The 57,671-nt window shown below is 50.1% G+C and carries 49 protein-coding genes, 4 tRNA genes and 1 rRNA gene (1 of these 54 running past the window's edge); 16 read left to right on the plus strand and 38 right to left on the minus strand.

The window, feature by feature from the left end; translation table 11 throughout:
- Positions 1-73 (minus strand): 16S ribosomal RNA (locus T496_RS0106305); the annotation flags it as partial.
- 471 nt (positions 74-544) lie between these two features.
- On the opposite strand from T496_RS0106305, the gene T496_RS0106310 reads away from it, so the two are divergent.
- Complete coding sequence (locus T496_RS0106310; protein WP_044109556.1) at positions 545-2,893, plus strand: mechanosensitive ion channel domain-containing protein; 2,349 nt, start codon at positions 545-547, stop codon at positions 2,891-2,893.
- Here T496_RS0106310 and T496_RS13640 read toward each other — a convergent pair.
- The 24 genes from T496_RS13640 to T496_RS0106430 all read right to left on the minus strand — a co-directional run bounded on the left by T496_RS13640 (position 2,890) and on the right by T496_RS0106430 (position 30,780).
- Positions 2,890-3,552 carry a tetratricopeptide repeat protein gene (locus T496_RS13640; protein ID WP_044109568.1) on the minus strand — a complete coding sequence of 221 codons (663 nt, stop codon included), beginning with the start codon at positions 3,550-3,552 and terminating at the stop codon, positions 2,890-2,892. The two genes, T496_RS0106310 and T496_RS13640, sit on opposite strands and share 4 nt — an antisense overlap.
- On the minus strand, positions 3,522-4,583 hold the full coding sequence (leuB, locus tag T496_RS0106320; RefSeq protein WP_027449998.1) for a 3-isopropylmalate dehydrogenase: 1,062 nt from the start codon (positions 4,581-4,583) through the stop codon (positions 3,522-3,524). Before leuB ends, T496_RS13640 begins: the two co-directional genes overlap by 31 nt.
- Positions 4,584-4,647: 64 nt before the next feature.
- Complete coding sequence (locus tag T496_RS0106325; RefSeq protein WP_027449999.1) at positions 4,648-6,213, minus strand: alpha-isopropylmalate synthase regulatory domain-containing protein; 1,566 nt, start codon at positions 6,211-6,213, stop codon at positions 4,648-4,650.
- A complete protein-coding gene (leuD, locus tag T496_RS0106330) occupies positions 6,192-6,782 on the minus strand; it encodes a 3-isopropylmalate dehydratase small subunit (protein ID WP_027450000.1) in 591 nt (196 codons plus the stop codon). Before leuD ends, T496_RS0106325 begins: the two co-directional genes overlap by 22 nt.
- On the minus strand, positions 6,779-8,155 hold the full coding sequence (gene leuC, locus T496_RS0106335) for a 3-isopropylmalate dehydratase large subunit (protein ID WP_027450001.1): 1,377 nt from the start codon (positions 8,153-8,155) through the stop codon (positions 6,779-6,781). Before leuC ends, leuD begins: the two co-directional genes overlap by 4 nt.
- Positions 8,152-9,654: a 2-isopropylmalate synthase gene (locus tag T496_RS0106340; RefSeq protein ID WP_027450002.1), complete on the minus strand. Its 1,503-nt coding sequence runs from the start codon at positions 9,652-9,654 to the stop codon at positions 8,152-8,154. The genes leuC and T496_RS0106340 overlap by 4 nt, the downstream gene beginning before the upstream one ends.
- Before the next feature lie 120 nt (positions 9,655-9,774).
- A complete protein-coding gene (gene carB, locus T496_RS0106345; RefSeq protein ID WP_027450003.1) occupies positions 9,775-13,002 on the minus strand; it encodes a carbamoyl-phosphate synthase (glutamine-hydrolyzing) large subunit in 3,228 nt (1,075 codons plus the stop codon).
- Positions 12,999-14,072 carry a glutamine-hydrolyzing carbamoyl-phosphate synthase small subunit gene (gene carA, locus T496_RS0106350; RefSeq protein ID WP_027450004.1) on the minus strand — a complete coding sequence of 358 codons (1,074 nt, stop codon included), beginning with the start codon at positions 14,070-14,072 and terminating at the stop codon, positions 12,999-13,001. The genes carB and carA overlap by 4 nt, the downstream gene beginning before the upstream one ends.
- 53 nt (positions 14,073-14,125) lie before the next feature.
- Complete coding sequence (glmS, locus tag T496_RS0106355; RefSeq protein WP_027450005.1) at positions 14,126-15,970, minus strand: glutamine--fructose-6-phosphate transaminase (isomerizing); 1,845 nt, start codon at positions 15,968-15,970, stop codon at positions 14,126-14,128.
- Positions 15,971-16,045: 75 nt separating this feature from the next.
- Positions 16,046-16,846 (minus strand): polysaccharide biosynthesis/export family protein, encoded by an 801-nt coding sequence (locus T496_RS0106360; RefSeq protein ID WP_027450006.1) that lies wholly within the window; start codon positions 16,844-16,846, stop codon positions 16,046-16,048.
- Between the two features lie 287 nt (positions 16,847-17,133).
- Positions 17,134-18,543 (minus strand): glucuronate isomerase, encoded by a 1,410-nt coding sequence (gene uxaC, locus T496_RS0106365; protein WP_027450007.1) that lies wholly within the window; start codon positions 18,541-18,543, stop codon positions 17,134-17,136.
- Positions 18,544-18,584: 41 nt separating this feature from the next.
- Positions 18,585-19,406, minus strand: coding sequence for a 3-methyl-2-oxobutanoate hydroxymethyltransferase (panB, locus tag T496_RS0106370; RefSeq protein ID WP_027450008.1), 822 nt, complete (start codon positions 19,404-19,406; stop codon positions 18,585-18,587).
- 15 nt (positions 19,407-19,421) lie between these two features.
- Positions 19,422-20,072: an HAD family hydrolase gene (locus T496_RS0106375; protein ID WP_027450009.1), complete on the minus strand. Its 651-nt coding sequence runs from the start codon at positions 20,070-20,072 to the stop codon at positions 19,422-19,424.
- Positions 20,073-20,141: 69 nt separating this feature from the next.
- A complete protein-coding gene (locus T496_RS0106380; RefSeq protein ID WP_027450010.1) occupies positions 20,142-20,705 on the minus strand; it encodes a manganese efflux pump MntP in 564 nt (187 codons plus the stop codon).
- 2 nt (positions 20,706-20,707) lie between these two features.
- Entirely contained in the window at positions 20,708-22,147 is a 1,440-nt protein-coding gene (locus tag T496_RS0106385) for an NADH-quinone oxidoreductase subunit N (protein WP_027450011.1), read from the minus strand.
- Positions 22,148-22,160: 13 nt separating this feature from the next.
- Positions 22,161-23,669 (minus strand): complex I subunit 4 family protein, encoded by a 1,509-nt coding sequence (locus tag T496_RS0106390; protein ID WP_027450012.1) that lies wholly within the window; start codon positions 23,667-23,669, stop codon positions 22,161-22,163.
- Positions 23,670-23,675: 6 nt separating this feature from the next.
- Complete coding sequence (gene nuoL / locus T496_RS0106395; protein ID WP_027450013.1) at positions 23,676-25,664, minus strand: NADH-quinone oxidoreductase subunit L; 1,989 nt, start codon at positions 25,662-25,664, stop codon at positions 23,676-23,678.
- Between the two features lie 6 nt (positions 25,665-25,670).
- The gene (gene nuoK / locus T496_RS0106400; protein ID WP_027450014.1) at positions 25,671-25,979 is read right to left on the minus strand and encodes an NADH-quinone oxidoreductase subunit NuoK; all 309 of its coding nucleotides are present in this window, start codon (positions 25,977-25,979) and stop codon (positions 25,671-25,673) included.
- A gap of 3 nt (positions 25,980-25,982) precedes the next feature.
- Positions 25,983-26,501: an NADH-quinone oxidoreductase subunit J family protein gene (locus T496_RS0106405; RefSeq protein WP_027450015.1), complete on the minus strand. Its 519-nt coding sequence runs from the start codon at positions 26,499-26,501 to the stop codon at positions 25,983-25,985.
- Positions 26,502-26,510: 9 nt separating this feature from the next.
- Positions 26,511-27,056, minus strand: coding sequence for a NuoI/complex I 23 kDa subunit family protein (locus T496_RS0106410; protein WP_027450016.1), 546 nt, complete (start codon positions 27,054-27,056; stop codon positions 26,511-26,513).
- Between the two features lie 11 nt (positions 27,057-27,067).
- Positions 27,068-28,156 (minus strand): NADH-quinone oxidoreductase subunit NuoH, encoded by a 1,089-nt coding sequence (gene nuoH / locus T496_RS0106415; RefSeq protein WP_027450017.1) that lies wholly within the window; start codon positions 28,154-28,156, stop codon positions 27,068-27,070.
- Between the two features lie 10 nt (positions 28,157-28,166).
- The gene (locus tag T496_RS0106420; protein ID WP_027450018.1) at positions 28,167-29,729 is read right to left on the minus strand and encodes an NADH-quinone oxidoreductase subunit D-related protein; all 1,563 of its coding nucleotides are present in this window, start codon (positions 29,727-29,729) and stop codon (positions 28,167-28,169) included.
- On the minus strand, positions 29,726-30,439 hold the full coding sequence (locus tag T496_RS0106425) for an NADH-quinone oxidoreductase subunit B (RefSeq protein ID WP_027450019.1): 714 nt from the start codon (positions 30,437-30,439) through the stop codon (positions 29,726-29,728). Before T496_RS0106425 ends, T496_RS0106420 begins: the two co-directional genes overlap by 4 nt.
- Positions 30,430-30,780: an NADH-quinone oxidoreductase subunit A gene (locus T496_RS0106430; RefSeq protein ID WP_027450020.1), complete on the minus strand. Its 351-nt coding sequence runs from the start codon at positions 30,778-30,780 to the stop codon at positions 30,430-30,432. The genes T496_RS0106425 and T496_RS0106430 overlap by 10 nt, the downstream gene beginning before the upstream one ends.
- Before the next feature lie 264 nt (positions 30,781-31,044).
- On the opposite strand from T496_RS0106430, the gene T496_RS0106435 reads away from it, so the two are divergent.
- From T496_RS0106435 to T496_RS0106445, 3 genes are all read left to right on the plus strand, one after another.
- A tRNA-Ser gene (locus T496_RS0106435) sits at positions 31,045-31,131 on the plus strand.
- Positions 31,132-31,141: 10 nt separating this feature from the next.
- Positions 31,142-31,216: transfer RNA gene (locus tag T496_RS0106440), tRNA-Glu, on the plus strand.
- 18 nt (positions 31,217-31,234) lie between these two features.
- A tRNA-Glu gene (locus tag T496_RS0106445) sits at positions 31,235-31,306 on the plus strand.
- Positions 31,307-31,460: 154 nt separating this feature from the next.
- Here T496_RS0106445 and T496_RS0106450 read toward each other — a convergent pair.
- From T496_RS0106450 to T496_RS0106460, 3 genes are all read right to left on the minus strand, one after another.
- The gene (locus T496_RS0106450) at positions 31,461-33,206 is read right to left on the minus strand and encodes a phospho-sugar mutase (protein ID WP_027450021.1); all 1,746 of its coding nucleotides are present in this window, start codon (positions 33,204-33,206) and stop codon (positions 31,461-31,463) included.
- Between the two features lie 90 nt (positions 33,207-33,296).
- The gene (mtgA, locus tag T496_RS13645) at positions 33,297-33,953 is read right to left on the minus strand and encodes a monofunctional biosynthetic peptidoglycan transglycosylase (RefSeq protein ID WP_231478019.1); all 657 of its coding nucleotides are present in this window, start codon (positions 33,951-33,953) and stop codon (positions 33,297-33,299) included.
- Positions 33,954-33,984: 31 nt separating this feature from the next.
- Positions 33,985-34,659, minus strand: coding sequence for an OmpA family protein (locus T496_RS0106460; protein ID WP_027450022.1), 675 nt, complete (start codon positions 34,657-34,659; stop codon positions 33,985-33,987).
- Positions 34,660-34,800: 141 nt separating this feature from the next.
- On the opposite strand from T496_RS0106460, the gene proS reads away from it, so the two are divergent.
- Positions 34,801-36,282: a proline--tRNA ligase gene (proS, locus tag T496_RS0106465; protein ID WP_027450023.1), complete on the plus strand. Its 1,482-nt coding sequence runs from the start codon at positions 34,801-34,803 to the stop codon at positions 36,280-36,282.
- 51 nt (positions 36,283-36,333) lie between these two features.
- Here the strand turns inward: proS and T496_RS0106470 are convergent, their stop codons facing one another.
- The 5 genes from T496_RS0106470 to menA all read right to left on the minus strand — a co-directional run bounded on the left by T496_RS0106470 (position 36,334) and on the right by menA (position 41,941).
- A complete protein-coding gene (locus T496_RS0106470; protein WP_155808732.1) occupies positions 36,334-36,786 on the minus strand; it encodes an HU family DNA-binding protein in 453 nt (150 codons plus the stop codon).
- Positions 36,787-37,021: 235 nt separating this feature from the next.
- Entirely contained in the window at positions 37,022-38,977 is a 1,956-nt protein-coding gene (locus T496_RS0106475) for a DUF3987 domain-containing protein (protein WP_027450025.1), read from the minus strand.
- Positions 38,978-38,979: 2 nt separating this feature from the next.
- On the minus strand, positions 38,980-39,585 hold the full coding sequence (locus T496_RS0106480; RefSeq protein WP_081783578.1) for a BT4734/BF3469 family protein: 606 nt from the start codon (positions 39,583-39,585) through the stop codon (positions 38,980-38,982).
- Between the two features lie 283 nt (positions 39,586-39,868).
- Positions 39,869-40,993 carry a hypothetical protein gene (locus tag T496_RS0106485; RefSeq protein ID WP_027450027.1) on the minus strand — a complete coding sequence of 375 codons (1,125 nt, stop codon included), beginning with the start codon at positions 40,991-40,993 and terminating at the stop codon, positions 39,869-39,871.
- 18 nt (positions 40,994-41,011) lie between these two features.
- Positions 41,012-41,941 carry a 1,4-dihydroxy-2-naphthoate octaprenyltransferase gene (gene menA / locus T496_RS0106490; RefSeq protein ID WP_027450028.1) on the minus strand — a complete coding sequence of 310 codons (930 nt, stop codon included), beginning with the start codon at positions 41,939-41,941 and terminating at the stop codon, positions 41,012-41,014.
- An 80-nt stretch (positions 41,942-42,021) separates the two neighbouring features.
- Between menA and T496_RS0106495 the strand changes: the two genes are divergently transcribed.
- Positions 42,022-42,660, plus strand: a complete 639-nt coding sequence (locus T496_RS0106495; protein WP_027450029.1) for an HD domain-containing protein — start codon at positions 42,022-42,024, stop codon at positions 42,658-42,660.
- Between the two features lie 156 nt (positions 42,661-42,816).
- Here the strand turns inward: T496_RS0106495 and T496_RS0106505 are convergent, their stop codons facing one another.
- Complete coding sequence (locus tag T496_RS0106505; RefSeq protein WP_027450030.1) at positions 42,817-43,713, minus strand: RluA family pseudouridine synthase; 897 nt, start codon at positions 43,711-43,713, stop codon at positions 42,817-42,819.
- A 158-nt stretch (positions 43,714-43,871) separates the two neighbouring features.
- On the opposite strand from T496_RS0106505, the gene T496_RS0106510 reads away from it, so the two are divergent.
- The 10 genes from T496_RS0106510 (at position 43,872) to rlmH (ending at position 54,516) form a co-directional block, all read left to right on the plus strand.
- Positions 43,872-45,488: an ABC-F family ATP-binding cassette domain-containing protein gene (locus T496_RS0106510; protein WP_027450031.1), complete on the plus strand. Its 1,617-nt coding sequence runs from the start codon at positions 43,872-43,874 to the stop codon at positions 45,486-45,488.
- A gap of 56 nt (positions 45,489-45,544) precedes the next feature.
- The gene (locus T496_RS0106515; RefSeq protein ID WP_027450032.1) at positions 45,545-46,123 is read left to right on the plus strand and encodes a nucleotide exchange factor GrpE; all 579 of its coding nucleotides are present in this window, start codon (positions 45,545-45,547) and stop codon (positions 46,121-46,123) included.
- 4 nt (positions 46,124-46,127) lie between these two features.
- Complete coding sequence (gene dnaJ / locus T496_RS0106520) at positions 46,128-47,303, plus strand: molecular chaperone DnaJ (protein ID WP_027450033.1); 1,176 nt, start codon at positions 46,128-46,130, stop codon at positions 47,301-47,303.
- Positions 47,304-47,312: 9 nt separating this feature from the next.
- Entirely contained in the window at positions 47,313-48,629 is a 1,317-nt protein-coding gene (locus tag T496_RS0106525) for a bifunctional folylpolyglutamate synthase/dihydrofolate synthase (RefSeq protein ID WP_027450034.1), read from the plus strand.
- 96 nt (positions 48,630-48,725) lie between these two features.
- Entirely contained in the window at positions 48,726-49,817 is a 1,092-nt protein-coding gene (locus T496_RS0106530) for an aldose epimerase family protein (RefSeq protein WP_027450035.1), read from the plus strand.
- 23 nt (positions 49,818-49,840) lie between these two features.
- Entirely contained in the window at positions 49,841-51,118 is a 1,278-nt protein-coding gene (locus T496_RS0106535; RefSeq protein WP_027450036.1) for an MFS transporter, read from the plus strand.
- Positions 51,119-51,156: 38 nt separating this feature from the next.
- Complete coding sequence (gene galK, locus T496_RS0106540; RefSeq protein ID WP_027450037.1) at positions 51,157-52,320, plus strand: galactokinase; 1,164 nt, start codon at positions 51,157-51,159, stop codon at positions 52,318-52,320.
- Between the two features lie 86 nt (positions 52,321-52,406).
- A complete protein-coding gene (locus T496_RS13650) occupies positions 52,407-53,714 on the plus strand; it encodes a GH25 family lysozyme (protein WP_197018937.1) in 1,308 nt (435 codons plus the stop codon).
- A gap of 42 nt (positions 53,715-53,756) precedes the next feature.
- A complete protein-coding gene (locus tag T496_RS0106550) occupies positions 53,757-54,056 on the plus strand; it encodes a DUF4491 family protein (protein ID WP_027450038.1) in 300 nt (99 codons plus the stop codon).
- Positions 54,046-54,516 carry a 23S rRNA (pseudouridine(1915)-N(3))-methyltransferase RlmH gene (gene rlmH, locus T496_RS0106555; protein WP_027450039.1) on the plus strand — a complete coding sequence of 157 codons (471 nt, stop codon included), beginning with the start codon at positions 54,046-54,048 and terminating at the stop codon, positions 54,514-54,516. Before T496_RS0106550 ends, rlmH begins: the two co-directional genes overlap by 11 nt.
- 99 nt (positions 54,517-54,615) lie before the next feature.
- Here the strand turns inward: rlmH and T496_RS0106560 are convergent.
- The 4 genes from T496_RS0106560 to T496_RS0106575 all read right to left on the minus strand — a co-directional run.
- Positions 54,616-54,702: transfer RNA gene (locus T496_RS0106560), tRNA-Ser, on the minus strand.
- Between the two features lie 180 nt (positions 54,703-54,882).
- Positions 54,883-56,523, minus strand: coding sequence for a dipeptidase (locus T496_RS0106565; protein WP_027450040.1), 1,641 nt, complete (start codon positions 56,521-56,523; stop codon positions 54,883-54,885).
- A gap of 97 nt (positions 56,524-56,620) precedes the next feature.
- A complete protein-coding gene (gene nadC, locus T496_RS0106570) occupies positions 56,621-57,496 on the minus strand; it encodes a carboxylating nicotinate-nucleotide diphosphorylase (RefSeq protein ID WP_027450041.1) in 876 nt (291 codons plus the stop codon).
- Between the two features lie 24 nt (positions 57,497-57,520).
- Positions 57,521-57,671: the 3' end of an outer membrane beta-barrel protein gene (locus T496_RS0106575; protein ID WP_027450042.1), read on the minus strand. Its footprint extends 350 nt past the window's final position; only the last 151 of its 501 coding nucleotides appear in the window; the start codon falls outside the window, past its right edge; its stop codon occupies positions 57,521-57,523.

The raw sequence follows: 57,671 nt of genomic DNA on the forward strand, positions 1-57,671 counted from the left end.
GATGCCCCTCGACTTGCATGTGTTAAGCCTGTAGCTAGCGTTCATCCTGAGCCAGGATCAAACTCTTCATTGTATAATGTTTGTATCTTTTGATCGCCGCTCCCCTATATAATATAAGGAGGACTATCTATTATCTGTTTCAGAATGACTATCCAAAAAGTATCAAGTCTATCAACCTATTTTAAAATATGATTGACGGTTCGTTACTGTTACCCAAGTGCCTTTCAATTAAGATTAGCACTCGCTTCTTGTACTACTTCTCTGTCTATGTAAATCTTTCAAAGAACTCTTCTTGTTTTGCTGTGAGGAGGTGTTCCTCGTAAGCGGATGCAAAGGTACGGCTTTTTTCGGAACCACCAAAACTTTTCTACTATTTTTCTTAGTTTTTTGAAGAAAAAATTGATTCTGTTTTTATTTCTTTACAACACACCTTATTTATTATATATAAGGGAGCAAAACAGTCCAAAAATAAAATTATTCCCCATTACTATTCCATCTTAAAAAAAATGATTATCTTTGCAACCTAAACCAAATACGAAACAAGATGAAAAGAATACTTGCGACCATTATTGCGATTACTGCAATACTATCAAGTTCCCATGCTGTTCTCAAGGAAAAAGACTTAGAGCAGACCTTAAGTGTACTACGTGTAGAGCTGACTAACTATCAACGAGAGTTAAGTAATCAAGCAAATGATCGCAAGCAGCAGACACGCGACATCGTGAATGAGCTACAAGAAACGATGAAACGCAGCAATCAAAATGCTCTTATGTTGTACTCTCAGCATCAGGGGTTTGTATTTGACTTAACTTATGCTTGCCATGAAGCTACCGAACAGTATTTGGAATTTCAGCGTCAACAATTACCCTTTGAGTCATTTCTAAAGAATTCTGAAGCTGAGGTTGCTAAATACGACAGTTTGATAACGAGCCTTAAGACCATGCATACTGGATTTCTCAGTCAGAAGGCGAAAACAGATCGTTCCGTGTGCCTAACGCTGGCGACCAACATCAAAAACACTATGATTGAAAACAGGAATCAAGTTGCAGACTATATCACCTTCTACGAAATGACAGAAAGGCGCCTTGGTTATCTTAATGATTATGCGAACAAACGTTATAACGATATTCAAACCAGCATATTCAAGAATGGAGGCGACAGCTACTTCATTGTACTTAAAAACTTTGGCAACAAAATTACTGAAACAAAGGAAGTTGTAACCAGCAAATACCAGAACGAGGATTCGAAATCTGACTGGGGAGGCGCAGTAATCCTACGTTTGTTTATTGTCATAGCCTTTTACATCATTATTGCTGTTCTTCTTAATCTGGCAGTATTTAAATTTATCATGCCTAAACGATTCCACACGGAAGAGTTTCTCAAAAAGAAGACTAGCATCATCATGGCAACAACGACAGTTACGTTTGCGGCAATCATGGGATTGCTTCATGCAACGCTTGACCAGTATTTCTATATCATGGCTAGCAGCCTGCTAATCGAATATGCATGGCTATTAGGTGTTATTTTGATATCATTATTACTACGCGTCAATGGCAGCCAGATAAAAAGCGCATTTTCTATATATGCTCCATTGATCGTTATAGGATTCCTTGTTATTACATTCCGAATCATCTTGATTCCAAACAATTTGGTTAACATCGTTTTCCCCCCTATCCTATTACTTTGCACTATCTGGCAATGGATGGTTATCAAACGCCATAACCAGAACGTTCCTCGTTCGGACATGTTCTATACCTATCTCTCTCTCAGCATATTCATCTGTTCTTTGGGATGCGCATGGATGGGCTACACCCTACTTGCTGTACAAATATTAATATGGTGGATTATGCAGCTGACATGTATATTGACTATCACATGCGTGAGCCAATACTTGAAGATCTATGGTGTGAAGCATGGACTTGAAGAAAAGCCTATCAGCAAGAGCTGGTTTTATAAATTTATATATAAGGTGGTACTTCCCATCATGGGTGTTATCTCTGTTATGCTGTCAATCTATTGGGCTGCAGACATATTTAACCTCAGCGATCTTTGTTGGAAGTTATTTAGAAGGAACTTCATTGATTTAAAGAACTTCAAGATTAGCATACTCAAACTATCCATGGTGGTTAATCTATGGTTCTTATTCTCATATGCGACCAGTACTATACTCTCATTTATGAGACTCCATTACCAGACTCAAGACCCCTCAACAGCAGCAAGTCGCGAAGTAATGGGTAGAAATGTCATTCAGGTATTTGTTTGGGGTATATGGCTAATGATCTCACTTTCAATACTCAATATCAGCGTGGCCTGGTTGCTTGCCATTTCCGGCGGTTTATCTACTGGTATTGGTTTTGCATCTAAGGATATCATTGAGAACATCTATTATGGAGCCTCGCTGATGGCAGGACGAATCAAAGTTGGAGACCTGATAGAAGTAGATGGAACAATGGGTAAAGTAACCTCCATCAGTTACACGTCTACCATTATAGAAGCCATCTCTGGAGAGGTTATCACATTCCAGAATAGCCAGTTGTTTGCAAAGAACTACAAAAACATGACCAGAAATCATGGTTATGTGTTAGCAGTTATCCCGTTTGGCGTTGCCTATGGTTCTGACATAAAGAGGGTATCTCAGCTAATAGAAGATGCAGCCAACAACCTAAACTTGGAATTCGTCGATCCTGCAAGGAAAGCAACAACAGCCATGGTAGGACTAGGAGATTCCAGTGTGGATATGAAATTGGTGGTATGGGCAGAAGCTGTCAAGAAAGCTTTTGTAGTCAGCGAGATGACCAAGTGTATTTATAATACCCTTAACGAGAACGGCATTGAGATACCATTCCCGCAAAGAGATATTACAATACGTAATGCAAATGAACTGAAAGCTTAATGTTTTTCCAATGCCCTGATGCGCCGCATTAGGGCATTGGCTTCTTTTTGTCTTTTAAGAATAAGAAGGACATCTGCCTTCGACATTAGATACTCAATATTCTCGGGTTGACGCGAGATAGCCTCATCCCAGTCATAAAGAGCCAGCTCGTATTGTTTCAACTCTACTTCATAACCTGCTCTAGCAGCATAAGCTATTGCAGAGTCTGGAAACATCTGGATTAATTGGTTAAAGCCATCCATTGCCTCAACCTTCTGCCCCATGTTACGCTTGACAATTGCCAAGCCCAGTTGAGCCTCAAAATTGCGAGGAACGATAGTCAGACAAGCCTCATAATCTTGCTTTGCCAATTCATAGCGTCGTTCATGATTATGCACATAAGCCCGATAATACAGCGCAGAAAGGTTCTTGGCATCCAGTTCCAAGATTCTACTATACTCATCTACAGCATAGCTCCACTGTCCCAGTTCTATATTAACAGCAGCTTTTCGTAATCGCAGATCAACAGATCTTGGAGCTTGACGAATCTTCTCGTTAAGCACAGAAAGTGAGTCTCGCCACTCTTGCTCTGTCTGAGCAAAAGCGGCGAAAGGAAAAGACGTCAATGCGAACGTCAAAGAGCATGCGATTATGCCTTTCTGATATAATCTACTATCCATTGCCCCACTTCGTTGGTTCCGTACTTTGGCGCGCCTTCCACCTGGATCTCAGGTGTACGGATATTGGCATCAAGAGAAGCATTCACAGCTTCACGAATCAGCTTTCCTTCTTTTGATAAGCCAAAATGCTCTAGCAACATGGCTGCAGAAAGAATTTGTGCCACGGGGTTGGCAAGATTCTGGCCTGCAGCCTGAGGCCATGAACCATGAACAGGCTCAAACAATGGTGTATGATCACCCAACGAAGATGAAGGTTGCAAGCCCATAGATCCCGTAATACATGAAGTCTCATCAGTGAGAATATCGCCAAAAGTATTTTCTGTAACTATAACGTCAAAGAAGCGAGGTTCCGTCAAAACGCGCATAGAAGCGTTATCAATAAACATATAATCCGTATTGACATCAGGATACTGAGGTTCCATCTCCTTTGCAATCTGGCGCCATAGGCGACTTGATGCCAACACATTGGCTTTGTCGACAACGGTGAGATGCTTTCTGCGCTGGCGAGCCATTTCGAAAGCAAGCTTCAGAATTCGTTCAATCTCAGGACGCGTGTATATGTCCGTATCAAAGGCTTTGTCGTTATCCTGGTATTTCTCGCCAAAATACATACCACCGGTCAGTTCGCGCAGCACCACAAAGTCAGTTCCCTTTAGAAGTTCATCTTTCAAAGGCGACTTATGCAGCAAGCAGTCGAAAGTTGCCACAGGACGAACATTTGCGAAGAGTCCCAATTTCTTGCGCATAGCAAGAAGTCCTGTCTCTGGGCGCACCTTTGCCGTAGGATTATTGTCATACTTCAAATCACCGACAGCAGCAAAAAGAACTGCGTCAGCCTGCATACAAACCTCGTGCGTGGCTTCCGGATACGGATCACCGACAGCATCAATAGCACAGGCTCCGACAAGTGCTTCTTGATATTCGAACTCATGACCATACTTTTCTGCAATTGCTTCGAGTACAGCCACCCCTTGCTTCATTATTTCTGGTCCTATACCATCACCAGGAAGAACGGCTATCTTTAATTTCATTTTATATTCCTTATTAAAAGTTACTGTTTAAGCATTGAAAAGCTGCTGTTTTGGCTCATAAAAGCTATTGTTTACTCTCCACAATATTAAGCATCTTAATTGTAGCTTTAATGGCAGCCTCAGTCTGGTCGGCATCAAGTCCACGCGTGCGTATCAACTTGCCATCACCCATTTGCCACGTAATCACCGTTTGTACCAATGCGTCCGTGCGTCCACCAGGAGGAATCGTCACCGCATAGTTCTCTAGAAGAGGGAACGTGCGGTCCAAATACTCCTTATAAATCTTTCGCATAGCTTTCACGAAAGCATCATATTGACCATCGCCAGAAGAGTGACCTTCATACTGATTGCCATTAATTTCGACCTTTACATTCGCCAAGGGTTTCAAGCCATAAGCTAATGACACCTGATAGCTGACCAACTTCACACGCTCTTCTGCCACATCATGTTTCAATACATCGCTAACAATGAATGGCAGATCGTCTTGCGTAACGACCTCTTTTCTATCGCCAAGTTCAGTGATTCGTTTAGTCACACGCTGAGTTTGTTCAGCAGTCAGCTCCAACCCCAACTCCTTAAGATTGCGGGTGATATTAGCTTTACCGCTGGTTTTGCCCATTGCATACTCTCGTTTTCTGCCAAATCGTTCGGGCATCAGTTCATTATGATACAATCCGCCCTTATTATCGCCATCAGCATGGACGCCAGCTACCTGAGTAAAGACATTGTCTCCGATAATCGGCTGATTGGGCGCAATACTAATACCGCTATAGCTTTCAACCAAACGACTGATATCGTTCAGTTTGCTCTCATTGATACTGGTTTTAGCATTAAAATGGTCTTTCAGAATGACTTGAACACTAGACAACGGAGCATTACCACATCGCTCACCAAGACCGTTCACGGTGACATGCAAGCCTCGGGCACCACTTAATACAGCTGCAAGAGAGTTGCTAACCGCCAAGTCATAGTCATTATGGGCGTGGAAATCAAAATGCGTGTCGGGATAGCGCTTCAGCATCTTTCTGAAATATTCTATAACCTGCAGAGGATTCATAATTCCTAATGTATCTGGAAGCATAAATCTTCTGATCGGATAGTCCGTCAGCTCGTCCATCATCTGATAGACATAATCGGGCGACTCTTTCATGCCACTCGACCAATCTTCAAGATACAGATTCACCGAGATGCCATTACGATCTGCGTAATCCAACACCGCCTTAATATCATTTAGATGCTCCTCGGGTGTCTTCTGCAGTTGTTCCCTGCAGTGCTTTAGAGACCCTTTAGCCAGAAGGTTAAGCACACATGCGCCAGCATCTTTCACCCAGTCAACAGAGACCGTGCCATCGACAAAGCCAAGCACCTCAACACTATCCAGGCGCTCTATCTGCCGGGCATAGCGGCATATCATTTTGACAGCCTCTTTCTCACCGTCAGACACTCTTGCCGACGCCACCTCGATACGATCCACGTTCAAATCACGGAGCAACATACGTGCAATCATCAGCTTCTCATGAGGAAGAAAGGACACGCCACTGGTCTGTTCTCCATCACGAAGCGTGGAATCCATGATTTCGATATATGGACGAAAGGTGCGCATATCCTTTACATGTTCTGCTTTTCCCATGCCTCTATCTTATCTTTATTTTCCAAGAGATAGTCAATATCGTCTAGCCCATTCATCAGACAATGCTTCTTGTAGCCGTTGATTTCGAAATGTTCGCTCTTACCAGTAGTCTTGTTTGTCACCATCTGGTTGGGCAAATCGACCTCTACTTGCATCTTCGGATTATCCTTAATACTTTGGAAAAGTTCTGCCAAGAAGGGCTCTGAAACAACTACAGGAAGAACAAAATTGTTCAGCTCGTTATTCTTATGTATATCGGCAAAGAAACTGCTGATAACAACCCGGAATCCATATCCGGCAATGGCCCATGCTGCATGTTCTCTACTGGAACCTGAACCGAAGTTCTTTCCTGCAACAAGGATACATCCGCCGTATGTTGGGTCGTTTAACACAAAGTCCTTAATAGGATTACCATCCTTATCGTAACGCCAGTCGCGGAAAAGGTTATCACCAAATCCCGCCTTGTCTGTAGCCTTCAAGAATCTGGCTGGGATAATCTGATCTGTATCCACATTCTCAAGAGGAAGTGGAACGCAAGTAGATGTTATAACATTGAATTTCTGCTTCATAATAATGTGCGTGGATCGGTTATTACTCCTGTGACTGCAGCTGCGGCTGCAACTAATGGTGAACAAAGAATGGTTCTTGCGCCAGGTCCCTGACGACCTTCAAAGTTGCGATTACTTGTAGAAAGGCTGTATTTTCCAGCAGGCACTTTGTCATCGTTCATAGCCAGACATGCCGAGCATCCTGGCTGACGAATCTCGAAACCAGCCTCAGCCAGCACCTTATCAAGTCCCTCTTCACGAATTTGTTGGTCAACCAACCAAGAGCCAGGAACCAACCATGCAATAATACCATCTGCCTTCTTCCTTCCTTTTACGATAGAGGCAAATGCTCTGAAATCTTCAATACGTCCGTTGGTGCATGCTCCAAGGAAAATATAATCAACCTTTTTGCCAAGCAGCTTTTCACCAGGCTTAAAGCCCATATAGTCTAGCGCTTTATGGAAATTCACCTCGCCTTCTGTTGGAATTGAAGAAGTGATACCTATTCCCATACCAGGATTTGTGCCGTAAGTGATGCGCGGTTCTATATCTGCTGCATCAAAAACAAGTTCTTTGTCATAGACGGCATCTTCATCACTTTTCAAAGTTTTCCAATAAGCCACAGCCTCCTCCCAGGCTTCCCCCTTAGGAGCGAACTCCCTGCCTTTTATATAATTAAAGGTCGTATCGTCAGGAGCAATGAAGCCGCCTCGTGCACCCATCTCGATAGACAAATTGCACAATGTGAGACGCCCCTCCATGGTCATCTCTTCAACTACAGGTCCGGCATATTCCACAAAGTAACCCGTGGCACCACTCGTGCTTATCTCTGACATCAAATAAAGAGCGACATCCTTTGGCGTGACACCCTTGCCCAGCTTTCCTTTGATGGTAATACGCATAGATTTGGGTTTCTGCTGCAGAATACACTGCGAGGCCATCACCATCTCGACCTCGGAAGTGCCAATACCGAAAGCGACAGCACCCATCGCACCATGTGTTGAGGTGTGAGAATCGCCACACACGATAGTCATTCCAGGCAAAGAAAGTCCTTTCTCTGGTCCTACCACGTGGATAATTCCGTTGTCTTTAGACATCATTCCATAATGCGTCAAGCCAAATTCCTCGGCATTGCGTGCAAGAGTGTCCACTTGTTTTCTGGAAACAGGATCTTCTATAGGCTTATCCTGATCGTGAGTGGGCGTATTGTGGTCGGGCATACAATAGATGCGTTCGGGACGAAAACATTTCAATCCTCTACTCCTCAATCCATCGAAAGCCTGAGGCGAAGTCACCTCATGACAATAAAGCCTGTCTATATACAATTGGGTTGGGCCATCTTCTACAACTTGAACTACATGACGGTCCCATATCTTGTCAAATAATGTATTCATTCGCTCTTCTTAAATTTGTTGATACAGTCTATATAGGCTTCAACAGAAGCAGTAACAATATCGGTATTGGCACCAAAACCGTAGTACAATTGTCCTTCGTATTCTACTTGCATATGCACCTTACCGACATCGTCCGATCCCTTTGATATTGCCTGAATCGTAAACTCCTTTAGCGTCATCTGCTTCATCACTATACGCTTCAGTGCCTTGATAGCAGCATCCACAGGACCATTACCTGACGAAGCGGCTTCAAACTTCTGGCCACTGATATCCAAACCGATAGATGCTACACTCTTTACGCCCTTGCCCGTCGTAACCTGCAAGAAATCAAGCTTGACAGCATGCTGGTCTGCTGTATCGGCACCAGCCAGCATCAACACGTCAGCATCGGTAACCTCTTTCTTCTGGTCGGCCAGTTGCAGGAACTTTTCATAGACCTTATCCAGTTTCTCTTCGGTAAGGGCTACACCGTTCACATGAAGTCTGTGCTTCAAGGCTGCACGACCGGAACGAGCCGTGAGAACAATGCTATTGTCGTCGATTCCAACGTCCTTTGGATCAATAATCTCATAGGTCTGTACATTCTTCAACACACCATCCTGATGAATACCGCTGCTATGCGCAAAGGCATTGCGTCCTACGATAGCCTTGTTTGGTTGTACAGGCATGTTCATAAGACTGGACACTAAACGTGAAGTGGGATATATCTTTTGAGTATTTATGTTGGTATCAATATCTATGCCCTTATGGCATTTCAGGATCATGGCAATCTCTTCGAGCGAGGTATTTCCTGCACGCTCACCGATGCCGTTCATCGTCACCTCCACCTGGCGGGCACCATTCAGCACGCCACACAGCGTATTGGCCGTTGCCATGCCCAGGTCGTTATGACAATGAGTGGAGATGATGGCCTTGTCAATACCATCCACATGCTCCATCAGGTACTTAATCTTAGCACCAAACTCATCTGGAAGGCAATAGCCCGTGGTATCTGGGATATTGACGACCGTAGCTCCTGCCTTAATGACAGCTTCGACGACACGAGCCAAATACTCATTGTCTGTTCGACCTGCATCCTCGGCATAGAACTCCACGTCCTCAACATAGCCTTTGGCATACTTAACAGCAGCAACAGCGCGCTCTATAATCTCCTCGCGTGTGGAGTTGAACTTATATTTAATGTGGCTATCACTCGTACCTATGCCCGTATGAATTCGCTTGTGTTTGGCAAATTTCAGCGCATCGGCAGCAACATCTATATCTTTCTTTACTGCTCTGGTCAATGCACAAATAGTAGGCCAGGTGACTGCCTTTGAAATCTCAATTACTGAGTTGAAGTCACCTGGCGAACTAATAGGGAATCCTGCCTCTATAACATCTACTCCCAACTGCTCGAGAGCTTTGGCTACCTGGATTTTCTCAATTGTATTCAATTGACATCCAGGCACCTGCTCTCCATCACGGAGTGTTGTATCAAATATAAACAATCTGTCGCTCATGTCTTTTTACCTTAAAAATCTTATGTATCCATTCGTTTGGTGTGCAAAATTATAAATAATTCCGCTAACAAACAAATAATCCGTAAGAATTTTAACTAATAAAGTAACAATTCGACAGTTTTACTTATATTCACTCCATGCTTTAATACCTATTTCATCTACTGGAACAGTACAGAAGGCCGAGATAAAGGCTGCTGCAAGACGAGCATTGGTAATCAGCGGCACATTCAGATCGATAGCGGCACGACGGATGGTGTAACCATTTGTCAGCTCATTGCTGGTCAAGTCCTTAGGGATATTTACCACCATATCTATCTTATGTTCATGCAGCAAATCGAGTGCCTGTGGCTGAGCATTATCAGAAGGCCAGTGTACCAGTGTGTTCTCGATATCATTATCCGAGAGATACTTTGACGTACCGTCTGTGGCATAGATTTCATAGCCGTTGTTGACCAGCATTCTGGCTGCATCCAGCATCTCTGCCTTTTGCTTGGCATCACCGGTAGAAAGAAGCACTGTCTTCTTGGGGATGCGATGCCCTACCGAGAGCATGGCCTTCAGCAGTGCCGAGTTGGTATTGTCGCCAATACATCCCACCTCACCGGTAGAGGCCATATCTACACCGAGAACGGGGTCGGCCTTCTGCAGACGATTGAACGAGAACTGACTAGCCTTGATACCAACATAGTCGAGGTCGAACAGGTTCTTAGAGGGTTTTTCTACGGGGAGACCCAGCATCACCTTCGTAGCCAGTTCGATGAGGTTCATCTTCAACACCTTCGATACGAATGGGAAACTACGGCTGGCACGCAGGTTACACTCGATAACAAGAATATCGTTCTCGCGAGCCATATACTGGATATTGAACGGACCATTGATATGCAGAGCCTTGGCAATCTGGCGTGAGATGCGCTTGATGCGGCGTACGGTTTCTACATAGAGCTTCTGTGGTGGGAACTGAATGGTAGCGTCACCACTATGTACACCAGCAAACTCGATGTGCTCACTGATGGCATAAGCCAGAATCTCGCCATCCTTTGCCACGGCATCCATCTCGATTTCCTTGGCATGCTCAATGAACTTTGATACCACTACAGGGTGATCCTCAGAGACATTAGCAGCCAACTGCAGGAAGCGCTCCAACTCGTCACGGTTTGAACATACATTCATGGCTGCACCACTCAGTACGTAAGAAGGACGCACCAGAACGGGGAAGCCTACCCTATCAACAAAGCGGTCGATATCCTCCATAGAAGTCAGAGCGCTCCACTCGGGCTGATTGACACCCAGCTCGTTCAGCATCTGCGAGAACTTAGCGCGGTCTTCAGCTCCATCGATGTCCTGAGCCTGCGTACCCAGAATGCGCACACCGGCCTCATCCAGATAAACAGCTAGGTTATTAGGTATCTGTCCACCGGTTGAAACGATGACGCCGTAGGGCTGTTCCATATCTATAATATCAAGCACACGCTCGAAGGTGAGTTCATCGAAGTAGAGGCGGTCGCACATATCATAGTCGGTAGATACCGTCTCGGGGTTGTAGTTGATCATCACCGAGCGCCAGCCTTCTTTACGGATGGTGTTCAGTGCCTGCACGCCACACCAGTCGAACTCCACAGAAGAACCGATGCGATAAGCACCAGAGCCCAATACGATGATGCTCTTTCTGTCGTTCTCGTACTGAATATCGTTGGCAACGCCTGAATATGTAACGTAGAGATAGTTGGTCTGTGCGGGATACTCGGCAGCCAGGGTGTCGATTTGCTTTACGACAGGCACAATGCCCAGTTGCTTACGACGGTTGCGAACTACTATCAGCGCCTTGTGCATGTTGGAGAACTCCTGTTCTAAGCCCATGGCACGTGCTATCTGGAAGTCTGTGAAACCATATACCTTTGCACTGCGAAGCAGCTCAGAGTCAACGGTGTTGATGTTCTGGCCTTTCAGTTGTTCGTCGATATCAATGATATGCTTCAATTTCTCGAGGAACCACTTGTCAATCTTGGTCAACTCATGGATGCGGTCGATGGTGTATTGAGCCTGATGCATCGCTTTCGAGATGACGAAGATACGCTTGTCTGTTGGCTCGCGCAGTGCAGCATCGATATCATTAATCTTCAATTCCTTGTTCTCAACAAATCCATGCATGCCCTGACCAATCATGCGCAGACCTTTCTGAATGGCCTCTTCAAAATTGCGACCGATGGCCATCACCTCGCCTACTGACTTCATGGAAGAACCAAGTTCCTTATCTACGCCATGGAATTTTGAGAGGTCCCAACGAGGTATTTTGCAGACCACATAGTCAAGAGCAGGCTCGAAGAATGCAGAAGTCGTCTTGGTAACAGAGTTTTTCAACTCAAACAGGCCATAGCCCATACCCAACTTGGCAGCTACGAAAGCCAAGGGATAACCCGTTGCCTTTGATGCCAAGGCTGAAGAACGACTCAGGCGGGCATTGACCTCGATGACGCGATAATCCTCTGACTGAGGGTCGAAGGCATACTGAACGTTACACTCGCCCACGATACCGATATGACGGATGATCTTGATGGCCAATGCACGCAGTTTGTGATACTCTGAGTTGGTAAGTGTCTGCGAAGGAGCGATGACAATAGACTCACCGGTGTGGATACCCAGAGGGTCAAAGTTCTCCATGTTACACACCGTGATACAGTTGTCGTAGCGGTCGCGCACCACCTCATATTCAATCTCTTTCCAGCCTTTCAGCGATTTCTCGACCAAAACCTGAGGTGAGAAGGCAAAGGCTTTCTCGGCCAGTTTGTCCAATTCTTCCTCGTTATCGCAAAAGCCTGAACCCAGACCTCCCAGTGCATAAGCTGCACGAAGGATGACGGGATAACCCAGGGTCTTGGCAGCCTGACGTGCCTGCTCGATAGTCTCGCAAGCTTCGCTCTTGATGGTCTTTACGCCAATCTCATCCAACTTCTTTACGAAGAGCTCGCGGTCCTCGGTGTCCATGATGGCCTGCACGGGGGTGCCAAGCACTTTCACATTATATTTCTCCAGAACACCGCTCTGGTAGAGTTCTACACCACAGTTCAGGGCAGTCTGTCCACCAAAGGCCAGCAGGATGCCGTCGGGGCGTTCTTTCTCAATCACACGCTCTACGAAGTAGGGCTGAACAGGAAGGAAGTAAACCTCATCAGCTACACCCTCGGATGTCTGAACAGTTGCAATATTTGGATTGATCAGCACGGTCTTCACACCTTCTTCACGAAGTGCTTTCAAGGCCTGCGAACCACTATAGTCGAACTCTCCGGCTTCGCCGATCTTCAATGCGCCGCTACCCAGCAGCAGAACTTTCTTTATTTGGCTGTCTTTCATAATGTCTCAATAAAACGATCAAACATAAATTCGGTATCAACAGGACCTGAGCAGGCCTCGGGGTGGAACTGTGACGAGAACCAAGGATATGTCATATGGCGGATTCCTTCGTTGCTGCCATCGTTCATGTTCACAAAAAGCTCGCGCCAGTCGTTGCCCAGCGTACTGGCATCAACGGCATAGCCGTGGTTCTGTGAAGTGACATAACAACGATTGGTGCCTACCTCGCGTACGGGCTGGTTATGAGAACGATGACCGTACTTCAGTTTATAGATGGTAGCGCCACCTGCCTTAGCCAGCAACTGGTTACCCATGCAGATACCACAGATGGGCTTACGACTATCTGACATCTGCTTCTTCAAGACGTTTACGGCATCTACGCACATGTCGGGGTCGCCAGGACCATTGGCCAGGAACAGACCATCGAAAGCCATATCGGTATAATCGTAGTTCCAGGGCACTCTGATCACCTCTACACCGCGATTAACCAAGCAGCGGATGATGTTATGCTTCACACCACAGTCCACCAGCACCACTTTCTTGCCAGCACCCTCGTTGTAGCGGATAATATCTTTACATGACACGCGCTCCACCCAGTTGATGGTATCGTAATCTTGCTTCTCTACGTTGTCGGGCATACCCTCGAACACAAGACGGCCCATCATGACGCCATGTTCGCGCAGCACCTTGGTGAGCGCACGGGTATCAATGCCTGTGACGCCAGGCACCTTTTCGCGCTTCAGCCAGTCGCCCAGCGACTCGCAGGCATTCCAGTGTGAGTACTGCTCAGAATAGTCACTCACAATGAGTGCAGTGGCATAGATGCGGTCGCTCTCCATGAAGGTAGCCAATCCACTCTCTTCCATGCTGAAGCGGGGCACACCATAGTTACCCACCAAGGGGAAAGTGAGCACCATCATCTGTCCAGCATAACTGGGGTCGGTCAATGACTCTGGATAACCCATCATTGCTGTGTTGAACACTACCTCACCTGCTACAGGCGATTCGTAACCAAACGACTTTCCTTTAAATTGTGTCCCGTCGTCTAGGACCAGTGTAACGTCTTTCATCCTCATATTCCAAAATAAAGGCGAGTCATTAAAAACGACACGCCTTAAAAAAATTATTCAACAGTAACTGATTTCGCCAAGTTTCTCGGCTGATCAACATTCTTGCCTTTACAAACGGCAACATGATAGGCCAACAGCTGAAGTGGCACGGTGGCCACCAACGGTTCCAGACATTCCAAAACGTCGGGAAGTTCTATGACCTCGTCGGCAATCTTGGAGATGGTGTCGTCGCCGCTAGACACGAGCGCAATCACACGACCCTGACGGGCTTTTATCTCCTGAATATTTGACAATACCTTCTCGTACATTGCATTGTGAGTGGCAATGACGACAACAGGCATATCGGAGTCTATCAGAGCGATAGGTCCATGCTTCATCTCTGCCGCAGGATAACCCTCGGCATGGATGTAGGAAATCTCTTTCAGTTTCAAAGCGCCCTCAAGAGCTACGGGATAGGAATAGCCACGTCCCAAATAAAGGAAATTATGGGCATAAGTGAATGTGCGAGCCAGATCGGCCACTTTGTTGTTGGTCTTCAGCACCTCGCGAATCTTATCGGGTATTTCGTTCAGCCCTTTTACAATCTCCAAATATTCCTTGCGATTAATCGTACCTTTAGCCTCGCCCATGGCAAGTGCCATCATGATGAGCACAGTGACCTGACCGGTAAATGCTTTTGTCGAAGCGACACCAATCTCGGGGCCTACATGGATATAGGTACCTGTGTCGGTGACACGCGGTATCGATGACCCAATGGCATTGCAGACGCCGTAGATAAAAGCGCCCTTTTCCTTAGCCAACTGTACCGCTGCCAGGGTATCGGCCGTCTCACCGCTCTGCGAGATGGCAATGACGACATCGTCCTTGCCTACCACAGGATTGCGGTATCTAAACTCTGAGGCGTATTCAACTTCTACTGGAATGCGACAAAGGCTCTCGATGATTTGCTTACCAATCAGACCGGCATGCCAACTGGTGCCACAGGCCACGATAACGACGCGCTTGGCGCTAAGCAGTTGACGTCTGTAGTCGATCAGTGCCGACAGTGTCACATGAGTACCTTCCACGTTAATACGTCCACGCATGCAGTTTGTCAGACAATCGGGTTGCTCAAAGATTTCCTTCAACATAAAGTGAGGGAAGCCTCCCTTTTCTATCTGTCCGAGGTCCAGGTCTACTTTCTTGACGTTCAGTTCTTGTTCTTCGCCAAGAATGCTGACCACGTGCAGTTCTTCGCCACGACGTATCACTGCGATGTTGCCATCTTCGAGATAGACCACTTTCTGTGTATATTCCACGATAGGACTGGCATCTGAACCCAGGAAGAACTCGTCTTCGCCAATACCTACCACCAGAGGACTTTGCTTGCGTGCTGCAATGATCTGATCGGGATCGTTCTTGTCAAGAACTGCAATGGCATAGGCGCCAATAACCTGGTAAAGTGATACCTGAACGGCTGTGAGAAGATCCAGCTTCTTGTGCTCCTTGACATACTCTATCAACTGTATCAGCACTTCTGTGTCGGTATCGGAAACAAATTTAACACCTTTAGACACCAACTTAGCCTTCAGCTCTGCATAGTTCTCGATGATACCATTATGGATAATGGCCAGATTGTGGCTCTCAGAATAATGTGGATGGGCATTGCGCGAAGAGGGCTCGCCATGCGTTGCCCAACGTGTATGAGCTATTCCGACAGTGCCACTCACGTTCTTGTCCGCACAATACTCACAAAGATTATCGACTTTACCTTTTGACTTATAGACATTCAGTTCGCCATTATCGTTAATCATTGCTACGCCAGCAGAGTCGTAACCACGATATTCCAAGCGACGCAATCCTTTAATGAGTATTGGATAAGCCTCGCGTTTTCCAAGATATCCTACGATTCCACACATAATGTTCTGTCTTCTCTTTTTATGTTTGTGTTATGTAAAAAGAGATTGAGAATAGAATCTCAATCTCTCATTTAACTATTTCTTAAGTATGTTATACAACAACGAAGTCAACGAGATAAGGATAGACGTAGCCGAGAACCAAAGGGAGGTCATGCTACCAACGCTAGAGTTCTGCGCCTTCACTTTGTTAGGAGTCACGTACACCACATCGTTCTGCTGAAGATAGAAGTACGGTGAGTTGATGATGTTGGCATCGGTGAGGTCGAAGGTATGGATAGACTTCTGACCTGTAGAGTCTTCACGAATCAGCTGCACGTTCTTACGCTGACCGTAGATAGTCAAGTCGCCAGCCTGTGCCAGCGCCTCAAGTATTGTGATTTTCTCACGAGACACATTGAATGTACCTGGACGAGCCACCTCACCAAGCACAGAGATTTGGTAGCCTGTCATGCGGACAGTCACGATGGGGTTGACCGAAGCATTAACATAGGGCTTAATCTTATCCTCAATCATGCGCTCTGCCTGCGACTTGGTCAGACCGCCAACATGCAACTGACCGACAATGGGAAAATTGATATTTCCATCGTTGTCCACCAGATAGGTCTGCAGCATAGCCTGAGAGTAGGAGCTGCGCTGACCTACGGTGTAAGGCGTAGGAATGGTCAGGTTGAAAGCTACGACGGCTTCATCGTCGATAGCACTGACGGTGATATTCAGCTGATCCTTAGGCATGATGCGAGCATCATACAAATATTGTGACTGAGATAAATCTACTTTCTGAGAGTTTTGAAAATAGGGAACATCCTTCTGACTACCACAGCCAACAACAAAAAAGGCTGTCATGACGAGGAGAAGAATTTTCTTATATGCTAACATAACGTTGTTTTCTATATAATAATTTCCGTTTGCAAAGGTAGCAAAAAGTTAGCATTTTGGGAGTAATTGATTTGCTATTTTCAAAATTCGTTAATATTTTTTAACGCATTACATACCCTCTCATTATAATATTGCTATAGTTTACTAGAATAAAAGCGTTGGTTTGGCGTAAACAAAGCGTAAGTTTAACGTAACGAAAGCATAGGTTTGGCGTAACTAAAACACAAGTTTGCCGTAACCAAAGGGGCACTTTAGTTACGGCAAACCTCTAGGCACATGCCGGCTGCTTAATAGAACTTGAAGTAGCGACGTGCGTTATTGTAAGAGATATCCTCTACCATGCGGGCCAGCGTCTCGCGATCGTCGGGCAGCAGGCCACGCTCTACGTCGTTTCCCAGCAGATTGCACAGAATGCGACGGAAATACTCGTGACGAGGATAGCTGAGGAACGAACGTGAGTCGGTGAGCATGCCCACAAAACGACTCAGCAGACCCAGCACCGAGAGGGCGTTCATCTGGCGTACCATGCCGTCCATCTGGTCGTTGAACCACCAACCTGAACCAAACTGGATCTTACCGGGCTCGCCTCCCTGGAAGTTGCCCAGCATGGTGGCAATCACCTCGTTGGCACAAGGATTCAACGTATATAATATGGTACGCGTGAGCTTGTCTTCCATGTTCAACTTGTTGAGGAACTTAGACATGGCTCGGGCTGTGTTGAACTCGCCGATAGAGTCGAAGCCGGTGTCGGGACCAAGGCTGTTGTACATCTTCGTGTTGTTGTCGCGAATAGCGCCATAGTGGAACTGCTGAGTCCAGTCGGACTCGGCATCCATCTCGGCCATGCGCGTCAGGAAACAATTCTTAAACTGACGTACTTCATACTCAGACAACTGCTGTCCACGCAGGGCTTTCTCGAAGATAGTCTCAATCTGCGAGTCGGTGTACTCCTCATCATAGAACTCTTCGATACCGTGATCGCTGAGCTTACATCCCTGAGCGGCAAAGAAGTCATGACGCTTCTGGAGGGCATCAAGCATGTCAGCAAAGGTGGTAATATGAACATCGGCAACCTGCCCCAACTGTTCTACATACTTGGCAAATTCAGGCTTTTCGATATTCATAGCCTTGTCCGGACGCCATGCAGGAATCATCAAGGGGTCTTTCTCGGTGCGAACCTTGGCATACTTGATGTGGTTATGAAGATCATCGACGGGATCGTCGGTGGTACATACACACTCCACATTGTAGTGACGCATCAGTCCGCGTGCTGTGAAGTTGGGATCATTCTGGAGTTTGTCATTGCACTCATCGAAGATCTCACGGGCAGTCTTGGGCGACAATAGTTTCTCGATACCAAAAGCAGTCTTCAGTTCCAGGTGGGTCCAGTGATAAAGCGGGTTACGGAAGGTGTAAGGCACCGTCTCTGCCCACTTCTCAAACTTCTCCCAGTCGGTGGTGTCCTTACCCGTGCAATAGCGTTCATCAACGCCATTGGTACGCATTGCACGCCACTTATAGTGGTCACCACCAAGCCACAACTCGGTGATGCTCTTAAACTTATGATCCTTGGCCACCATTTCGGGAATCAAATGACAGTGATAGTCAATGATTGGCATCTTGGCAGCATGGTTGTGATAGAGATCACGAGCTACCTCGTTCTCCAGCACAAAGTCTTTGTCATTGAATTGTTTCATAACGTTAGATAGTTTTTTAGTCTTTAATAATATGTTTGTTTTTAATAGGATTCCTTTTCGTTGGGGAAGTCACCACTCTTCACGTCTGAGACATACTGGCCAATTGCATCGGTCATCACCTCATTCAGATTAGCATAGCGACGCAAGAAACGGGGTGAGAAGCCCTGAGTCATGCCCAGCATATCGGCTACAACGAGAATCTGACCGTCACAACCATTACCGGCACCAATACCGATAGTTGGAACGCTGATCTCGTCGGTCACCTGCTTAGCCAAAGCAGCGGGCACCTTCTCCAGGGTTACGCCAAAACAACCGGCCTCTGCCAGCGCCTTTGCATCAGAAATGAGCTTAGCAGCCTCGCGATCCTCCTTAGCACGAACTGCATAGGTGCCAAACTTATTGATGCTTTGTGGGGTCAGTCCCAGGTGTGCCATCACGGGGATACCAGCATCCAGAATAGCCTTGACGGTATCGAGAATCTCTACACCGCCCTCCATCTTCACGGCATCACAGCCACTCTCCTTCATGATACGAATAGCATTGGTAACACCATCGTGTACTCCGGTCTGATAGCTACCAAAGGGCATGTCGCAAACCACGAGGGCGCGCTTCACAGCATTCACCACCGAACGAGCATGATAAATCATCTGATCCACGGTCATAGGCAGTGTGGTAGAGTTGCCCACCATCACGTTAGAAGCTGAATCGCCTATCAGGATGCCGTCGATACCGGCCTTATCTACTATACCAGCAGTAGTAAAGTCATACGACGTAAGCATCGAAATCTTTTCACCTTTCTGTTTCATCTCGATGAAGCGGTGAGTAGTCACCTTGCGTTCATCTGATACTAAGTATCCTGCCATTTTTCTATACAATAATTAAGCGTTAAATAGTTGAACAAGGCTGTCGTACGACAGTCCTTTATAGTTGGCTATCTGAACATCAGATAGCGGTTTGATTGATTCTTCTGAATTGGTTGTGGTCAAGCCGACTACAAACATATTGGCTGCCCTACCCGATTTGAGCCCATTGAAGCTGTCTTCAAAGACTACACACTCTGAGGGGGCTAAAGAGAAGCGAGCAGCTCCTTTCAAATAGCAATCTGGCGATGGTTTGCTTTCGGCAAAGTCCTCACTCGTCAGAATGGCATCGAAGAGCTGCTGGAATTCCTTTCTGGCGCGAAAGACGCTCTGCATCTTGGGCTGATTAGAACTTGTCACCACGGCTGTCTTTACACCATGAGCACGCAAGTCGGCCACAAAATGTTCGAAGCCTTCTACATACTCGAAAGCCATCTGTGCCTCGAAATCATTGAGGCGTTGAGTAATAACCGCACGCTCTTTCTTCAAGTCCCCACTCCACCAATGCTCGTATATCTGATCCAGTGTCTGACCCTTTATCTCGTGTTCCAATCCTGGATATTCGGGATGATACAGGCGGCACTGTTCTCCCCAGAAAACAGTGTACTGTTTCTCGGTATCAAAAACAACGCCATCAAGGTCAAACAAAGCTGCTTTTATTGCTTTCATCTTCTAACTTTTCTTTTTCGACTGCAAAATTACAAATAATTAGCGAGATAAAAGCCATATTTGAGAAGATTAACTCAACAACACCTTTACACCAATAGCAATAAGAATAATGCCACCTAACAACTCGGGACGTAAGAAACGGTTTGCTAAATTTCCAAAACGCAAGCCCAATAAATGGCCTACTACGCCAAAAAGGAAAGAGCCAAGACCTATCCAAACCAATGGCACTACTAATGATGTAAGGCTCGTATAGCCCGTTACAGCCAACGAGATGCCAACGGCTAAGGCATCGATACTGGTGGCTACTGCCAGTAGCAACTGGGTGCGAAGCCTGCGGGGATTGAATGTCTGATGCTCCTCGGGCAAGAACGATTCGCGAATCATCTTTCCACCAAGAAAGGCCAATAAGCCAAAGGCAAGCCAATGACCAAAGCTTTCTACATAGCGAGTAAAATGCCCCATCAAAAGCCAGCCAATCAGCGGCATCATAGCTTGGAAGAAGCCGAATAGGAAACTGATCTGCAAAATCACGCGCCATGACTTGACGCGAAGAATAAAGCCGCTTGCGATGGATACCGTGAAGCAGTCCATCGCAAGCGCTATTGAAAGTAGTATAATATCTAGTAAACTCATCATTACAAAGCTACTGCAGCCTTGTCAATCCACTCATAGATGCATGAGCAAACGCCAAACAACAGGATGCCAATTGTACAGATCGCAAGGCTCCAATTGATAGCTGCACCATTCTTAAAGGTTGGCAGTGGCTCTTCGGTCTTGGTGATATACATTGCTTTTACAATCAGCAGATAGTAGTAGAGCGACACTACCGTATTAATCAAGGCTATAAACACCACAAAGTATGGCCAGAAGGGCGCACTCTCATGACCTCCTACTGCAGCCATGAACACAAAGAACTTTGAGAACATACCTGCAAAAGGAGGAATACCAGCCAATGAGAACAGAGCCAGCGTCATCAGTAGCGACAACTTAGGATTGGTGGCATAGAGTCCATTGTATGCAGCCATATCGGTGCGACCTCCATTACTCTCCTCTACCGCGCTGATAACAGTGAACACAGCCATATTAGCTGCCACGTAAACCAGCACGTAGAAGGTTAGGGCGGTCAGGCTCTGTGCAGAGTTGCCAATCACAGCCAACATGATATAACCGGCCTGAGAGATTGACGAGAAGGCCATGAAGCGCTTCAACTCGGTCTGACGGATGGCGAACAGGTTACCTACTGTGATGGTCAGCATGATGACAATCCAAAGCAGGGGCTCCCAATACTCTACCAGACGACCGAACACGTGCATCAAAATGATTGCCAGCGTCAGCGTGGCAGCACCCTTTGATACAACACTCAGATAACCGGTGATTGGGGTTGGTGCACCTTCATAGGTGTCTGCTGTCCAGAAGTGGAACGGAACCAAGGAAATCTTAAAGCCCAAGCCACTGAAGAAGAATACCATACCCATAATAGTGAGTGGTGTCAGCTCAATTGAAGCAGCCATATCGTCGAAGTACAACGTACCCACAGCACCATAGAGGAACGAGATACCATAGAGCATCACACCACTCGAGAATGTAGCTGTGAGGATATACTTTGCTGCAGCCTCGGCTGATTTCTTCTTATAGCGGTCGAAGGCCACCAGACATGCCATAGGCACTGAAGCCATCTCCAAGCCAAGGAAGAACAGCAGGAAATGACCTGCAGACATCATCATGTACATGCCCAACAGCGTAGAAAGCACCAGCATATAGAACTCACCAGAGAGTTTCGTGTTGGAGGCCATCCACTTCTGCGACATAACAACCACGATAAAGGTACCCAGTGTCAGAATGGTCTTCATCACATTAACGATAGGAGAAGACACATACATTCCTCCAAAAGCCGTAGCAGGCTCTGCCAGGAAGCAAGGCACCAGCTGGCACAACAGCAGTGCACCAGTCAGCACGCCAAGCACAAACGTCTTGCGCTCGCTCTTATACAGTGCAAAGTCGGCAAAGAATACCAGCACCAAGGCCAGCATCAGGGTGGCCTCAGGAATCATATTTAAGAATTGTGAATAGTTCATCTTTACTACAGTATTACATTACACCAATTGAACGAAGAATGTTGCCTGCTGCTGGCGAAATCATGTCGCTGAACAGGAAAGGACATACACCCAGACCTGCCACGCAGAAAATCAGGCAGATCACTGCAAAGCGCTCATCCCATGTAGCGTCTGTCAGTTCGAGGTAGTGCTTGTTCTCAACCTCACCATACAGAATCTTGCCTACCACACGCAGGATATAAACGGCTGTCACCACAATAGACATACATGCAATGATAGTAGCAACCATACGGAACGAGGTATCTGGGTCGCCAGCCAAAGGCTTAGCGCCAAACGAACCCACGAAGATGGTCATCTCGGCAATGAAGCCTGAGAAGCCAGGCAGACCCAAGTTGGCCAAACCAGCAATCACATAACCTACAGCCAGGAAAGGCATAATCTTCATCAGACCGGCCAACTCACGGATGTCACGTGTGTGTGTACGTCCGTAGATCATACCAATCAGCGCAAAGAAGAGGGCTGTCATCAGACCGTGAGACAACATCTGCAGGATAGCACCTGTAACGGCTGTCTGCGACATCATCAGAAGGGCAAAGAGCACCAGTCCACAGTGAGATACTGAAGAATAGGCATTAATGTACTTCAGGTCGGTCTGCACACATGCTGAGAGGGCACCATAAACCACAGAGATGGTGGTCAATATCAAGAAGATCCACGACAGATCCTGTGCGGCATCTGGCAGCAGATACATGGCGATACGGAAACAGCCATAGCCTCCCAACTTCATCAGCACGCCTGCGTGCAACATGGATACCGCTGTAGGTGCCGAAGCATGACCGTCGGGAGACCATGTGTGGAAGGGGAACAGAGCGCCCAGCACACCGAAACCAATGAAGATGAAGGGGAAGAACACATTCTGAATATCAGGATCGATGTTGTGCATAGCAGCAATCTCATTGACATTCATCGTGGTATGACCACTGAAGTAGTAGATACCAAGGATACCAAGAATCAGCAATGCAGAACCACCCATCAGCATCAAGGTGAGTTTCATAGCTGAGTACTCCTTGCGGCCGCTACCCCACACACCAATCAGCAGATACATAGGAATCAGAGCTACCTCGTAGAACATGAACATGGTGAACATGTCTGTGCAAATAAAGAAGCCATACACACCCGTAGAAAGAAGGGTGAACCACAGGAAATACTCCTTGGTCATGGGCTTCAACTGCCAAGAGGCAAAAGTACCGGTGAACACGATGATGCTTGACAAGAGCAGCATAACGACAGAGATGCCGTCCACACCGACGCTATAAGCGATGTTCAGAGGCTCGAACCAAGGTGTCGATGCCACCAGCAACATCTCGTCGGTATTGCCTGCACTACGCTCGCTTACGAAAAAGTAGCAAAGCCATATTGACAGGACCAGCAGAAGTGACGAACCGGTCACCATCACACCACGCACCTGATTGACATTGCGGGCTACCCACAATCCCAAAAGCATCAGGGCTGGAATCAGTACAAATAAACTAAGTATATTCATATCGCTTTAGATGCATAAAAGGATTAATGTTAATGCAACGGTGCCAGTCAGGAACCATACTGCATACTTACGTACGTCACCGCTTTGCCAGCTACGAAGGCTCTCGCCTCCCTCATTGGCACCCCATGCCAGGAAGTTGAACGTACCATCCACAACATGACGGTCGAACCAAGCAATTGGTGTAGAGACACAACGGAAGATAATACGATGAGTCACATACTGCCAAATCTCGTCCTGATAGAAACGCTTATAGGCTGCACGGTGCAACTTGGGGAACGTCTTGTACAGGCGGTCGGCTATAGGCTGACTCTCACCCTTATAAATATAGGTGGCCAGACAAATGCTCAGAATAGCAATCACGGTAGAGGTGGCTGCAATCTGTGTGTTGAAGTGGATGGTGTAGTCGGTACCAGCTGCAGAAACGAAGCTGCCAAACGAACCGCCCCAACCAGCAAAACCAGCGATGGTGGTGTAAATGCCCACACCGACGGTAATCACTGTCAGCACAATCAAGGGGATGGTCATGGTCAGTGGAGCCTCGTGTGGTGTATGATGTGCATGTGCCTCCTTGTTCTCAGTACCCCAGAAAATACCGTAGTACAAGCGGAACATGTAGAAGGCAGTCATGGCAGCGATACCTGTCATAATCCAACCCACCACAGGACTGTACTCCATGCAGGCGGTGATAATCTCATCCTTTGAGCTGAAGCCCGAGAAGAAGGGGATACCAGCGATGGCCAGACACGAAATCAGGAAGGTGATATGTGTGATAGGCATATACTTACGCAAGCCACCCATCAGCGCCATCTCGTTGCTATGAACAGCATGGATAATGCAACCGGCTCCCAAGAACAGGCAAGCCTTGAACATAGCGTGGGTGAACAGGTGGAACATACCAGCCATATAACCCAGCTGTGCATGGTTGTCGAGCACCGCACCATGATGACCAGGCAGCGATACACCCAGGGCCACCATCATAAAGGCAATCTGAGAGATTGTAGAGAAGGCCAGCACACGCTTGATGTCGCTCTGGGCACAAGCCACAGCAGCTGCATAGAAAGCGGTAATCACGCCCACCCATACCACGATACTCATGGCCTGAGGTGCATATTCAATCCACAGGGGGAACATACGTGCAATCTGGAACACACCAGCCACAACCATCGTAGCGGCGTGAATCAGTGCCGATACAGGTGTTGGTCCTTCCATGGCGTCTGGCAACCAGATGTGCAGTGGGAACATGGCACTCTTACCAGCACCACCGATGAACATCAGTACCAGGGCAGTAGGAATGATGAAACCACCAGCAGCCACCGCTTTTGCGATGTTACCCTCGATGAAGGGTGTTGTGCCCTGCCCCATCACGATATCGCCAGCAAACGAGAAGCTGAACGAATCAGTGAAGTAACCAAAGGTCAGGATACCCACGAGGAAGAACATATCGGCAAAGCGGGTCACGATGAATGCCTTCTTACTGGCTGCGATAGCAGGCTTCAAAGGATAGTAGAAACCGATGAGCAGATAAGAAGAGACACCCACCAGCTCCCAGAACATATACATCTGGAAGATGTTGGTGGCCAACACAAGACCCAGCATAGACATGGTAAACAGGCTCAGGAATGCGTAGTAGCGCTGGAAGCCCTTTTCACCATGCATATAGCCAAACGAATAGATGTGAACCATCAACGACACCGTAGAGATAACCACAAGCATCATCACCGAGATAGGATCCAGAAGGATACCCATATCAAAGTGCAGATTACCGAGTGGCAACCAGGTGAAGTTATAAGGTACGATAGTCTGGTAGATACCATTTACACGGTCGGCCGTGAAGTAAGCAAAGGCCGTCCAGTAAGACAGGAGTGTAACCAGCGACAGCGAACAAGTGCCAATCAGTCCGGCAGTCTTGTGCTGCATCTTCATGCCAGCCAGTCCTAACACAAGGAAGGACAGCAGCGGCAGAAGCAGAATCAAATAAGATAATTCGTAGATCATAGCGTTTTATCCTTTCATGTTAGTTATACTTTCCACGCTATCGCTCTTGAAGTTACGATAGACATTGATAATAATTGCAATAGCCACAGCACTCTCAGCCGCACTGACACCAATCGAGAACAGGGTCATAAAGAAGCCCTCGAACTCGCCAGGGAACAGCAGACGGTTGAATGCAGCAAAGTTGATATCTACGGCATTCAGTACCAGCTCAATAGAGATGAGCATGGCAATCAGGTTGCGACGGGTGACGAAGCCGAAAACACCAATAAAGAACAAGAGTGCACTCAGCACAAAATAACATTCTACAGGTACCATAGCTTAATCCTCCTTTTTACGTGAAACAACCAAACCGCCGATGATACATGCCAGCAGGAACACTGAGATAAACTCGAAAGGCAGTACATATTGATACTTATCGCTACCCACCAGTGCATGACCTATCTCTTTCATAGGCACCTCTGTATCGGGCATCATGCCTCCCCACAGAATGAAGTTGTTCTTCAGGAACACCATGACGACGGTAGCCAGGCTGACCAGCGACACGAGGCCACCCCAGAGCATACGTGAGCACTTGACGCGCTCAACCAATCCCTGAAGTGTACGCTTACTAACAAGCTGAATAGCAAATACATATATCATGGTTACACCACCAGCATAGACAGCTATCTGGGCAGCACCAAGATAAGTATAGTCAAGCAGGAAGTAGAGACCTGCTACGCCAAAGAGCACAAACAACATGAATGTTGCAGCTCGCATGATTCGCTTCGTCATCACGCACAGCAAAGCTGAACCCAGGATGACTACTGCAAGAATGCAAAATACTACTAAATTTGCCATAGTCTTTCTTTACTTCTTTTTCGTGTTAAACTTACCAACCTGCCATTCGGCACCACCATCCTGAATGTTGGGCAGCGAACCGCCCTGATACACTTCCTTGTCCAGGTGGAGCACCAATGCACCTCTGTCGAACGTAGCGTTCTCGAAGTCATTCGTAAACTCGATAGCATCAAAGTTGCAGGCATTGGTGCACAACTGACAGAACATACAGTCGCCCAGGTCGTACTGATAGTCGTCGAGCACCTTTTTCTTCTTTCCCGTCTCAGGGTCTTCAGCCATGTGGGCCGTTATCTTAATGGTACCATTAGGGCAAGCCTTCTCACATAGTGTGCAGGCCGTGCATTTGTAGGCACCGTCTTCATTACGTTTAAAGACCAGGCGTCCACGATGACGCTTAGACACGTGGAGCGTTGTCTTACGGTTCTCTGGGTACTGCTCTGTTGACTTGTTGGTCCAGTAGTCCTTGAAGTATTCACCGAGGGTGACCTTCATACCGGTGGCCAACGTCTTGATGCCGTGTCCCAGCTCTCCGAAATATGATTTATTGTTTTCCATTTTGCTTCACCTTATTTAATATAAAGACCTAAAGCCACTACGACTGTCATCAGCACCAGGTTGATGAGTGCCATAGGCATCAGATACTTCCACTCCAGCTTCAGTATCTGGTCGATACGCAGACGTGGGAAAGTCCACTTAATCCACATCAGCAGCCATACCAGCAGGAAGGCCTTACCCATGAACCACACGATACCGGGGATGTACTGCATCACCTCGTCGAAGGCCTCTACACCAATCTGGATAGGAGCCCATCCGCCCAGGAACACAGTAGCAGCGATACCTGCAATGATAAACAGGTTCAGGAACTCTGCCAGATAGAAGAAGCCGAAGCCCATACCGCTGTATTCGGTGTGGTGACCGGCTGTCAGCTCACTCTCAGCCTCTGCCATGTCGAAGGGGCCACGGTTGGCCTCAGCATTACCAGCAATGAGGAACACCACGAAGGCAATCAGTGCGGGCACATGTCCCTGCACGATGAGCCATCCCCAAGGACCGCTCTGTGCCTCCACGATACCACTCACCTGCATCGTACCTGTCAGGATGACTGCCGTGATCAGACACAGACAGAGTGACATCTCGTAAGAGATCATCTGCACAGCCGAACGCATGGCCGATACCACCGAGTACTTGTTGTTAGAACCCCAACCTGCCAGGAAGATGCCTACCACGCCAATCGAAGAGATGGCTGTGAGCAGGAACACACCTACGTTGAAGTCCAGGATATGAGCACCGCGGTTCCAGGGCAGGAAGCAGAAAGCGCCTACCGAACCGAAGATGACCAGGAAGGGAGCTACGATGTAGAGCAACTTGTCGGCCTTATCCACAAAGAAGATCTCCTTGATGAGCATCTTCAGTACGTCGGCAACGACCTGCAGCAAGCCCCAAGGACCTACGCGCACCGGGCCGATACGGCACTGGAAGTAAGCGCAGACCTTACGCTCCATGAAAATCAGAATCATAGCGATGACCGAGTAGGCACCCAGCACAGCTGCGCCCACGAGGACACACTCAATGAGTATGGCCCAGAAGTCGCCCAGTCCCAACGTCAGCGTCAGCAGGTCGTGGAACCAGGTGGTCACCTGTGAAAAATCGAATATATGTTCCATACTATCTATCAATATCAGGTATAACAATGTCGATGGCAGCGCCAGTGGTCACCAGGTCGGCAATCTTCTGTCCGCGCAGCATCGGATCGAGTGCTCCAACGAGCGAGAGACCCATAGGACGCATCTTCATGCGGTAAGGGCTCTTGTCGCCCTTTGAGTCGAGATAAACACCAAACTCACCGGCAGCACCCTCCACAGAGAAGTACCACTGTCCCTCGGGCACCTTGATGATAGGCTTCTGCTTCACGTAGAAGTCGCCCTCAGGAATATTGTCGATGAGCTGTTCGATGATGTTCAAGCTCTGATACATCTCGTTGATGTGCACCATATAACGACCCATAGAGTCGTTGCTGGTCTCCAGACACTGTTCGAAGTCCACCTTGCCATACATATCGTAGGGGTGGTTCTTGCGCACGTCGTTCTTCCAGCCAGAAGCACGTCCGGCAGGACCTGTCACACCATAGTTGATACAATCCTCTAGCGACATTGGACCCACGTTCTCCAAGCGGTTGTGTGTGATGATGTTATTACCAAACACATCCATATACTCCTGAATCATGGGGCGCAGATACTTAATCAGGTCCTTCACGTTCTTCACGAAGTTAGGATCGATGTCGTCCTGCAGACCGCCAATGCGATAGTAGTTCTGAATCAGGCGTCCGCCGGTGGTCTCCTCCATCACGTTCAGCACGTGTTCACGATCGCGCATGCCATAGAGGAAGGCTGTGAGTGCACCCAAGTCCTGAGCACAGCATGAGGTGAACAGCAGGTGGCTGTCCAGTCGCTGCAGCTCGTCCATGATCGTACGGATATAGTGAATACGGTCGGTCAGCTCCACCTCCATGGCCTCTTCTATGACGCCCACCAGAGCGTGGCGCTGCATCATGGCACAGAGGTAGTTCAGACGGTCGGTCAGGGCCAGGGTCTGTGGGTAGGTCATAGACTCCCACATCTTCTCAATACCACGATGGATATAACCCAAGTGAGGATATACGCGCTTCACGGTCTCACCCTCCAGCACGGTCTGCAGACGCAGCACGCCGTGGGTTGAGGGGTGCTGAGGACCGATGTTCACCACGTAGTCGTCGTTCGTAAACAGGCGGTTCTCCTTCACGTGCAGTTTGCCGTCCTTGTCCAGACTGTACTCCAGTCCGTAGTCGGGCTCCTGGTCGTCCTCCAGCGTATATTCGTTTGTAGCCTTGAAGTCCTTACGCAGGGGGTAGCCCTGGAAGTCGTTACGCAGGAAGAGGCGACGCATGTCGGTGTGTCCCAGGAACTTAACGCCCAGGAAGTCGAACACCTCGCGCTCCAGCAGGTCAGCACCTTTCCACAGGTTTGTCACCGTGGGGATCACGCTCTCACCATCCACTACCTTGGCAATGGTCTTCACGCTCGTGCGCTCATGCGTGTTCGTATTCTCTAATATATAGACACAGCCCAGGCCTTCCTCGCCAAAGTCTTCGCCGACGATGGTCACCAGGAAGTCGAAGCCCTTCTGGTCTTTCAAGTTCTGCATTTCCTTAGCGAACTTCTCAAAGTCAAATGATAAGAACTCTAATTTCATGCCTGCTCCTCCTTCTTTTCTTTTAGTTCTTCTACAAAATCCTGGGGTACATCGGACACCACGATAGTCTCACGACGATGGTCGCCTAAGCGACGTGCCACGAGCTCCTCATTAGATACGCCCAACTCACGTTCGTCCTTGTTCTGCTTGTGGTTGGCACCGCCAAAGAACTTCTCCACCTTCACCTTACGCTGCAACTGCATCATACCGTAAAGGATAGCCTCCGGACGTGGAGGACAGCCAGGGATAAACACATCCACGGGGATGATTTCCTCAATGCCCTTCACTACGTGATAACTGCCTTTGAAGGGACCGCCGCTGATAGCGCAGCCACCTACGGCCACCACATACTTTGGCTCGGCCATCTCGTCGTACAGACGCTTCAGCGCAGGAGCCATCTTATGGGTTATCGTACCAGCACACATGATCAGGTCGGCCTGACGTGGAGAGTTACGCGTCACCTCAAAGCCAAAGCGTGAGAAGTCGTAACGTGAGCAACCACAAGCCATAAACTCGATACCACAGCATGATGTGGCAAAGGTCAGCGACCACAGGGAGTTAGAACGGCCCCAGTTGATCATCTGGTCCAGTGTACCTGTCACCACGTTGACACCGCCTTCGTGCAGCTCGTCAACCAGTTTCTCCAGCGACGCGTTGTCTTTGAACTCGTCGTATGGGATAGCCTTGATTTTCGGTTTTCTTACTTCCATTCCAAAGCTCCTTTCCGCCAAGCATATGCCAGGCCTAATACCAATACCAACAGGAAAAAGCCGATAGACAGCAATGCCATCGTACCAAACTCTTTCACCACAACTGCCCATGGATAGAGGAAAACAGTTTCCACATCGAACATGAGGAATAAGATGGCAAACAAATAGTAGCCCACGGTGATGGGAATCCAGCTACTGCCACGCGTAGGAATACCGCACTCAAACGGCTCTCCTTTCACCTTATTATAGGAACGTGGTCCCAATAGCTTTGCCACCACATAGGCGCCTGCCACCAGAGTAATAGCTGTCAAAACGACAGTGATTAACAAAGTGAAATTCATAAAGATATTTTTGTAATAACAATATTGTTCTTTTTCGTTAGCGAGTGCAAAAGTAACAAATAAAACTCAAACAACAACACAATTCAGTAAAAAAGTAAAAAATAAAAATAAACGCGCACGCATAAGGAGGGTGACAAAGGGCATAAAACGAAACTTTTTTTGAAAATTATGCCGAGAAAATTTGCAGGTTCAGAAAATTATGCTTACCTTTGCACCCGCATTTGAGCGAGAATGCTTTTCGGAGACCCACAAGGGAACAACCGAGGAAGTTTGGGTGAGTGGCTGAAACCAGCAGTTTGCTAAACTGCCGTACGGGTTCCCGTACCGGGGGTTCGAATCCCCCAGCTTCCGCTCCGAGTCTGGTCGATTCATCTAATGGTTAGGATACAAGATTCTCAATCTTGGCATAGGGGTTCGATTCCCCTATCGACTACCACTTTTTATCAACAACCATGGTCGATTCATCTAATGGTTAGGATACAAGATTCTCAATCTTGGCATAGGGGTTCGATTCCCCTATCGACTACTAAAGACTTCTTTTCGCAAGAAAGGGAGTCTTTTTTTGTTTTGGGACTTTTTCTAGCTTCATTTACTAAAAAGCCCCTAAAGCCATTGACGACCTTAGGGGCTATATGCTTAGAGGGATGAGCTACAATGGTGTGCCCTACCCTTTTTGCGTCTTAGAGGTTCAGATCCTTCTTGATGCGCTCTACCTTCTCGTTGGCAGCCTTGGTGCAACGCTCGTAGCAACCGGCACACTTGAAGCTGGGATCCTTGATCTCCAGATAGAACTTGATCTTAGGCTCGGTACCTGAAGGACGTACACTCACCTTGGTGCCATCCTCGCAGAACCACTGCAGCACGTTAGACGTGTCGGGCATGTCGAGCTTCTCCACGCTGCCATCGGCCTTCTTAGCCTCCAGCGACTGGTAGTCCTTCCACAGACAAACCTTGCTGCCGCCCAGCTCCTTGGGAGGATTAGCACGGAAGTCGCTCATCATCTGCTTAATCTCGTCGGCACCAGTCTTACCAGGACGAACCACGTTGATGGTCACCTCACGAGAGAATCCGTATTCAGCATAAATGTCCATCAGCAGGTCGTAGAGGGTCTTGCCGTTATCGCGTGCCCATGCAGCAATCTCGCAAATCAGACAGATAGATGCTGGAGAGTCCTTATCGCGCACCTTGTCAAATGGCAGGAAGCCGAACGACTCCTCACCGCCACCGATGTACTTCTTCTTGCCCTCGTTGACACGAATCTCGTTGGCAATCCACTTGAAGCCAGTATAGCAGTCCTTATATTCTACGCCGTTCTTCTTGGCAATCTCGGCAATCACCTCGGTGGTAACGATGGTCTTCACCAGGAACTCGTTACCCTTCAGCTGACCCAGTTTCTTCTTGTTGGCAATGATATACCAGCAGAACATCATGCAGGTCTGGTTACCGTTCAGAATTTCCCACTCGCCCTTCGCGTTGCGACAAACGATGGCCAGACGGTCGGCATCGGGGTCAGAGGCAATCACCAGGTCGGCATTCAGCTTCGTACCCAGTTTCATACCCAGGGTCATAGCCTCGGCATTCTCGGGGTTAGGCGAAACCACCGTGGGGAAGTTGCCGTCGATGACCATCTGCTCGGGCACCACGTGGATGTTCTGGAAGCCCCATGAGCGCAGAGCCATAGGAATGATCACACGACCTGTGCCGTGCATGGGTGAATAGACGATGTTCAGGTCCTTCTGACGCAGGATGACGTCCTGATCTACCATTGCCTCTTTGACAGCCTGGATGTAGTCCCAGTCCATCTCACCGCCGATGGGCACGATGAGGTCCTTGTTACCCTCGAACTTCACGTCCTGGATCTTCACCTTGTTCACCTCGTCGATGATACCCTTATCGTGTGGAGCCAGCACCTGTGCACCGTCGTCCCAGTAGGCCTTGTAGCCGTTGTACTCGCGTGGGTTGTGAGAGGCTGTCACGTTGACACCTGCCTGACATCCCAGCTGACGGATGGCGAAAGAGATCTCGGGTGTAGGACGCAGGCTCTCGAACAGATACACCTTGATGCCATTGGCCGAGAAGATGTCTGCCACGGTCTCTGCGAAGAGGCGACCGTTGTTACGACAGTCGTGACCCACCACCACGGCGCTCTGCTTGCCGGGGAAAGCCTTGTTGATGTAGTTGGCAAAGCCCTGTGTGGCCATGCCTACGATATATTTGTTCATGCGGTTGGTACCTGCACCCATGATGCCGCGCAGGCCGCCCGTACCGAACTCCAGGTTCTGGTAGAACGCATCTATCAAGGCAGACTTATCCTCGGCATCGAGCATAGCCTGTACTTCCTTACGTGTGTCCTCGTCGAAAGCGGGCGACAACCATTCCTTAGCAACTGCCTCGCACTGGGCAATAAGCTGAGCATTATTTTCCATAATTACTATATTTTAGTTGTTGTTGTTAGAATTACATATATATCTGACGGCAAAGATACGAAGATTTCTTCTAACAGCCAAGTCATTCCGTCACTTTTTTCGTCCCAGCGGCTCCACGAACTTCATATTATGCCTGATGGCACGCTGGCGCTTCTTCATGTACTTGCTGGGGTTCTGCGAACTGTACTTACGGGGATTGGGCAGCGTGGCTGCTATCAGCGCACACTGGTTCACGGTGAGGTCTTTGGCGCTACAGCCAAAATGCTCTCTGGCCACGGCTTCTACGCCATAGATGCCATCGCCCGTCTCGATGGAGTTCAGATACACCTCCATGATGCGCTCCTTCGACCAGCACAGCTCTATCAGCACCGTGAAGTAGGTCTCCAGTCCTTTTCTCAGCCACGAGCGTCCGGGCCACAGAAAGACGTTCTTGGCCGTCTGCTGCGAGATGGTCGATGCGCCCAGCTTGTTCTTCTCCGGGTGCTCCATGTTGCGCTTGGCAGCATACTCGATGGCCTTGAAGTCGAAGCCATGATGCTTCAGGAAGTTGGCATCCTCACTGCCCATCACGGCCTGTGGCATGTGGGGCGACATCTCCTCCAGCGGCACCCAGTGGTGCTTCAGCTTCAGGTGATCCTGCTGCGTGAGCCTCAGAACCATCAGCGGGGTGTAATACACGGGGACAAACCTGAATACTATTACAGCAAGAATCGTGGAGGCAAAGAATGCCACCACGACTCTTATCAATGTTTTTCTTAAGAATTTCAAACCTTCCGGATTACTTCAGTGTTCCTGCCTCGGCAGCCTTGATCATGGCCTCAGAAGCATACATATAGATCTCTACACGACGGTTCTGCTGACGACCTGCAGCTGTTGAGTTGTCGGCAACGGGGTTGGTAGAACCCTGACCGTCAGCTACGCGAATCTGTGAAGCGGCAACGCCCTGTGCGAGCAGGTAGCTCTGCACGGCCTTAGCGCGGTTTACAGACAGAGGATTGTTGACAGCGTCAGAACCAGTGCTGTCGGTGTGGCCATAAATGGCGATATCGCAGTCTGTGTTGTTCTTCAGCAGTGTAGCGCACTGGTTCAGGGCAGCCTTTGAGCTTGCGTTCAGGGCATACTTACCAGTAGCGAACAGAATACCAGAGTCGAAGGTCAGCTTCACGGCCTGCAGACCGTTAGCGTCTGTTACAGACTCTACCTGTGCATTCTTCACAGCCTCAGCCTGAGCCTTTACTTTGTCCATGTGCTTGCCGATGAGGGCACCAGTACCGGCACCTACAGCTGTACCTACAGCAGCACCTACAGCGGTGTTACCAGCAATCTTACCAACTACTGCACCCAGCACTGCACCACCGGCTGCACCAATTGCTGTACCCTTGGCCAGATTGTTACAACCTGCCATCACCATTCCTGCGCAAAGAGTCAGGATAACAACTTTCATTTTCTTCATAACTTTAGATTATTTATTATTAATAAAAATGTTAAACGCTTACGATTTCGGTGCAAAGATAGAAAAAATTCCTAATTCGCAATAACTTATTCTCAATTATTTTGTACCTTTGCACCAAAATTTTTAAAATTTCGAAGAAAAATGGCAAAAGAACTAAAAGAATTAACAAAACGTGCCGACAACTATAGCCAATGGTACAACGACCTTGTGGTCAAGGCCGACCTGGCCGAGCAGTCGGCCGTGCGTGGATGTATGGTCATCAAGCCCTATGGCTATGCCATCTGGGAGAAGATGCAGCACGAGCTGGACCGCATGTTCAAGGAGACTGGTGCGCAGAATGCCTATTTCCCCTTGCTCATCCCTAAGTCGTTTCTCAGCCGCGAAGCCGAGCACGTAGAGGGTTTTGCCAAGGAGTGCGCCGTGGTTACCCACTACCGTCTGAAGGCCACCGAGGACAAGAGTGGCGTGGTGGTTGACCCCGCTGCCAAGCTGGAAGAGGAGCTCATCATCCGCCCCACCAGTGAGACCATCATCTGGAATACCTATAAGAACTGGATTCAGTCTTGGCGCGACCTGCCACTGATGTGCAACCAGTGGTGCAACGTGATGCGCTGGGAGATGCGTACACGTCCTTTCCTGCGCACCTCCGAGTTCTTGTGGCAAGAGGGCCACACGGCTCACGCCACCCGCGAGGAGGCCGAAGAGGAAGCCAAGAAGATGCTGCACGTCTATGCTAAGTTTGCCGAGGAATGGATGGCCGTGCCCGTGGTACAGGGCGTGAAGAGCGAGACCGAGCGCTTTGCCGGTGCGCTGGATACCTACACCATCGAGGCTATGATGCAGGATGGTAAGGCCCTGCAGAGCGGTACCTCTCACTTCCTGGGTCAGAACTTTGCCAAGGCTTTCGACGTGACTTACTTAAATAAGGAGAACAAGCCCGAGTATGTATGGGCTACCTCATGGGGTGTCAGCACCCGTCTGATTGGTGCGCTCATCATGACCCACTCTGACGACAACGGTCTGGTGCTGCCTCCACGCCTGGCCCCCATCCAGGTGGTTATCATCCCCATTGCCAACAAGCCTGAGCAGATGGAGATTGTCAACAAGGAGGTTCAGCCAATCATCGACGAGCTGCGCCAGAAGGGTATCAGCGTGAAGTTCGACGATGCCGACAACAAGCGTCCTGGCTTCAAGTTTGCCGACTACGAGCTGAAGGGTGTGCCCGTGCGCCTGGTACTGGGTGCCCGCGACTTGGAGAAAGGCACCATCGAGGTGATGCGCCGCGACACACTCGAAAAGGAGACACGTCCTATCGAGGGCATCGCACAGTATGTTGAGCAACTGCTGGAAGATATCCAGAAGAACATCTTCGAGAAGGCCAAGGCCTATCGCGACAGCCGCATCTATGAGTGCGACAACTACGAGGAGTTCAAGGAGAAGGTGAAGGAGGGCGGTTTCTTCCTCTGCCACTGGGACGGCACTGCCGAGACCGAGGCTAAGATCAAGGAAGAGACTCAGGCCACCATTCGCTGTGTGCCTTTCGGCGTAGAACAGACACCTGGTGTGGACATGGTGAGCGGCAAGCCTTCTAAGGCACGTGTGATCATTGCTCGCAGCTACTAAGCCACATCAAGGCTATGAAAATAAAAAAGGGACTCTCACGAGCCCCTTTTTTTAGTCTTCATTCTCTGTGGTAGAGGTGCTGACTGGGAAGCGGCGCTTCAGCACGCACTTGCTCATGAACTTATGGCTGGTCAGCTCTTCGTCCTTGCCGTTCTCGGGGCGGAAGCGGATATGAATGCCGTGCACATTTCGGCTGATATCAAACTCCTCTGCTGTGAGCGTACCCGAGCCTTCGAAGGTGGGATAGAACGTGCCCAGCCCATCGAGCTTCACGCCGATGCCCTGCATCACCATCTCCACAAGACACTCCACCATTTCCTCCATCACGCCCTTGATGGTGGACGGCTTGAAGGTGCCGTTGTGCGAGGAGATGTGCTGGGCAAATCCCTTCAGGTTGAGCGTGCTCGTGATAACGGGCTGCGCATACCATTTGCCAAACATTTTTGAATTCTTGACCTCATTCTGCTTCAGGTCATACTGCATTGCAATTCTGTTAACTGCCATAGTTGTAATGTGTGTTTTTAATGGTTAAAAAATTAGATTAGTTATCTCGCGTCTTATTCTCTTTAAGACAATGCAAAGATACTAAATAATTTCCATATTACCAAATATTTATACAACTTTTTTAAAGAAAAGATTAAAGTTTCCGAAGAGGGGGACTTTGACGTAACTAAAGGGGCAGTTTAGTTACGGGAAAGCTGCACTTTGGTTACGGGAAAGTCCCCCTCTGAGACTGAAGTCAAAGCTTCCGGTAGTGCCCCTGCGACAGGCGCGCCACCACACCATACTCGGTGATGAAACTGCCCACGTAGCGCTCGGCCGTGCGACTGGATATGTTCAGTACGGCCGCCACTTCGACATACTGCTTGTGGGTGAACTCGCCAGGCAGTGAGGTCAGCAACTGATACTCCTGCGCACCCATGGCGCGCCCGTTGGTGCCCATGGGCGTGCGGTCGTGGGGCAACAGGCGGCTATAGACGTAGGCCGTGTGATTGATCAGACACGAGGCGATGGCAATGGCCGTCTGATAGTCGGCCTCACAGCACACCAGCGGTTCCTGGCGCTCATAGTGCTCCGTGAGCCGCCCCTCGTGGCGCAGCACGGTGAGCACCATGGCGATGCGATAGGTCACCAGTCCCAGTCGCTTGACGAAGGCCTCGAGGTCGTCGCCATAGAGCCCTATCTGCTCGTCGTAGAGCGGACGGAAGTAGCGGTTGAAAGCATCCTTCTGTTCGGCATTGAGCGTGAACACCAGTGGGTGGTCGGCAAACGAGGCCAGCTCGTCATAGATGCGCTTAAACCTGCTGCCGAAGCCCTTCATTCGGTCGTAGAGCGTCTCTTCGCAGTCCTCGAACACGTCGCGCCAGCCGCGCCCTTTCTTAAGCATATAGAACACGAAGCGGTTGGCCAGTCCGTTCTCCACCTTTTGGGGCGAGAGCAACGTGGGCAACTGCCCCGGTGTGCAGGTGATGAAGGCCGACAGGCGTGGTTCGGCTATATAGACATGCTCGTCGTCCTTACGTCGGCTATAGTCGATAGCCTCGTGGTGGAAGGCCTTGCGCAGCCCACTGCTATAGTCGCCATAGTCCTGCTTGATGGCCGTGGCCATGGTGTCGGCCTCGGTCTCGAACACGGCGCCCCACCCCTCGTTGGCGGCCAGGTCCTGATAGAAAGCCGTGGCCGAGGCGTTGACCGAGATCAACGGTGTGCGGTAGGGCGGTTCCTCGGGTTCGGTGGCGTTCTGGCGCTCGCGCTTGTTCAGTGCGTCATACTGCGCCTTGCGCTGGCGATAGTCGCGTCGCAGCGCCTCGCTTTGGTTTCTCACCTGGTTCACCACAGGCGACACCACCGACAGGCAGGCCGGCAGCACACCCTTGTCCGAACCCGAGGGGGCCACCACGAAGGCATAGAAGGGCGGATACACCCTGCGACGGTCGTACACGCCGAAGACATTGGGTGTGAAGCCCGACATCAGGTTGAGCGTACAAAGCAACATCTTGTCGCGATCTTCAGCCGTCTCCTGCATGCGCACCAGGTCGGCCAAAAACGAGGGCAGCGCCTCCATGTCCAGCCCGTCGCTGAAGGTCTGCCTGAACGGCAACTCTTCCGCCAGTTTCGCCATTCCGCCAAGCTCCTGCGAAACGACGTTTGGCATGGTAATATCTCCAATAGTTCCATACATACCACACTTATTATCAGTTGTTTTAATTCGTTCGTTGCCATTTTGCTTTAACGCGTCCCATTGTTCCGCATAGGTGTGGCGAAGTGGCGAAACTGACGGAAACTGACGGCTCACTGCGCTGAGATCTACCCCCGCCTGCTGCGCCATCTGGAAGAAGCTGGCGATGGTGGTTCGGCCGTCATGTTTCCTCAGGCATTCCTGCCACTTGCGTTCACACGCCTCGGCATCATACTTGGTGCTCTGTGCCGAGAGCTGATGAAACAACTCGCCACCCTCGCTGCCCAGCCCGTCGGCCAGCGCAAAGCCCAGGCGCAACCAGTCGTCGTACGTATCTGCCACGTTGGCTCCGCGCTCCAGCAAGAGCTGGCCCACGGCCTTCACCTTGGCCACCTCGTCGGCGGGGTTCATGCTGCTTTGGGGAGTGGCAGCCACTGCTGCGGCAGCTACACTGTCAGTGTTTGCACCCGAGGCCGCTGCCCATGCCAGGGGATCAAAAGTAGATAGATTTTCCATGATTAAAAATGTTTGATTAAGTCAGTTCGTAAATACGCCTCGGGGTCGTGAGGCAGAAAACAAGCGCGCGACACGTTGGCACACGCGGCATCCACCTGCTTCTCGGTGAGGTGGTAGGAGACCATCAGGTAGTTGCGCAGCGCCTTGAACCACGTCTTGTGGTCGCAGCGCTCCAGGTCGATATGCACAAACCACTTCAGCCCGTCGCCCGAGGGCGAGCGGAAGAGCAGCAGTGTCTCCATCTGCTTGTCGTCCACCAACAGCCGAAACAGTTCCTCGCAGCGCTCGCCCAGCCCGTCGAGGTCTATGCACATCAGACCCGAGTGGCGCAACAGCGACTGGTCGTTGCAATAGGCAAACACGCCCGAGGGCGTCACATAGTCGAAGTGCTCGGCCTTATACTTTCGCGCCTCGTCGTGGTCGTCAAAGTGGCGCAGCGCCTCGGTCTCGAGCCGTGCCCATCCATTTCTGACGTAGTCATAGACCTCAAACAGCGTCATCGCCTTTGCTTCCGGTCTTTTGTTTGTGATCGGCTTCCTAAAGAAGCTCATCCGTGCCTCGGCAGCATTCCATGTGCTCCGAGGCGTTTGAAAAGAAGTTTCCATCATACAATACCTAGATTTTAGTGTATGAGGTTTACTCTTCTCGCACCAACGGACTTCGGCATAGAAGAACTTTCACCTTGTCCGTCCCCATGGCCCGTGCTCGGTTAGCGCCACAGGTGTCGAATTCTGGGCGCAAAGATAGAAAAACGCCTCAAAATACGAAAAGACATAAAATTTGTTAAAGAAAAGAGGCACTTTTAGCCAAAAAAGACACCTAAAAGCACAAAAAAAAGACCTGATTCCACAAAAGAACCAAGCCTACATAGGGGAAAAGACGGGAAAGGGGCTACATCTCGCAGATCACTCGGGCCATGTCGTTGAGCGCCAGGCACTGGTCGCGGCGGATGGTGAGGCGCTCGTTGTGGTGGGCCCATGGAGCAAGCAGGAGCAGTTGACCGCGGGCACAGGCATCCATACGCTGTCCTCCGGGCTTCGCGAGGTCTGTGAAGCCATTCTCCTGAAGCACTATCAGCGGCAGGCCAGCCTCAAAGGCGGCACGCATCACGGCCTTCTCGCCCCGAGAGATGCAGGGCGACACCAGCACAGCCCCTGCGCGAGCCTGCTCCAGCCACCACGCCTGCTTCTGGGCTATCTCCTCGTCGGTGAGGCGGCGCGAGCACTGCACCTGCAGGCGCACAGGGCGCTGCAGCAGGAAGCGGTTGCCGATGGCGGAGTACTGCTGGCCGCCCACCACCAGTCCGCGCTGCACGCGGAAGAGGTCGGGTCGCTCGCGCTTCATCAGCAGTCGTCGGGGGTTATCGCGGAGGTAGTCGAGCCAGCGCTGTAGCTGCCCCTCGCGCAGCAGCAGCTTGTCGTTATAGCCGCGACTGAAGAGGAGCCCATACGTGCGGTCCTCGCCGCGGCGGTCTTTCTTTGGTGGTAGGGTTTGTAGCGTTGGTGGTTTTGTTTGTTGCGTTGGTGGTTTTGTTTGTTGCGTTGGTGGTTTTGTTTGTTGCGTTGGTGGTTTTGTTTGTTGCGTTGCCAACGCAACAGACGGGACGCCAAGGATGAGCTCGCGGTAGTGCTGGTTGCACTTCTGCTTGAAGCCGCGGAGGGCCATGCCTAGCGGCTGCTCCATCTGGCTCCGCACGAAGAGCACCACATGGAGGTGGTCGGGCATCATCTGCAGCGCCACCACCGATATTTCTGGATGATGGGCGGACGTGGCCATACACTCGTCATAGACGCGCTGCCCCAACGGCGAGAGCACCATCCGCGGCGCATCGCCGCTGTCGGCAGGCGCCTCGCTCCTGCCCGTCACCACACCCAAAAGCGGACGACGGCCCTCCACCGTCATCGTCACCATATAGATCATACGGCCGGTGTAGTCATGCCCCACACAGCGGCGCTGCATGGAGGGCTTCTTAGGCCCCGCAAAGGTCTTCTGACTCTCGTAAACTTCGCGCTTCATGGTACGGGGGAGAAAGGCCTATCCCAGCAGAATGCCCAAGCTGACTAGCAGGCCATAGATAAAGATGTTGCGAGCCGTCAAACCGAGCACTGCATTGAGCTCACGACCTTGCCATATCTCCTTCATTTTCAGATAGGCCAGGTAGTGAAGAAACAGATAGACGAACGAGAGGTCGTAGGCTAAGGGGTGATTGGTGTTTGTATAGAGCATGCCCAACAAACAGGCTATCACGCCTACACCCAAATAGAGCCGCAAGGCTGTCTGGGCTCCGATGCGCACCACCAGCGTGTTCTTGCCAGCCTGGCGGTCGGTGTCGCGGTCGCGGAAGTTATTGACCAGCAGCAGCGCATCAATCACCAAGCCACAGGCCACCGAGTCTACGATGACCTCAGGGGTGAAGGTATGGAGCTGGATGTAATAGGTGATGCTGACGGGCACAATGCCAAAGAACACCAGCACCAGCACATCGCCCAGACCAAGGTACGACAGGTGGGTGGTATAGAGGAAACAGAACACCACGCAGAGCAGTCCTACGAGTATCATCTCGAGGCCTCCGTAGAACACCAATGGCAGTCCTACAAGACAACCCACAATAGTGGTCATGGCGATGGCATGACGCATGCGACTGATGCTCACCCACCCCTGCGTACAGGCACGTTCAGGCCCCAGACGGGTCTCGCGATCGTCGGTACCCTTGGCATAGTCTATGTAGTCGTTGATAAAGTTGGCATCTATCTGCATGATAAAGGCAAACAACAGACAGAGCACAGCTGCCGTCCAGCTGAACACGCTGCCGTCATACTGCTGGGCATCACTCCATGCCAGCGAGAGACCAATCATCACAGGCACGGCTGCACCTGTCAACGTCTTCGGACGGGCAGCCAGCAGCCAGGCCATGGGGGAATCTTTCTGCACTTTCTGCCTTTTCTTCCATTTCTTCCATTCCATTTTTTTGGCTATTTTCTCGTTAAACGCTTGCAAAAGTAGATAATTATTCGTATATTTGCAAACATAAACCCCAAAATATTATGCTAAAGAACACTGCAAGCCTCGACTTGGTGGAATTTGTTGAGACCCAGATACTGCCCCAATATGCCCAGTTTGACAAGGCGCACAACATGGAGCACGTGACCCGCGTCATACGCCGTTCGCTGGAACTGGCACGCTCTACCGGTGCCGACATCGACATGGTATATGTCATCGCCGCCTACCACGATCTGGGACTGACCGGCCCACGCGCCATACACCACATCACCAGCGGAAAGATACTGGCCAGCGACGCAAGGTTGAAACGGTGGTTCTCGGCCGACCAGATCAGCATCATGCGTGAGGCCGTGGAGGACCATCGCGCCTCGGCATCGCGGGCACCGCGCAGCATGTATGGCAAGATTGTGGCCGAGGCCGACCGCGACTTGTCGCCCGAGGTGGTATTCCGCCGCACGGTGCAGTTTGGACTGTCCAACTACCCCGAGCTGAACAAGGAGCAGCAGTGGCAGCGCTTTGCCGAACACATGGAGAGCAAATACTCGGTGCGCGGCTACATACGCCTCTGGATACCAGGTTCGCAGAACGAGCAGAACCTGAACCAGCTACGCAACATCATAGCCAACCCCCGACTGCTGAAGGAGGCATTCGAAAAATACTTTAGCGAAGAGGTTAACGCGTAAGGAAATAGAAAACGCATAAAGCGACCAGCAGCACGAAGAAGACAGAGAGCTTCAACATGCAGCTGGTCACTTTCTTTACTACCAATACCGTCACCATGATGAAAAGCAAAATGGCGACGTAGTACATCCAACTATCCATAGAGAATAAGTGATCGATTAATGATGCTTGAACAAAAGACGGAAGGCCGTGGGTACGGGGGTCTCAAACTCCATGCGCTCGCCCGTGATGGGGTGCGTGAAGCACAACAGCCAGGCATGCAGACAGAGACGATGCAAGGGATCGTCGCCATTGCCGTACTTAGGGTCGCCACACACGGGATGGCCCATATCGGCAGCATGCACACGGATCTGGTTCTTACGTCCGGTCTCGAGCTTGAACTCCACCAGCGAGTGATCGGTGGTGCGGTCCATCACAAAGAAATGGGTGATGGCCAGTTTGCCGCCATTATCCACAGGCGATGAGTAGGTGATGTAGGCCTTGTTGTCTTTCAGCCAGTTCTGGATGGTGCCTTCGTTCTGCTCCATCTCGCCACTGAGCACAGCCACATAACGGCGGTCATAGACAATCTGATGCCAGTTGTGCTCCAATATCTGTTCGGTCTGTATATCCTTGGCATAGACCATCAGTCCGCTGGTGTCGCGGTCCAGACGGTGCACCACATGCGCCGTGCAGCGCTGATGCGTCTTCTTGAAATAGTCGTCGAGCACACTCTTGACATTGAGCGACGAATGGCCGGCAGCCATCGACAGGATGCCGATATTCTTCTCTACAACCACCAGCCAGCGGTCCTCATAGACAATCTTCACATAGCGGCTCTTGAAGCCTTTCTGATTGCGCTTGGTCTTGCTCACAGCCACCTTCATGCCAGGCTGCAGCTGATAGTCGAACTGAGTGACCGTCTTGCCATTCACCTTGATACCCTGCCCCTGAAGCGTCGCTTTCACCTTGCTACGACTCTGCGACACATTGGCCAACAAGAACTCGAGCAACGGCTGAGCCTCGCTGACGGTAAAGTGATCGTACTGTCCCTCTGAATTATTTCCTGTATTCATTCTCATACGGGGTGCAAAGTTAGTGGAAACCAAGCGAAAAGCAAAATAAAATACGATTTATTTTCACTTTACGGCGGTAGAGCGGGAAATAATTTGGTAAAGTGGAAAATAATTCGTAACTTTGCAGCCAAAATTAAAATTAATAAGGTAAAGAGAAGATGATTACAGTCACCAATTTGGCAATTCAATTTGGAAAAAAGGTTCTCTACAAGGACGTGAACCTGAAGTTTACAAACAACAATATCTACGGCGTTATCGGTGCCAACGGCGCCGGTAAGTCAACACTGCTCAGAGCCATCAGCGGCGAGCTGGAGCCCAACAAGGGTACCGTGGAGCTGGGCCCGGGCGAGCGCCTCTCGGTGCTGGAGCAGGACCACTTTAAATACGACGAATTCACGGTGATGGACACCGTGCTAATGGGCCACCAGCCCCTGTGGCAGAACATGAAGGAGCGCGAAGCCCTGTATGCCAAAGAGGAGATGACCGAGGAAGACGGTGTGAAGGCTGCCGAACTGGAGATGGCCTTTGCCGAGATGAACGGTTGGGAGGCCGAGAGCGAGGCCGCACAGCTGCTGCAGAACCTGGGCATCAAGGAGGATATTCACTATGCACAGATGGCCACCATCTCTAACAACGAGAAGGTGCGCGTGATGCTGGCAAAGGCGCTGTTTGGCCACCCCGACAACCTGTTGCTCGACGAGCCTACCAACGACCTCGACCTGGACACCGTGCAGTGGCTGGAGGAATACCTCGCAGGACTGGAGCAGTGTGTTATGGTGGTGAGCCACGACCGTCACTTCCTGGATGCCGTTTCTACTCAGACGGTGGATATCGACTTCGGTAAGGTGACGCTATTCTCGGGTAACTACTCTTTCTGGTACGAGTCTTCACAGTTGGCACTGCGCCAGGCTCAGAACCAGAAGCTGAAGGCCGAGGAGAAGAAGAAGCAGCTGGAGGAGTTCATCCGTCGTTTCTCTGCCAACGTGGCTAAGAGTAAGCAGACCACCTCACGCAAGAAGATGCTGGAGAAGCTGAACGTAGAGCAGATCACACCTTCTACACGTAAATACCCCGGCATCATCTTCCAGATGGAGCGTGAGCCTGGTACACAGATTCTGGAGGTAGAAGGACTGAAGGCTCTGGACAGCGACGGATCAGTGCTGTTCGACAACGTGAACTTCACTATCGAGAAGGGACAGAAGACCGTATTCCTGAGCCACAACCCCAAGGCTATGACGGCGCTCTTCGAGATTATCAATGGCAACCGCCAGGCTGACGCCGGTACCTATAAGTGGGGCGTAACGATCACAACGGCCTACCTGCCTCTGGACAACACCGAGTTCTTCCAGTCGGAGCTGAACCTGGTGGACTGGCTGAGCCAGTTTGGCAAGGGCAACGAGGTGATGATGAAGTCGTTCTTGGGACGCATGCTGTTCAAGGAGGAAGATGTGCTGAAGCACGTGAACGTGCTCTCGGGTGGTGAGAAGATGCGCTGTATGATTGCACGTATGCAGCTGAAGAACGCCAACTGTCTGATTCTGGACACACCTACCAACCACCTCGACCTGGAGTCTATTCAGGCCTTCAACAACAACCTGGTGGGCTTCAAGGGCAACATCCTCTTTGCCTCACACGACCATGAGTTCATCCAGACCGTAGCAGACCGCATCATCGAGCTCACACCAAAGGGCACCATCGACAAGCTGATGCAGTATGACGACTATATCTACGACGAGGCCATCAAGGAGCAGAAGGCTAAGATGTATGACATCTAATCAACGTGGCATGCTTTTTGCATGAACATGATTGAAACGTAAAAACATAAGCAATTATGACAGAAAAAGACATAAACATCGAAGAGCAGGAGCAGACCACTGACCAAGTGGCAGCCGAACAGGAGAACACCGAGAATACGGAGAACACCGAGAAGGCTGAGAATGCTGACGCTGCCGAGAACGCTGAAAAGCAAGACGAGGCCGAGCAGATCATTGCCGACCTGAAAGATAAGTATCTGCGCACCATGGCCGAGTTTGACAACTTCCGCAAGCGCACCATCAAGGAGCGTCAGGAGCTGATACTGAACGGTGGCAAGAAGACCATCACCGCCCTACTCCCCGTCATCGACGACATGGAGCGCGCCATGGAGAACGGCAAGAAGACCGACGACATCGAGGTGCTGCGCGAAGGCATGCAACTGATCTACCAAAAGCTGATGAAGACTCTGGAGGCTCAGGGCGTGACAAAGATTGAGACCGAGAATGCCGACTTCGACACCAACCTGCACGAGGCCGTGGCACTGGTTCCCGGCATGGGCGACGACAAGAAAGGCAAGGTCATCGACTGCATGGCCACCGGCTATAAACTGAACGATGAAGTAATCCGCTACGCAAAGGTAGCTGTAGGACAATAAACCAATGGCACAGAAACGAGACTACTACGAGGTGCTGGGCGTCGAAAAGACGGCTTCAGAGGCAGAGATTAAGAAGGCATATAGAAAGATTGCCATCAAATATCACCCAGACCGCAACCCCGGCGACAAAGAGGCCGAGGAGAAGTTCAAGGAGGCCGCAGAGGCCTACAATGTGCTGCACGACACACAGAAGCGCCAGCAATACGACCAGTTTGGCTTCGCCGGACTGAACGGTGGTGCCGGTGATGGCTTCGGTGGCTTCGGCGGTGGCGCATCCATGAACATGGACGACATCTTCTCGATGTTTGGCGACATCTTCGGCGGTCATGGCTTCGGCGGTTTCGGCGGTGGCTTTGGCGGCGGAAAGGCTCGTCCACAGAAGCATCGTGGCGGCGACCTGCGCCTGAAGGTGAGACTGACACTGGAGGAGATCAACCAGGGCGTCACCAAGAAATTCAAGGTGCGCAAGGATGTGCCCTGCGAGCACTGTCATGGCACTGGCGCCGAGGGCGGCAGCGGCATGGAGACCTGTCCCACCTGTCATGGCTCAGGCGTGGTAACCCACACCACACAGAGCATCTTCGGTATGATGCAGAGCCAGGGCGTCTGCCCCACCTGTCACGGTCAGGGTCAGGTCATCAAGAACAAGTGTAAGCACTGCGGTGGCACTGGAGTCACCAAGGGCGAAGAGGTGGTAGAGGTGAACATCCCCGCTGGCGTAGCCGAAGGTATGGTGGTGAACATCTCGGGCAAGGGTAATGCCGGTATGAACAACGGCATCCCCGGCGACATACAGGTATTTATCGCAGAAGAGCCTCACGACACCTTTATCCGTGACGACAACGACCTGATATACAACCTGCTGCTGGACTTCCCCACAGCGACCCTGGGCGGCGAGGTAGAGATACCTACCATCGAAGGCAAGGTGCTGAAGGTGAAGATAGAACCCGGCACACAGCCCGGCAAGACCATGCGCCTGAGAGGCAAAGGACTGCCCGCTGTGAAGGGCTATGGCACAGGCCGTGGCGACCTGGTGGTGAACATCAGCATCTACGTGCCTAAGACCCTGTCGCACGACGAGAAGAAGGCCATCGAGGCATTCAAGGAGAGCGACAACTTCAAGGGCGACAAGGAGACACGCGACAGCATCTTCCAGAAGTTCAAGAACTATTTCAACTAAAAGGGACCTATGACCTACGAAGAAGTAACCGAATACCTGTTCAGCCAGACCGCTAACTACGAAAGTCAGGGAGCTACTGGCTACAAAGAAGGACTGGAGACCACCATGGCTCTGGACGAACATTTCGGTCATCCACACAAGACGTTCCGCAGCATACACATTGCGGGAACCAACGGCAAGGGATCGGTGTCGCACACCATCGCAGCTTTCCTGCAGATTTGCGGCTACCGCGTAGGACTGTACACCTCGCCACACCTGGTGGACTTCAGCGAGCGCATCCGCGTGAACGGCACACCCATATCCAAGGATTATGTGGTCAACTTTGTAGAAAGTGAGAAAGGATTCTTTGAACCTCTGCATCCCTCTTTCTTTGAAATCACAACGGCTATGGCGTTCAAGTACTTCAGCGACATGAACGTTGACATCGCTGTCGTAGAGGTGGGACTGGGCGGCCGACTGGACTGCACCAACATCATCACCCCTATACTCAGCGCCATCACCAACATCTCGCTGGACCACACCAAACTGCTGGGTTCTACGCTCGAGCAGATTGCCTTTGAGAAGGGTGGCATCATCAAGCCTGGTGTCCCCGTGATTATCGGTGAGGCTACTCCTGAGACACGCAAGGTATTCGAGGAACTGGCCAAGGTGGCCGGTGCCCCTATCACCTTTGCTGAAGACGAACCCGCCATTGTCGAGTATAAGGCTCTGCCCGGTGGCATCATGCACTACAAGACAAACCGCAACGTAGAGTTTGATGGTGAGTTGTCTGGCACCTATCAGGTCAAAAATGCGAACACCATCATCAAGATGTTAGACAGCCTGATGGACAGTGGCTATCTGTCGTCATCCAACATCGAAGACAACATGACCAAAGGGGTGAAGGAGATGAACCAGGCCTTCATGAACGTAATGAGCATCACCGGACTGAAAGGCAGATGGCAGGTGGTCAGAAAGAAGCCCATGGTCATATGCGACACTGGTCACAATGCAGGCGCCTGGGAATACCTGTCGAAACAACTGGAGGAACTGCCCTGTCATCAGCTGCGCATCGTGTTTGGCATGGTCGAAGACAAAGACATCTACAGCGTGATGAACATGCTGCCGAAGAATGCCACCTATTATTATACTAAAGGAAGCACCAAAAGAGCCTTCCCAGAGACCTCGCTGAAGGTATTTGGAGAGCAATTTGGACTGAAAGGCGAATGCTACCCCACAGTGGATAAAGCCTACGAGGCTGCACTACAAAATGCTACAAGTGAAGATGTTATCTTTATAGGCGGTAGCACTTATGTTGTAGCCGACTTCCTGAAATCTCGAATTTAGGTGTTTTTAACAACATTTTTTTGCCGATATGTTTGCTCATATCGGCTTTTTTTTGTTCCTTTGCAACAAAGTTACAGTAACTAAAAACTTTTGATTATGGCGAACACAACAGAAAATGTGAATCTGTGTGGTCTGAAAAGAGAGGACTTTCAGACCACAGTCAACGGTAAGAAAACCGATCTTTACATCCTCCGTAACCGCAAGGGATACGAAGTAGCCATCACAAATTACGGTGGCGCCATTTGTGCCATCATGGTACCAGACAAAGACGGTAACGTTGCTAACGTGATTCAGGGTCACGACAATATCCAATCAGTTATTAATTCCCCAGAGCCCTTCCTTTCTACCCTTATCGGCCGATTTGGTAACCGAATCTGCAAGGGACAGTTCACACTGAACGGCAAGGAATATCAGTTGGCCATTAACAATGGTCCTAACGCCCTTCACGGCGGTCCTCGCGGTTTCCATGCCCGCGTATGGGATGCCAAGCAGATGGGCCCTCGCGCACTGGCTTTGCACCGCGTGTCGAGCTACGGAGAAGAGGGATTCACCGGCGAGGTTGACATCACGGTAGAGATCACCTTCACCGACCAGAACGAGCTGGTGCTGGAATATCTGGCTACAACCAATAAGAAGACCATCATCAACCTGACACACCACGGTTTCTTCTCTCTGGCAGGTACGGCTGATCCCACACCTACTATCGACGATCAGATACTGGAGCTGAATGCCGACTTCTACGTGCCCATCGACGACACATCGATTCCTACAGGTGAGATCTTGAAGGTGGCAGGCACACCCTTCGATTTCCGCACACCAAAGGCTGTGGGCAAGGACATCGACGCCGCCGACATCCAGATTAAACACGGCGCTGGCTACGACCACTGCTTCGTGCTGAACAAGAAAGAAGAGGGCGAACTGAGCTTCGCTGCACGACTGACCGAGCCCAAGAGCGGACGCACCATGGAGGTTTACACCACCGAGCCTGGCGTACAAGTATATAGCGACAACTGGGCAGACGGTTATAAGGGTATCCACGGTGCCACATTCGGACGCCGCTCGGCTATCTGCTTCGAGTGCCAGCACTTCCCCGACAGTCCCAACCGTCCTTACTTCCCATCTGTCGTATTGAATCCCGGTCAGCGCTACAAGCAGAAGACCATCTATAAATTCGGAGTAACTGAATAGTAATCATAAACTAAAAACAAAAAATGACTTCAACAAACAACAACAGCAAAGTAATTGCCATCATCACGATGTGCTTCATCTTCGCGATGATCTCTTTTGTAACAAACATGGGTGCGCCCTTTGGCAACATTTGGGGCTTCACATATCCATTTGCTAAGGCGTGGGGTAACATGATGAACTTCGCCGCTTATCTGTTTATGGGTATTCCCGCAGGTAAGATGCTGATCAAGTACGGCTATAAGAAGACCGCACTGATTGCACTGGCCGTAGGTCTGATTGGTCTGGCTCTGCAGTATCTGTCGAGCATCGCTGGCGACGCCACCTATGTATTCACATATCAGGAGATTCCCGTTGCATTGAACCTGATCATCTATCTGCTGGGCGCCTTCGTTTGCGGTTTCTGCGTATGTATGCTGAACACCGTGGTGAACCCCATGCTGAACCTGCTCGGTGGCGGTGGCAACAAGGGTAACCAGCTCATCCAGGTTGGTGGCACACTGAACTCACTGACTGCAACGCTGACACCTATGCTCACAGGTATCCTCGTAGGTACGGTGACAGCTGAGACCAGCATGAGCAACGTGGCTCCATTGCTGTTCATCGGTATGGCCGTATTCGCCATCTCTTTCATCATCATCAGCCGCGTATCTATCCCCGAGCCTACTCTGGGCAAGGAGCAGCCACAGTATGAACACAGCCCATTGGCATTCCGTCACACACTGCTGGGTGTCATTGCTATCTTCTTCTATGTAGGTATCGAGATTGGAATCCCCATGCACCTGCAGTTCTACGTCACTGACCTGGGCTTCGAAGGCTCTGCAGCCGTTGGTGGTGTGATTGCCGGTATCTACTGGATTCTGATGATGGTTGGTCGTGCTACATCAAGTGTGATCTCTGGTAAGGTTTCTACCTCACTCCAGATGATTGTGGTATCAAGCTTGGCTATCGCCCTGCTGCTGATTGCCATCTTCATGCCCGAGAGCAGCACCGTGGTATATGATGGTCACGACATTCCCGTGAAGGCCTTCTTCATTGCAGCCTGCGGTCTCTGCACCTCTATTATGTGGGGCGGTATCTTCAACCTCTCTGTTGAGGGTTTGGGCAAGTACACCGAGGCAGCTTCTGGTATCTTCATGACCATGGTTGTAGGTGGTGGCATCATGCCTCTCATCCAGCAGAGCATTGCTAGCAGCACTGGCAACATCACCAGCTACTGGCTCGTCATCGCCATGTTGGCCTACATTCTGTTCTACGCTACCGTTGGTTGCAAGAACGTGAACAAGGACATCAACGTAGATTAATACTCTAATACAAACCTAATAAACTTAAAAACATTATGATTGATATCGAATTTGTAAGACAGCGCTTCATCAAGCACTTCGACGGAAAGACAGGTAACGTATATACCTCTCCCGGTCGTATCAACTTGATTGGTGAGCACACAGACTATAACGGCGGATTCGTATTCCCCGGTGCAGTGGACAAAGGTGTTACAGCTGAGATGCGCGCCAACGGTACTGAAGATACCGTTATGGCATACGCTATCGACCTGAAAGACCGTGTAGATTTCAAGCTCTCTGACCCCGCAGGTCCTAAGGCTTCATGGGCACGCTACATCTATGGTATCGCCCTGGAGATGAAGAAGCTGGGTGTACCCGTAAAGGGTTTCAACATTGCCTTTGCAGGTGATGTGCCCCTCGGTGCAGGTATGTCTTCTTCCGCCGCTATGGAGAGCTGCTTCGCTTGCGGTCTGAACGACATCTTCGGCGAGAACAAGGTTAGCCAGTGGGATATGGTACTGGCTGGTCAGGCTACTGAGCACAACTACTGCGGTGTAAACTGCGGTATCATGGACCAGTTTGCTTCTGTATTCGGTAAGGCAGGTTGCCTGATGCGTCTGGACTGCCGCAGCCGTGAGTTCGAATACTTCCCATTCAAGCCCGATGGCTACCGTCTGGTACTGCTCGACTCAGTGGTTAAGCACCAGTTGGCAGGTTCTCCCTACAACGATCGTCGCAATAGCTGCGAGAACGTAGTGAAGCACATCCAGGCTAAGCATCCAGAGGGTAAGTTTGAGACCCTGCGCGACTGCACATGGGAGCAGCTGGAAGAGGTGAAGGCTGAAGTAGGTGAAGAAGACTACAAGCGCGCTAAGTTCGTGCTGGGCGAGAAGGACCGCGTATTGGCAGTCTGCGACGCCTTGAACGAGGGCGACTACGAGAAGGTTGGTGAGATGATGTACAAGACTCACGAGGGTCTGTCAAAGGACTACGAGGTGTCTTGCGAGGAGCTCGACTTCCTGAACGACATCGCCAAGGAGAACGGCGTTACTGGCAGCCGTATCATGGGTGGTGGCTTCGGTGGTTGCACCATCAACCTGGTTCGCAACGACCTCTACAAGCAGTTTGTTGAGGATGCCAAGAAGAAGTTCAACGCTAAATATGGTCATGAGCCCAAGGTTTACGATGTAGTCATCGGCGACGGCTCACGCAAGCTCTGCTAATCATTAAGCAGCATAACACACGTTACGCAGATTGCGCAGGTCACATCCTGTGTAATCTGCGTAATTCAATTAATTATATGGAAGTCATGAATCGTCTTTTTCTAATTATCAGTCCCCTACTCTTCCTTTGTGGATGCACCCAGCGACAAGAGACAACACCAACCTATTTTGACGATATAGACACAGAAGGTCTGGTGACACAAGACACGGTCGGCACCAGGGAGCGCGATGAACAAATAGCCAAAGAACTGGAATACTATCTGGATCGTCACAACGTGCGTGACGAGGGCTTCGACATGGTGATACGATATGCAGAGGACGGTGATTCTACACAAGCTATCTATCTGCCTAAAGGGAGGGCGATGGCACGCAACCTGATGCACTGGCAGCACGGCAGGCGCCAAGGCAAGGGCGTAACCACCGACAGACAGGGCCGACTGATCATTGGCATGTTCAATGCCGACACACTGGTCAGCGGTATACGCATGGACGAGAAAGGCATCTATGCAGGCATGATGAACAGTGCCATGGAGGCCTGCGGACACGGCTCATACCGTTCGGTGGACGGCTCTTTCTACGAGGGACACTGGCAACATGACCAGCGCGAAGGCTTTGGCTTTAGTGTCAGCACCGCCCACCTGAAAGCAGGCCAGTGGAGCCGAGATGCCTTTCGCGGTGAGCGTATGCACTACACCAGCGAACGCATCTATGGCATCGACATCTCTCGCTATCAGCACGAGATTGGTCGCCGACGCTTCCCTATCGACTGGGCCCACCTGCGCATCACGAACATGGGCAGACGCATCAGCAGTCAGCGCGTGGATGGCGATGCAAACTACCCCGTCAGCTTCGTTTATATCAAGTCCACACAGGGAGCCACCATCACCAACCGCTACTTTGCCACCGACTATCAGAACGCACGCAAACAGAACATCCGCGTGGGTGCATACCATTTCTTCACGGTGGGAAAGGATGCCAGAGAGCAGGCCCACTACTTCCTGAAGAACACACAGTTTAAGAAGGGCGACCTGCCCCCCATGCTCGACATTGAACCCACAGACGCCATGATACGCAAGGGAGGCGGCCCGAAGAAGATGTTCAGCGACATACGCACCTGGATCAACATTGTAGAGCGCGCAACCCACACGCGCCCACTGCTCTACGTCAACCAGCGATTCATCAACACCTACCTGGATCAGGCACCCGACCTGAAGGAGAAATACCTATTCTGGATAGCCCGATACGGCGAGTATAAGCCCGACGTCAGACTGGCCCTGTGGCAACTAAGTGACTGCGGTCGTGTGAGGGGCATTCAAGGCGATGTTGACCTGAACGTGTTCAATGGTTATCAGATACACTGGGACGATTTCCTGAGCGATGAGACCATTAAATAGAAAAAAAATGCGTACCTTTGCATGCACAATAAATAATAAGACATGTATTTCACAGGAATTATCATTGCCTTCTGCACATTTCTCGCCATCGGCATATGGCATCCCATCGTCATTAAGACAGAATATCACTGGGGCACCTGGCCTTGGAAGATATACCTGCTCATCGGCATCGTATGTCTGATAGCAGCACTGTTCATCGAGAATGCCATCATCTCGGCCAGCATCGGTGTTTTTGGGGCTTCGGCACTGTGGGGCATCGGCGAACTCTTTGCCCAGAAAAAGCGCGTTCAAAAGGGATGGTTCCCCATGAACCCTAAGCGTAAGCACGAATATGAAGACTGAGCTCATCCTGGTAGGTAAGACGGTGAACAAGCACTTCGTGGCTGGCATCAACGACTATGCAGAGCGTATAGGACACTATATGCCCTTCAACATCACGGTCATCCCTGAACTGAAGAACACCAAGAACCTCTCTGAGGAACAGCAGAAGACCGCCGAGGGCGAACTGATACTGAAACAGATACAACCGTCAGACACCGTGGTGCTGCTGGACGAACATGGCAAGGAGTTACGCAGCATCGAGCTGGCCGCCTGGCTGGAACAGAAGAGGAACACCGTCCGCCGATTGGTCTTCGTCATTGGTGGCCCTTACGGTTTCTCACCCGCCGTCTATGCACGTGCCAACGAGAAGCTATCACTCTCGAAACTCACCTTCTCTCACCAGATGGTGCGACTGGTTTTCACCGAACAGATCTATCGTGCTTGCACCATCATCAAGGGCGAACCTTATCACCACGAATAGCAAGAGGATAAGGCTGGGTCTCCCACCCCGTCGATACACATTATAATAAATATAGGAACAACAAAAAAGAGGACCTTTGAGTCCTCTTTTTTTTCTTTGCGGAGAGTGAGGGATTCAAACCCCCGATACCCATAAGGGTATACCGGATTTCGAGTCCAGCGCGATCGATCACTCTGCCAACTCTCCGATTAAGTGAGCGCCATGCAAGCTTGCTTGCTAATGGCCGAGCGTGAGGAGAGAAAAAAATTCATTTTAGTTCTCCCTTTAAGTGCATGCAAAGGTAATACATTTTTCCGAACCAACCAAATGTTTATCGGGAAAACTTAAGAAGAAAGGCCAGAAACTGAGTTCTGGCCTTTCGAGGTATTATTTCTGTGGTTCTTCAAGTCTGCTACCAACCTCCTTAGCTAAACCACGAGCATATCTTGCGGGATAGCCAGGACGCACCGGTGTAGAACCGAGACCATACTTTGTACGTGTGAAACGACCGTTCTGTTCAGGTTTGATGGTCATATCATTGTACTTCACAATCAGATAGGTAGCCAACTGACACCAGCGAGCCAGCATCTGGTCGGCCTTCTCTGCAGTATATCCAGTGAGATACTTCACACGAGCAGCCTCGTCGAGCGTCAGCGCCTTGTCCTCTACCTCTTTCTGAGCACAGAAGTATGAGTTGTCGAGCGAGTCACGTACCTGCTTCAGGCTGGGGAACATCATTGAGTAGCGGGGATAAACCATGTTAGACACCCAGTTCTGAACCCAGAACGCATTATCCATAGAGAAGTTCAACTCGTCAACACCAGGTGTGTTGTAAGGACGGGGCGACTCTGTAGCACAGCAATACACTGGTGTGAATGGAGCCATGTTGCCATCATCGTTGGCAAACCAGAAGCAGCCACCCACTTCGCGTGGCATCCATGAACGCATCTGGCTGACAAAGACGAAGCCAGCCTGCTGAGTAGATACAGGGCGCTCGTTGAAGTACTTCTTGCCATCGGCCTCAAAATAAAGAGGTGTGGGGCGGTAAGGCATATCCCAGATGCCACCACCCAGATCCTGATCGAGTGACAGAGGAGTGCCCTCATAGTGGTCGCGCATAGCTACCTCAATATCCTGAACAGAAAGTTTTTTGTTGGGCTTCACCCACAGAGGCATAGCCTCGGCATTAGCATCCTTACCCTCTGCCCAAGGAATGTAGCGGTCCATACCGTCGGCATAGCGATTGAAGAATGTCCACACACGTGCATCGCACATACGGCGACCAGAGAAGTCGGGAGCAGCATAAGCAGCGTTGTAGCTAAACTCAGCATCCTTACCGCTGAACCAGCCCATCTTACGAGCATAAGACACCACATTCTTTGAGTAGCGCACGTTCTCCTTATCCTTCATATTAAAGGTGGTGATGCGACTCTGGTTGGCATGACCGCAGATCATATCGTCGGGGATGCGCACAGCCACCCATACGGTGCGAGCTTTCTCCACCTTACGGTCGCTACCAGTACCCATCATCTCCATAATCCAAGCCTCGTTAGGGTCGCAGATGGTGAAGGTCTCACCACTTGAGTAGTAGCCATACTTCTCAACCAGTGAAGTCATCACATCAATAGCCTGACGGGCATTCTTAGAACGCTGCAGGGCGATGTAGATCAGTGAACCATAGTCGATAACACCCGTGGTGTCGATCATCTCCTCGCGACCACCAAAGGTTGTCTCACCGATGGTCACCTGCCACTCGTTGATATTACCAATCACGTTGTAGGTCTCCTCGGCCTCGGCAATCTCGCCCAGGTACTTGTTGGTGTCCCACTCATACACTTTGCGCAGTTCGCCCTTAGCATGCTTAGCAGCAGGATAGTGTACCAATCCCTGGAACATACCATAACTATCAGCACTATACGAGCAGATGACTGAACCATCGGCAGAAGCCTTCTTACCAACGATATAGTTGGTGCAGGCAAAAGAAGTTGTTGCCATCAAGGCAAAAAGAGGTAAAAATAACTTTTTCATTTTACGTTGTTTGTACTAACCTATCAGCTCTCTCCCAGATGGTGTACATCCCAAGAGCAAGCTGATAGGCTGTTCTATCATCAAAAGAAATTAGCTTTTACTTAATTATCAATTTATCACTTCCAGCAGCTTTGAAGCTCATGTCCAGACCTTTCACGCTGTGAGTAAGAGCACCAAAGGAGATAAAGTCCACACCAGCCTTGGCATAGGGGATCATCGTGTCGTAGGTGATGCCACCCGACGACTCTGTCTCGGCACGTCCGTTGACAATCTTCACAGCCTTTGCAGTGTCTTCGGGTGTGAAGTTGTCGAACATGATACGGTCGCAACCCTCGGCCAAAGCCTCGTCAAGTTCCTTGAAGTTGCGCACCTCACATTCGATCTTCAAATCCTTACCATGATCCTTGCAATACTGTTTGGCACGGCTGATGGCATTGTGCACGCCACCACAGAAGTCGATATGGTTGTCCTTCAGCAGGATCATATCGAACAAACCGATACGGTGGTTCATGCCACCACCAATCTTCACGGCCTCCTTCTCCAGCATACGCATGCCGGGAGTCGTCTTACGTGTGTCGAGCACACGTGTCTTGGTGCCAGCATCGATCAGGGCCTGCTGATAGCGGTGGGTCATGGTGGCAATGCCACTCATGCGCTGCAGGATGTTCAGCATCAGGCGCTCTGTCTGCAACAGGCTCTGCTCACGTCCTTTAACGCTCATGACGATATCGCCAGGCTTCACATGCGCGCCATCCTCTACATATACCTCTACTTGCAGTTCGGGGTCGAAACGACGGAACACCTCCTTGGCAATCTCTACACCAGCAAAGATACCCTCCTCCTTAATCAGCAACTTCGACTCACCCATGGCATCTGCAGGAATGCAGCACAACGTGGTGTGGTCGCCATCACCGATATCCTCGGCAAAAGCCAGGTCTATCAGTTTGTCGTTCAGTTCTTCTACACTTAACATGACTTTCAGATATTGAAACAACAATTATTCAAAATAGATACCAAGACCGATACGGATACCAAAACCGCTGTACTCCACATGATCCTTCAGGCTCAGGTTGTAGTACACCTCTGGCTCCAGCGTTACGGTGCGGTTCAGGAAGTAAGCATAGCCCAACTGGACCGTAGGCAGGAAA

This window comes from Xylanibacter brevis P6B11 (assembly GCF_000621825.1).
GTDB classification, from domain to species: Bacteria; Bacteroidota; Bacteroidia; order Bacteroidales; family Bacteroidaceae; genus Prevotella; species Prevotella brevis.

Bases quoted from the DNA above. Each gene is read 5' to 3' on its own strand.
- T496_RS0106310 (WP_044109556.1), top strand. From the start codon at position 545: ATGAAAAGAATACTTGCGACCATTATTGCGATTACTGCAATACTATCA.
- T496_RS13640 (WP_044109568.1), bottom strand. From the start codon at position 3,552: ATGGATAGTAGATTATATCAGAAAGGCATAATCGCATGCTCTTTGACG.
- leuB (WP_027449998.1), bottom strand. From the start codon at position 4,583: ATGAAATTAAAGATAGCCGTTCTTCCTGGTGATGGTATAGGACCAGAA.
- T496_RS0106325 (WP_027449999.1), bottom strand. From the start codon at position 6,213: ATGGGAAAAGCAGAACATGTAAAGGATATGCGCACCTTTCGTCCATAT.
- leuD (WP_027450000.1), bottom strand. From the start codon at position 6,782: ATGAAGCAGAAATTCAATGTTATAACATCTACTTGCGTTCCACTTCCT.
- leuC (WP_027450001.1), bottom strand. From the start codon at position 8,155: ATGAATACATTATTTGACAAGATATGGGACCGTCATGTAGTTCAAGTT.
- T496_RS0106340 (WP_027450002.1), bottom strand. From the start codon at position 9,654: ATGAGCGACAGATTGTTTATATTTGATACAACACTCCGTGATGGAGAG.
- carB (WP_027450003.1), bottom strand. From the start codon at position 13,002: ATGAAAGACAGCCAAATAAAGAAAGTTCTGCTGCTGGGTAGCGGCGCA.
- carA (WP_027450004.1), bottom strand. From the start codon at position 14,072: ATGAAAGACGTTACACTGGTCCTAGACGACGGGACACAATTTAAAGGA.
- glmS (WP_027450005.1), bottom strand. From the start codon at position 15,970: ATGTGTGGAATCGTAGGATATCTTGGAAAACGCGAGGCTTATCCAATA.
- T496_RS0106360 (WP_027450006.1), bottom strand. From the start codon at position 16,846: ATGTTAGCATATAAGAAAATTCTTCTCCTCGTCATGACAGCCTTTTTT.
- uxaC (WP_027450007.1), bottom strand. From the start codon at position 18,543: ATGAAACAATTCAATGACAAAGACTTTGTGCTGGAGAACGAGGTAGCT.
- panB (WP_027450008.1), bottom strand. From the start codon at position 19,406: ATGGCAGGATACTTAGTATCAGATGAACGCAAGGTGACTACTCACCGC.
- T496_RS0106375 (WP_027450009.1), bottom strand. From the start codon at position 20,072: ATGAAAGCAATAAAAGCAGCTTTGTTTGACCTTGATGGCGTTGTTTTT.
- T496_RS0106380 (WP_027450010.1), bottom strand. From the start codon at position 20,705: ATGAGTTTACTAGATATTATACTACTTTCAATAGCGCTTGCGATGGAC.
- T496_RS0106385 (WP_027450011.1), bottom strand. From the start codon at position 22,147: ATGAACTATTCACAATTCTTAAATATGATTCCTGAGGCCACCCTGATG.
- T496_RS0106390 (WP_027450012.1), bottom strand. From the start codon at position 23,669: ATGAATATACTTAGTTTATTTGTACTGATTCCAGCCCTGATGCTTTTG.
- nuoL (WP_027450013.1), bottom strand. From the start codon at position 25,664: ATGATCTACGAATTATCTTATTTGATTCTGCTTCTGCCGCTGCTGTCC.
- nuoK (WP_027450014.1), bottom strand. From the start codon at position 25,979: ATGGTACCTGTAGAATGTTATTTTGTGCTGAGTGCACTCTTGTTCTTT.
- T496_RS0106405 (WP_027450015.1), bottom strand. From the start codon at position 26,501: ATGGCAAATTTAGTAGTATTTTGCATTCTTGCAGTAGTCATCCTGGGT.
- T496_RS0106410 (WP_027450016.1), bottom strand. From the start codon at position 27,056: ATGGAAAACAATAAATCATATTTCGGAGAGCTGGGACACGGCATCAAG.
- T496_RS0106420 (WP_027450018.1), bottom strand. From the start codon at position 29,729: ATGAAATTAGAGTTCTTATCATTTGACTTTGAGAAGTTCGCTAAGGAA.
- T496_RS0106425 (WP_027450019.1), bottom strand. From the start codon at position 30,439: ATGGAAGTAAGAAAACCGAAAATCAAGGCTATCCCATACGACGAGTTC.
- T496_RS0106430 (WP_027450020.1), bottom strand. From the start codon at position 30,780: ATGAATTTCACTTTGTTAATCACTGTCGTTTTGACAGCTATTACTCTG.
- T496_RS0106450 (WP_027450021.1), bottom strand. From the start codon at position 33,206: ATGGAAAATAATGCTCAGCTTATTGCCCAGTGCGAGGCAGTTGCTAAG.
- T496_RS0106460 (WP_027450022.1), bottom strand. From the start codon at position 34,659: ATGAAGAAAATGAAAGTTGTTATCCTGACTCTTTGCGCAGGAATGGTG.
- proS (WP_027450023.1), top strand. From the start codon at position 34,801: ATGGCAAAAGAACTAAAAGAATTAACAAAACGTGCCGACAACTATAGC.
- T496_RS0106470 (WP_155808732.1), bottom strand. From the start codon at position 36,786: ATGGCAGTTAACAGAATTGCAATGCAGTATGACCTGAAGCAGAATGAG.
- T496_RS0106475 (WP_027450025.1), bottom strand. From the start codon at position 38,977: ATGGAAAATCTATCTACTTTTGATCCCCTGGCATGGGCAGCGGCCTCG.
- T496_RS0106480 (WP_081783578.1), bottom strand. From the start codon at position 39,585: ATGATGGAAACTTCTTTTCAAACGCCTCGGAGCACATGGAATGCTGCC.
- T496_RS0106485 (WP_027450027.1), bottom strand. From the start codon at position 40,993: ATGAAGCGCGAAGTTTACGAGAGTCAGAAGACCTTTGCGGGGCCTAAG.
- menA (WP_027450028.1), bottom strand. From the start codon at position 41,941: ATGGAATGGAAGAAATGGAAGAAAAGGCAGAAAGTGCAGAAAGATTCC.
- T496_RS0106495 (WP_027450029.1), top strand. From the start codon at position 42,022: ATGCTAAAGAACACTGCAAGCCTCGACTTGGTGGAATTTGTTGAGACC.
- T496_RS0106505 (WP_027450030.1), bottom strand. From the start codon at position 43,713: ATGAATACAGGAAATAATTCAGAGGGACAGTACGATCACTTTACCGTC.
- T496_RS0106510 (WP_027450031.1), top strand. From the start codon at position 43,872: ATGATTACAGTCACCAATTTGGCAATTCAATTTGGAAAAAAGGTTCTC.
- T496_RS0106515 (WP_027450032.1), top strand. From the start codon at position 45,545: ATGACAGAAAAAGACATAAACATCGAAGAGCAGGAGCAGACCACTGAC.
- dnaJ (WP_027450033.1), top strand. From the start codon at position 46,128: ATGGCACAGAAACGAGACTACTACGAGGTGCTGGGCGTCGAAAAGACG.
- T496_RS0106525 (WP_027450034.1), top strand. From the start codon at position 47,313: ATGACCTACGAAGAAGTAACCGAATACCTGTTCAGCCAGACCGCTAAC.
- T496_RS0106530 (WP_027450035.1), top strand. From the start codon at position 48,726: ATGGCGAACACAACAGAAAATGTGAATCTGTGTGGTCTGAAAAGAGAG.
- T496_RS0106535 (WP_027450036.1), top strand. From the start codon at position 49,841: ATGACTTCAACAAACAACAACAGCAAAGTAATTGCCATCATCACGATG.
- T496_RS13650 (WP_197018937.1), top strand. From the start codon at position 52,407: ATGAATCGTCTTTTTCTAATTATCAGTCCCCTACTCTTCCTTTGTGGA.
- T496_RS0106550 (WP_027450038.1), top strand. From the start codon at position 53,757: ATGTATTTCACAGGAATTATCATTGCCTTCTGCACATTTCTCGCCATC.
- rlmH (WP_027450039.1), top strand. From the start codon at position 54,046: ATGAAGACTGAGCTCATCCTGGTAGGTAAGACGGTGAACAAGCACTTC.
- T496_RS0106565 (WP_027450040.1), bottom strand. From the start codon at position 56,523: ATGAAAAAGTTATTTTTACCTCTTTTTGCCTTGATGGCAACAACTTCT.
- nadC (WP_027450041.1), bottom strand. From the start codon at position 57,496: ATGTTAAGTGTAGAAGAACTGAACGACAAACTGATAGACCTGGCTTTT.